The 56,951-nt window shown below is 59.9% G+C and carries 52 protein-coding genes, 1 tRNA gene, 1 riboswitch and 1 other annotated feature (1 of these 55 only partly in view); of the genes, 33 read left to right on the forward strand and 20 right to left on the reverse strand.

Features of this window, described 5'->3' with window-relative positions; translation table 11 throughout:
* Positions 1 to 232 precede the first annotated feature (232 nt).
* From J3352_RS10300 to J3352_RS10315, 4 genes are all read left to right on the forward strand, one after another.
* A complete protein-coding gene (locus tag J3352_RS10300; protein ID WP_197036324.1) occupies positions 233 to 619 on the forward strand; it encodes an endonuclease domain-containing protein in 387 nt (128 codons plus the stop codon).
* Positions 620 to 781: 162 nt separating this feature from the next.
* On the forward strand, positions 782 to 1,531 hold the full coding sequence (gene srtB / locus J3352_RS10305) for a class B sortase (RefSeq protein WP_242699943.1): 750 nt from the start codon (positions 782 to 784) through the stop codon (positions 1,529 to 1,531).
* 13 nt (positions 1,532 to 1,544) lie between these two features.
* Positions 1,545 to 2,324, forward strand: coding sequence for a Spy0128 family protein (locus J3352_RS10310; protein ID WP_156068764.1), 780 nt, complete (start codon positions 1,545 to 1,547; stop codon positions 2,322 to 2,324).
* Positions 2,317 to 2,904, forward strand: coding sequence for a sortase (locus J3352_RS10315; RefSeq protein ID WP_156067249.1), 588 nt, complete (start codon positions 2,317 to 2,319; stop codon positions 2,902 to 2,904). Before J3352_RS10310 ends, J3352_RS10315 begins: the two co-directional genes overlap by 8 nt.
* A 175-nt stretch (positions 2,905 to 3,079) precedes the next feature.
* On the opposite strand, the gene J3352_RS10320 is transcribed toward J3352_RS10315, so the two are convergent.
* From J3352_RS10320 to J3352_RS10330, 3 genes are all read right to left on the reverse strand, one after another.
* Positions 3,080 to 3,979, reverse strand: coding sequence for a DegV family protein (locus J3352_RS10320; RefSeq protein WP_156067251.1), 900 nt, complete (start codon positions 3,977 to 3,979; stop codon positions 3,080 to 3,082).
* A gap of 42 nt (positions 3,980 to 4,021) precedes the next feature.
* On the reverse strand, positions 4,022 to 5,317 hold the full coding sequence (locus J3352_RS10325; protein WP_156067254.1) for an adenylosuccinate synthase: 1,296 nt from the start codon (positions 5,315 to 5,317) through the stop codon (positions 4,022 to 4,024).
* A gap of 205 nt (positions 5,318 to 5,522) precedes the next feature.
* The gene (locus J3352_RS10330; RefSeq protein ID WP_156067258.1) at positions 5,523 to 5,726 is read right to left on the reverse strand and encodes a DUF896 domain-containing protein; all 204 of its coding nucleotides are present in this window, start codon (positions 5,724 to 5,726) and stop codon (positions 5,523 to 5,525) included.
* 122 nt (positions 5,727 to 5,848) lie between these two features.
* Here J3352_RS10330 and J3352_RS10335 point away from each other — a divergent pair, with 122 nt between their 5' ends.
* Complete coding sequence (locus tag J3352_RS10335; protein ID WP_156067261.1) at positions 5,849 to 6,469, forward strand: epoxyqueuosine reductase QueH; 621 nt, start codon at positions 5,849 to 5,851, stop codon at positions 6,467 to 6,469.
* Between the two features lie 70 nt (positions 6,470 to 6,539).
* Here the strand turns inward: J3352_RS10335 and J3352_RS10340 are convergent, their stop codons facing one another.
* The gene (locus tag J3352_RS10340; protein ID WP_117505931.1) at positions 6,540 to 7,670 is read right to left on the reverse strand and encodes a sugar MFS transporter; all 1,131 of its coding nucleotides are present in this window, start codon (positions 7,668 to 7,670) and stop codon (positions 6,540 to 6,542) included.
* Positions 7,671 to 7,934: 264 nt separating this feature from the next.
* Between J3352_RS10340 and J3352_RS10345 the strand changes: the two genes are divergently transcribed.
* The 3 genes from J3352_RS10345 to J3352_RS10355 are packed head-to-tail and all read left to right on the forward strand — an operon-like array spanning position 7,935 to position 12,119.
* Positions 7,935 to 8,411, forward strand: coding sequence for a MarR family winged helix-turn-helix transcriptional regulator (locus J3352_RS10345; RefSeq protein WP_097773307.1), 477 nt, complete (start codon positions 7,935 to 7,937; stop codon positions 8,409 to 8,411).
* Positions 8,412 to 8,445: 34 nt separating this feature from the next.
* Complete coding sequence (locus J3352_RS10350; protein WP_156067264.1) at positions 8,446 to 10,197, forward strand: ABC transporter ATP-binding protein; 1,752 nt, start codon at positions 8,446 to 8,448, stop codon at positions 10,195 to 10,197.
* Positions 10,197 to 12,119, forward strand: a complete 1,923-nt coding sequence (locus tag J3352_RS10355) for an ABC transporter ATP-binding protein (RefSeq protein WP_156067268.1) — start codon at positions 10,197 to 10,199, stop codon at positions 12,117 to 12,119. Before J3352_RS10350 ends, J3352_RS10355 begins: the two co-directional genes overlap by 1 nt.
* A 393-nt stretch (positions 12,120 to 12,512) precedes the next feature.
* Here the strand turns inward: J3352_RS10355 and J3352_RS10360 are convergent, their stop codons facing one another.
* Positions 12,513 to 13,331, reverse strand: coding sequence for a PfkB family carbohydrate kinase (locus tag J3352_RS10360; RefSeq protein ID WP_005935194.1), 819 nt, complete (start codon positions 13,329 to 13,331; stop codon positions 12,513 to 12,515).
* 294 nt (positions 13,332 to 13,625) lie between these two features.
* Between J3352_RS10360 and J3352_RS10365 the strand changes: the two genes are divergently transcribed.
* The 3 genes from J3352_RS10365 to J3352_RS10375 all read left to right on the forward strand — a co-directional run bounded on the left by J3352_RS10365 (position 13,626) and on the right by J3352_RS10375 (position 17,362).
* A complete protein-coding gene (locus J3352_RS10365) occupies positions 13,626 to 15,173 on the forward strand; it encodes an alkaline phosphatase (protein WP_156067271.1) in 1,548 nt (515 codons plus the stop codon).
* 167 nt (positions 15,174 to 15,340) lie between these two features.
* Positions 15,341 to 15,437: riboswitch (THF riboswitch) on the forward strand.
* Positions 15,438 to 15,584: 147 nt separating this feature from the next.
* Positions 15,585 to 16,094 carry a folate family ECF transporter S component gene (locus J3352_RS10370; protein WP_005935200.1) on the forward strand — a complete coding sequence of 170 codons (510 nt, stop codon included), beginning with the start codon at positions 15,585 to 15,587 and terminating at the stop codon, positions 16,092 to 16,094.
* On the forward strand, positions 16,091 to 17,362 hold the full coding sequence (locus J3352_RS10375; protein ID WP_005935201.1) for a folylpolyglutamate synthase/dihydrofolate synthase family protein: 1,272 nt from the start codon (positions 16,091 to 16,093) through the stop codon (positions 17,360 to 17,362). Before J3352_RS10370 ends, J3352_RS10375 begins: the two co-directional genes overlap by 4 nt.
* A gap of 154 nt (positions 17,363 to 17,516) precedes the next feature.
* On the opposite strand, the gene fba is transcribed toward J3352_RS10375, so the two are convergent.
* Positions 17,517 to 18,380 (reverse strand): class II fructose-1,6-bisphosphate aldolase, encoded by an 864-nt coding sequence (fba, locus tag J3352_RS10380; protein WP_097771599.1) that lies wholly within the window; start codon positions 18,378 to 18,380, stop codon positions 17,517 to 17,519.
* Positions 18,381 to 18,945: 565 nt separating this feature from the next.
* Between fba and rlmB the strand changes: the two genes are divergently transcribed.
* The 16 genes from rlmB (at position 18,946) to J3352_RS10460 (ending at position 40,168) form a co-directional block, all read left to right on the forward strand.
* Entirely contained in the window at positions 18,946 to 19,749 is an 804-nt protein-coding gene (rlmB, locus tag J3352_RS10385) for a 23S rRNA (guanosine(2251)-2'-O)-methyltransferase RlmB (RefSeq protein WP_005935208.1), read from the forward strand.
* 45 nt (positions 19,750 to 19,794) lie between these two features.
* Positions 19,795 to 22,410, forward strand: a complete 2,616-nt coding sequence (locus J3352_RS10390; RefSeq protein ID WP_097773313.1) for a cell envelope biogenesis protein OmpA — start codon at positions 19,795 to 19,797, stop codon at positions 22,408 to 22,410.
* 129 nt (positions 22,411 to 22,539) lie between these two features.
* Positions 22,540 to 23,238 (forward strand): LytTR family DNA-binding domain-containing protein, encoded by a 699-nt coding sequence (locus J3352_RS10395; RefSeq protein ID WP_097773314.1) that lies wholly within the window; start codon positions 22,540 to 22,542, stop codon positions 23,236 to 23,238.
* Entirely contained in the window at positions 23,238 to 23,909 is a 672-nt protein-coding gene (locus J3352_RS10400) for a sensor histidine kinase (RefSeq protein WP_097773315.1), read from the forward strand. The genes J3352_RS10395 and J3352_RS10400 overlap by 1 nt, the downstream gene beginning before the upstream one ends.
* A gap of 215 nt (positions 23,910 to 24,124) precedes the next feature.
* Positions 24,125 to 25,951, forward strand: a complete 1,827-nt coding sequence (locus J3352_RS10405) for an ABC transporter ATP-binding protein (RefSeq protein WP_242699944.1) — start codon at positions 24,125 to 24,127, stop codon at positions 25,949 to 25,951.
* Positions 25,948 to 27,804 carry an ABC transporter ATP-binding protein gene (locus tag J3352_RS10410; RefSeq protein ID WP_156067276.1) on the forward strand — a complete coding sequence of 619 codons (1,857 nt, stop codon included), beginning with the start codon at positions 25,948 to 25,950 and terminating at the stop codon, positions 27,802 to 27,804. Before J3352_RS10405 ends, J3352_RS10410 begins: the two co-directional genes overlap by 4 nt.
* 266 nt (positions 27,805 to 28,070) lie before the next feature.
* Positions 28,071 to 29,057, forward strand: coding sequence for an Ig-like domain-containing protein (locus J3352_RS10415; protein WP_242699945.1), 987 nt, complete (start codon positions 28,071 to 28,073; stop codon positions 29,055 to 29,057).
* 417 nt (positions 29,058 to 29,474) lie between these two features.
* Positions 29,475 to 30,107 carry a helix-turn-helix domain-containing protein gene (locus J3352_RS10420; RefSeq protein ID WP_156067283.1) on the forward strand — a complete coding sequence of 211 codons (633 nt, stop codon included), beginning with the start codon at positions 29,475 to 29,477 and terminating at the stop codon, positions 30,105 to 30,107.
* Positions 30,108 to 30,234: 127 nt separating this feature from the next.
* Positions 30,235 to 31,296, forward strand: coding sequence for an SseB family protein (locus J3352_RS10425; protein WP_097773319.1), 1,062 nt, complete (start codon positions 30,235 to 30,237; stop codon positions 31,294 to 31,296).
* 97 nt (positions 31,297 to 31,393) lie between these two features.
* On the forward strand, positions 31,394 to 33,196 hold the full coding sequence (gene dnaK / locus J3352_RS10430) for a molecular chaperone DnaK (RefSeq protein WP_097773320.1): 1,803 nt from the start codon (positions 31,394 to 31,396) through the stop codon (positions 33,194 to 33,196).
* Positions 33,197 to 33,277: 81 nt separating this feature from the next.
* Positions 33,278 to 33,537 (forward strand) — a binding site (T-box leader).
* Positions 33,538 to 33,650: 113 nt separating this feature from the next.
* Positions 33,651 to 34,577: a MetQ/NlpA family ABC transporter substrate-binding protein gene (locus J3352_RS10435; RefSeq protein WP_035394877.1), complete on the forward strand. Its 927-nt coding sequence runs from the start codon at positions 33,651 to 33,653 to the stop codon at positions 34,575 to 34,577.
* Between the two features lie 150 nt (positions 34,578 to 34,727).
* Positions 34,728 to 35,741, forward strand: coding sequence for a methionine ABC transporter ATP-binding protein (locus tag J3352_RS10440; RefSeq protein WP_156067288.1), 1,014 nt, complete (start codon positions 34,728 to 34,730; stop codon positions 35,739 to 35,741).
* Positions 35,738 to 36,394 (forward strand): methionine ABC transporter permease, encoded by a 657-nt coding sequence (locus J3352_RS10445; protein ID WP_154276926.1) that lies wholly within the window; start codon positions 35,738 to 35,740, stop codon positions 36,392 to 36,394. Before J3352_RS10440 ends, J3352_RS10445 begins: the two co-directional genes overlap by 4 nt.
* A gap of 223 nt (positions 36,395 to 36,617) precedes the next feature.
* Positions 36,618 to 37,892 carry an O-acetylhomoserine aminocarboxypropyltransferase/cysteine synthase family protein gene (locus tag J3352_RS10450; protein ID WP_156067292.1) on the forward strand — a complete coding sequence of 425 codons (1,275 nt, stop codon included), beginning with the start codon at positions 36,618 to 36,620 and terminating at the stop codon, positions 37,890 to 37,892.
* Positions 37,893 to 38,078: 186 nt separating this feature from the next.
* Positions 38,079 to 39,017: a homoserine O-succinyltransferase gene (gene metA / locus J3352_RS10455; protein WP_005935244.1), complete on the forward strand. Its 939-nt coding sequence runs from the start codon at positions 38,079 to 38,081 to the stop codon at positions 39,015 to 39,017.
* Positions 39,018 to 39,136: 119 nt separating this feature from the next.
* Entirely contained in the window at positions 39,137 to 40,168 is a 1,032-nt protein-coding gene (locus tag J3352_RS10460) for a P1 family peptidase (protein ID WP_156067295.1), read from the forward strand.
* A gap of 78 nt (positions 40,169 to 40,246) precedes the next feature.
* Here the strand turns inward: J3352_RS10460 and J3352_RS10465 are convergent, their stop codons facing one another.
* Genes J3352_RS10465 through J3352_RS10475 form a run of 3 tightly spaced genes read right to left on the reverse strand, consistent with a single transcriptional unit; the run spans position 40,247 to position 42,448 of the window.
* On the reverse strand, positions 40,247 to 41,122 hold the full coding sequence (locus tag J3352_RS10465; RefSeq protein WP_005935248.1) for a LysR family transcriptional regulator: 876 nt from the start codon (positions 41,120 to 41,122) through the stop codon (positions 40,247 to 40,249).
* Between the two features lie 11 nt (positions 41,123 to 41,133).
* Positions 41,134 to 41,826 carry a tRNA (N6-threonylcarbamoyladenosine(37)-N6)-methyltransferase TrmO gene (tsaA, locus tag J3352_RS10470; RefSeq protein ID WP_005935250.1) on the reverse strand — a complete coding sequence of 231 codons (693 nt, stop codon included), beginning with the start codon at positions 41,824 to 41,826 and terminating at the stop codon, positions 41,134 to 41,136.
* Between the two features lies 1 nt (position 41,827).
* Entirely contained in the window at positions 41,828 to 42,448 is a 621-nt protein-coding gene (locus tag J3352_RS10475) for a LexA family transcriptional regulator (RefSeq protein WP_005935252.1), read from the reverse strand.
* A gap of 183 nt (positions 42,449 to 42,631) precedes the next feature.
* Here J3352_RS10475 and J3352_RS10480 point away from each other — a divergent pair, with 183 nt between their 5' ends.
* Together J3352_RS10480 and J3352_RS10485 are read left to right on the forward strand one after the other, a co-directional pair.
* The gene (locus tag J3352_RS10480) at positions 42,632 to 42,871 is read left to right on the forward strand and encodes a helix-turn-helix transcriptional regulator (RefSeq protein ID WP_099357280.1); all 240 of its coding nucleotides are present in this window, start codon (positions 42,632 to 42,634) and stop codon (positions 42,869 to 42,871) included.
* The gene (locus J3352_RS10485) at positions 42,871 to 43,164 is read left to right on the forward strand and encodes a hypothetical protein (protein WP_005935258.1); all 294 of its coding nucleotides are present in this window, start codon (positions 42,871 to 42,873) and stop codon (positions 43,162 to 43,164) included. Before J3352_RS10480 ends, J3352_RS10485 begins: the two co-directional genes overlap by 1 nt.
* Positions 43,165 to 43,203: 39 nt before the next feature.
* Here J3352_RS10485 and J3352_RS10490 read toward each other — a convergent pair whose 3' ends face one another.
* Positions 43,204 to 43,368, reverse strand: coding sequence for a FeoB-associated Cys-rich membrane protein (locus tag J3352_RS10490; RefSeq protein WP_035394833.1), 165 nt, complete (start codon positions 43,366 to 43,368; stop codon positions 43,204 to 43,206).
* Positions 43,369 to 43,526: 158 nt separating this feature from the next.
* On the opposite strand from J3352_RS10490, the gene J3352_RS10495 reads away from it, so the two are divergent.
* The 3 genes from J3352_RS10495 (at position 43,527) to J3352_RS10505 (ending at position 46,591) form a co-directional block, all read left to right on the forward strand.
* Positions 43,527 to 43,603: transfer RNA gene (locus J3352_RS10495), tRNA-Val, on the forward strand.
* Positions 43,604 to 44,045: 442 nt separating this feature from the next.
* Positions 44,046 to 44,663 carry a Type 1 glutamine amidotransferase-like domain-containing protein gene (locus J3352_RS10500; RefSeq protein WP_005930833.1) on the forward strand — a complete coding sequence of 206 codons (618 nt, stop codon included), beginning with the start codon at positions 44,046 to 44,048 and terminating at the stop codon, positions 44,661 to 44,663.
* A gap of 263 nt (positions 44,664 to 44,926) precedes the next feature.
* Positions 44,927 to 46,591, forward strand: a complete 1,665-nt coding sequence (locus tag J3352_RS10505; RefSeq protein ID WP_242699946.1) for a recombinase family protein — start codon at positions 44,927 to 44,929, stop codon at positions 46,589 to 46,591.
* On the opposite strand, the gene fabZ is transcribed toward J3352_RS10505, so the two are convergent.
* The 10 genes from fabZ to acpP form a co-directional block, all read right to left on the reverse strand.
* Entirely contained in the window at positions 46,588 to 47,064 is a 477-nt protein-coding gene (fabZ, locus tag J3352_RS10510) for a 3-hydroxyacyl-ACP dehydratase FabZ (protein ID WP_005935313.1), read from the reverse strand. The genes J3352_RS10505 and fabZ overlap by 4 nt on opposite strands.
* A 3-nt stretch (positions 47,065 to 47,067) precedes the next feature.
* Positions 47,068 to 48,306, reverse strand: a complete 1,239-nt coding sequence (gene fabF, locus J3352_RS10515; RefSeq protein ID WP_197036540.1) for a beta-ketoacyl-ACP synthase II — start codon at positions 48,304 to 48,306, stop codon at positions 47,068 to 47,070.
* Positions 48,307 to 48,321: 15 nt separating this feature from the next.
* Complete coding sequence (fabG, locus tag J3352_RS10520; protein ID WP_197036541.1) at positions 48,322 to 49,071, reverse strand: 3-oxoacyl-[acyl-carrier-protein] reductase; 750 nt, start codon at positions 49,069 to 49,071, stop codon at positions 48,322 to 48,324.
* Positions 49,068 to 50,000 carry an ACP S-malonyltransferase gene (locus tag J3352_RS10525; protein WP_097771629.1) on the reverse strand — a complete coding sequence of 311 codons (933 nt, stop codon included), beginning with the start codon at positions 49,998 to 50,000 and terminating at the stop codon, positions 49,068 to 49,070. Before J3352_RS10525 ends, fabG begins: the two co-directional genes overlap by 4 nt.
* A complete protein-coding gene (locus tag J3352_RS10530; RefSeq protein WP_156067298.1) occupies positions 49,997 to 51,064 on the reverse strand; it encodes a nitronate monooxygenase family protein in 1,068 nt (355 codons plus the stop codon). Before J3352_RS10530 ends, J3352_RS10525 begins: the two co-directional genes overlap by 4 nt.
* A complete protein-coding gene (locus J3352_RS10535; protein ID WP_097773325.1) occupies positions 51,058 to 51,993 on the reverse strand; it encodes a DUF561 domain-containing protein in 936 nt (311 codons plus the stop codon). The genes J3352_RS10530 and J3352_RS10535 overlap by 7 nt, the downstream gene beginning before the upstream one ends.
* A 90-nt stretch (positions 51,994 to 52,083) precedes the next feature.
* Positions 52,084 to 53,028, reverse strand: a complete 945-nt coding sequence (locus J3352_RS10540) for a beta-ketoacyl-ACP synthase 3 (protein ID WP_097773326.1) — start codon at positions 53,026 to 53,028, stop codon at positions 52,084 to 52,086.
* Positions 53,025 to 53,978, reverse strand: a complete 954-nt coding sequence (locus tag J3352_RS10545) for an acetyl-CoA carboxylase carboxyltransferase subunit alpha (protein ID WP_005935299.1) — start codon at positions 53,976 to 53,978, stop codon at positions 53,025 to 53,027. The genes J3352_RS10540 and J3352_RS10545 overlap by 4 nt, the downstream gene beginning before the upstream one ends.
* Positions 53,975 to 54,847 (reverse strand): acetyl-CoA carboxylase, carboxyltransferase subunit beta, encoded by an 873-nt coding sequence (gene accD, locus J3352_RS10550; RefSeq protein ID WP_156067301.1) that lies wholly within the window; start codon positions 54,845 to 54,847, stop codon positions 53,975 to 53,977. Before accD ends, J3352_RS10545 begins: the two co-directional genes overlap by 4 nt.
* A gap of 11 nt (positions 54,848 to 54,858) precedes the next feature.
* Positions 54,859 to 55,086 carry an acyl carrier protein gene (gene acpP / locus J3352_RS10555; RefSeq protein WP_005935295.1) on the reverse strand — a complete coding sequence of 76 codons (228 nt, stop codon included), beginning with the start codon at positions 55,084 to 55,086 and terminating at the stop codon, positions 54,859 to 54,861.
* 244 nt (positions 55,087 to 55,330) lie between these two features.
* Here acpP and J3352_RS10560 point away from each other — a divergent pair, with 244 nt between their 5' ends.
* On the forward strand, positions 55,331 to 56,951 hold the 5' portion of the coding sequence (locus J3352_RS10560) for a M3 family oligoendopeptidase (RefSeq protein WP_097773434.1). It continues 71 nt past the right edge of the window; the window shows 1,621 of its 1,692 coding nt (coding positions 1-1,621); its start codon is at positions 55,331 to 55,333; its stop codon lies beyond the right edge, outside the window.

Raw genomic sequence — 56,951 nt, forward strand, 5'->3', positions numbered from 1 at the left:
ACTTGCCTCTCCTACTAGGAGAGGTGGCAAAGCCGCAAGGCTTTGACGGAGAGGTTGGCTCACGGAAGAAGAACCTCTCAGGCGCTAGCGCGCCAGCTCCCCTAGTAGGGGAGCCAAGTACACGCCTCAGCGTTGACCGTTCACGAAAGCTGACCGTGAAGCAGCACCCTTCTTGCCTCTCCTACTAGGAGAGGTGGCAAAGCCGCAAGGCTTTGACGGAGAGGTTTGGCCTATGTCTATCACCAATCTGCCCTACAATGGAGAAATGAATTTCCGGGCAAAAGAGCTCAGGCGTGAAATGACACAGCATGAGCGGAAATTGTGGTATTTATTTCTCCGAAAATATCCGGTAAAAATTTACAAACAGCGTGTAATTAACTCGTTTATTGCAGATTTTTACTGTCCGGCAGCTCGGTTGGTGATTGAACTGGACGGTTCACAGCACTATACAGATCAAGGTGAGGCTTACGACAAAGAACGTGATACGATCATTGAAAAGTATGGTGTTGTGATTTTAAGGTTTTCTAATCTTGAGATCGACCGTTGCTTCGATTCTGTTTGCGAACGTATCCATGATACAATACACAAACGTGTTGTTGAATTGGAACGTAATGCCTGACTTGCCTCCCCTACTAGGGGAGGTGGCAAAGCCGCAAGGCTTTGACGGAGAGGTTTAGCTTCCGGCAGAAACCTCTCAGGCGCTAACGCGCCAGCTCCCCCTAACAGGGGAGCCAAGAAAGCCAGCTGGGAGGTGGGCTGTATCAACTGGCAGAGAAAAGCGTTGAGGGCAGCCGACTTTCTGGTGAGCGCGGTGGTCGTGCTGTTTCTGGTGGTCGCCGGGGCGTATTCAGCCTATGCCCTGTGGGACAACTCGCAGGTGTACGCCGCCGCAGACAATGTTCAGGCAGAGCTTTTGCAGTTCAAGCCCAAGGCGGGCGCGGATAACGGCGCAAGCTTTGAGGAGCTGCTGGGCATCAACCCGGATGTCTGCGCGTGGGTCACACTGGACAACACCGCCATCGACTACCCTGTGGTACAGGGCGAGGACAACTTTACCTATGTGAACACCGATGTCTACGGTGATTTCTCGCTGGCAGGCAGCATCTTTCTGGATGTGAACTGCGACAAGAACTTCACCGACCCCTACTCTCTGCTGTATGGTCACCACATGGAAGAGAGCAAGATGTTCGGTGATCTGGATCTCTACAAGGACGCAGAGTTCTTTGCAGAGAACACCACCGGTGAGCTGATCCTGCCCGACCGCACCTATGATCTTAAAACCTTTGCATGTCTGCTGGTCCCTTCGTCTGAGAGCGCGATCTTCCAGCCCCAGCGCTGGGACAGCGACCTGCAGGGGTTGTACACCTTTGCGCAGGAGAACGCCCTGAACCTGAACACCGAAACGCTGGCCGCCATGAAAGCGGCAGGCGATGACGCTCAGGTGCTGGCGCTGTCCACCTGTTCAACGGAGTTTACCGATGCACGCACCATTCTTCTGGCGTGGATGATCCCGTCCGCGTCGGATTCATAAAGGAGAGGATGAAATGAGGTTCCGTAAAATCGCGGCAGCACTCCTGACGCTTGCGTTGGGGTTCTGCCTGTGTCAGCCGGCGGCATTTGCGGCCACCGCGGCTGACCAGCATACACAGCTGCAGGAGCTTCCGGTTTCCATTCAGTCCACGGGGGAAACACCTCTCCCAAAGGAAACACTGACTGTGGAACTTGAGGCTGTGGACAATGCGCCCCTGCCCGAGGTGACCACTCTGGAGATCACCGACGGCGAGACCGGCAGCTTTGGCCCCATCAGTTACACCAAGCCCGGCTATTACGTTTACACCGTGCGCCAGCGCGCCGGTGTCAACACCCGCGGCACCTACGATGAAACCGTGTACTATCTGCGCGTTTCCGTGGTGTGGGACAACGACAAGCTGGTGGCCCGGATGGCCGTGCACACACAGGCCGACCTGATGGACGAAAAGGTGAGCAGCATCACCTTCAACAACAGCTACAAGGCCATCGAGACCCCGTACTACCCGGACCCGTATGACCCTGATCCCGTCACCCCGCCCACCCCTTCCACGCCGGAGAACCCGGCCCCGGCAGATGCCCGCCCGACCGTGACTGAAACCACCACCCCTAGTGCACCGGAGCCCACCGCCCCGGCCAGCGTGGTGGCGGATGCCCGCCCGGCCGAAGGCCCCAAACTGATCCAGACCGGCCAGCTGAACTGGCCCATACCTGTTCTGACGGCAAGCGGTCTGGTGCTGGTGGCCGTGGGTGCCTACCTGATGGAGCGCAGCAAGAAACGTGAAAAGAATGCGTAAAGTATCCCCCGGGCTTGTCTGCATCGTGCTGGGTGTGGTGCTCCTGCTGGCGGCGGGCGGCCTGTACGCCTACAACCGCTACGAGGATGCCCACGCCGGTGCCGAGGCCCAGACCGTGGTGGCCGACCTTCAGCAGAAGGTGGAGACCCCGGAACCGGAGACAGAGAGCGGCCCCCTGGACCCCGAGCTCCCGGTGGTGGAGGTCGACGGCAACGAATATGTGGGTGAGATCTCCATCCCCGCCATCGGCATTGACCTGCCGGTGATGAGCGAGTGGAGCTACCCCCGCCTGAAGATCGCCCCCTGCCGCCAGTTCGGCTCTTCCCGCACCGATGATCTGGTCATTGCGGCGCACAACTACGAGAGCCATTTCGGCAAGCTGACCTCCCTCACAGCGGGGGACAGCGTTACCTTCACCGATATGGACGGCATCGTGAATGAGTACGTCGTGAACAAGGTCGAAGTGCTTGACCCCCACAGTGTGGAGGAAGTGGAACACAGCGGCTACGCCCTGGTGCTGTACACCTGCACCTACGGCGGCAAGACCCGTGTCACCGTCTTCTGTGATCGTGCATCGTAAAAATCAAGGCTGAAAAACAAAAAGAAGCCCCGACATTCGTCGGGGCTTCTTTTTTACTATGTGGGAACTCCCTCCGTCATTGCTGACGCAATGCCACCTCCCTCTCAGAGAGAGGCTTTTCGCTGCCGTAAGGCTCCCTCCTAGAGGGAGCTGTCGCCGGAGGCGACTGAGGGAGTTACTGTTTTTTCCACCGCCGCATCACGCCCATGCCCAACGCATAGGGGCCGGTGTGCACGGCAATGGTGCAGCCGATCTGCAGCAGGACCACATTGCACTCGCAGGTGGGGTACTTGGCGCGCAGGGCGGCGCGGGTCTGCATCCAGAGCCGCTTGCCCTCGTCGGCATCGTAGCCGTAACCCACCGTGATGCAGTAGTCGTCGGGTGTGCCGTTGTGTTCGGCCAGATAGGCCATCAGCAGGTCGAGGGCCTTCTCAAAGCTCTTCTGGCGGCCACGGGCCACACCAGCGGAGAAGATCTCGCCCTCCTTGAACAGGATCATGGGTTTGATGCCCAGAATGTTGGCGGCACGGCCCGTGACTTTGCCGATGCGCCCGCCCTTGATGAGGTAGTCCAGGTTACCCACCGTAAAGAAGATCTGGTTGGTGATCTTTTCCGCTTCCAGCCAGGTCACGGCTTCGTCCAGCGTACAGCCTGCATCCCGCATGGCCACCGCGTTTTCCACCACGATGGATTCGGTCACGGTGGCGGCGGTGCTGTCAATGACCTCGATCTTAGCATCGGGAAAATCCTCCAGCACCAGCTCCCGGGCGTTGCGGGCACTGCCCACGCAGCCGCTCATCTTGCTGGTAAAGCAGATGCAGAGCACCGGGCGGCCCGCCTCGGCATGGGCCCGGAAGGCGGTCTCAAAATCCTCCAGAGAAGGCAGGCTGGTCTTGGGGTAGGCCGCGGGGTTATCTACCATGAACTGGTAGAAATCGCGCACGGCGATCTCCTTGCCTTCCTTGCGGTAGTGCTCACCGTCCAGCGAGACATAGAAGGGGATGATCTCAATATTCAGTGTTGCGGCCGTCTCAGGGGTCAGGTCGCAGGCGCTGTCCGTGATGATATCAAACATAGTCACGTTTCCTTTTCAATGCGGCGGGTTCTGTGGCGCGGATCAGACGTTGTGGTGGATGTAGGCCTCACGCTCGGCACCCACGGAGATGTAGGTGATCTTGCAGCCAATAGCCTTTTCCAGATACTCAACGTAATCGCGGGCTTCCTGGGGCAGATCCTCCCACTTGCGGGCGGCAGTGATATCGCAGTGCCAGCCGGGCAGATACTCCACCACGGGCTGTGCGGTGTCCAGAGCCATGCCCATGGGGAAGCGCTTGGTGATGGTGCCGTCGGTCAGCTTATAGCCGGTGACCATGGGGATCTTCTCCATGTAGTCCAGCACGTCCAGCAGGGTCAGGGCAACCTCATCGCAGCCCTGGCAGAACACGCCGTAGTGGCTTGCCACCAGGTCGATGGGGCCAACGCGGCGGGGACGGCCGGTGGCTGCACCGTACTCGTGGCCAGCCTCACGCAGGGCGTGCTTCTCTTCCTCGGTCATGGCCAGCTCAGTGACAAAGGGGCCGTCGCCCACGCAGGAGGAGTAAGCCTTCATCACGCCGATGCTGTTGGTCAGCTTGTGGCCCGGGATGCCTGCGCCGATGGGGGCGTAAGCGCCGATGACGTTGGAGGAGGTGGTGTAGGGGTAGATGCCGAAGTCGATGTCGCGCAGAGCGCCCAGCTGGGCCTCGAACAGCACCTTCTTGCCGGCGGCATCTGCGTCAGCCAGATACTGGCCCACGTCGCAGATGTAATCCTTGAAGATGGCGGCATACTTCTCCAGCCATGCCCACATCTCGTCCACGCTGATGGGAGCGGAGTGGTAGCTGCCCTCCATCACCAGGTTCTTGGAATCCACCATGGTCACCAGGCGCTTCTTCACGCTGTCGTCCAGGTGGAGCAGGTCGCCCATGCGCAGGGTCTTCTTCATGTACTTGTCACCGTAAGTGTAGGCGATGCCGCGCTTGGTGGAGCCGAACTGTGCGCCGGTCTTGGCCAGGCGGGCCTCTTCCAGGCCGTCCTGATCGACATGGTAGGGCATGGTGATGGTGGCCCGGTCGGAGATCTTCAGGTTATCGGGGGTGATGGAAATGCCCTGCTCTCGCAGATTGTTGATCTCGCCGTCCAGATGGTGCGGGTCGATGACCATACCGTTGCCCATCACGCAGACAACGTTGGGGCGCAGGATGCCGGAGGGCAGCAGGTTCAGCACGAACTTGCCGCGCTCGTTCTTCACGGTGTGGCCTGCGTTGTTGCCGCCCTGATACCGTGCAACGATGTCATAATCCTGGCTGATCAGATCGACCATGCGGCCCTTGCCCTCATCGCCCCAGTTGATACCCGTAATTGCAGTAAGCATAATAAATGACCTCTTTATCATTTTTTCAAAAGACAGCCTTTTCCGTGCACCTTGCCCGGGATACGCCACCTTGGGAATCTGTACCGCCCGCGGAAATGTCCGCAACAATACAACTATAGTATAGCACGAAACGCGGAACAAAAAAAGAGGGAAGAAATACTTTTCTCTCAATTATCCGCCAGGCGCTCCTCTTCGTGATGCTGCTTTAGTTCTTCTTCCCCAGCTTATGGATCGTGCCATCCGGCTCTTTGATCGAGGTGTTGTTCAGCTGGGCGCGCAGGCTGGCCTTTACGTCCGCAACATACTCCTGCCGCAGGGCCTGCTGCTCTGCCTTTTCGGCATCGGTCAGGCCGGTGGTCTTGCTCTTTTTTGCCAGCTCGTTGATACGGGCGATCTTCTCGTTTGTCATCGCAGTTCTCCTATTAGATAAAATGTGATATAATATGACCGGGATGCCCCTTCCGGCAGCTGCGGCTCTTTTGGCGAGGCAGCAGGAGGGAGCTATTTGAATCAAAGCAAGTATAACAAAGGATGAAACCGATGTCAAAACAGTTGAATTTTGCACAGCAGATGGACGAAGTGTTGAAAACGCTGGGGCCGCAGCGGCCAAAGCTGCTGCTCCATGCCTGCTGCGGGCCCTGTTCCAGCGCCGTGCTGGAAAAGCTGTGCCGGTATTTTGAGATCACGGTGCTTTACTATAACCCCAACACCTGGCCTGCCGAAGAATACTACCGCCGGGGCGAGGAGCTGAAAAAGTTCGTGGCGCAGGCGCACCCGCTGGGGGTCACGGTCATCGAGGATTACTACGACCCGCAGGAGTTCTATACGGCTGTGCAGGGGCTGGAAAACGAGCAGGAGCGGGGCGGGCGGTGCACCGTCTGCTACCGTTTGCGGATGCGCCGGGCGGCACAGTACGCAAAGGAGCACGGCTTTGATTGGTTCACCACCACGCTCTCCATCAGCCCCCACAAGGATGCTGCCCGCATCAATCAAATCGGGCAGGAGCTTGAAGCCGAATTCGGCATCAGGCACCTGCCCTCGGATTTCAAAAAGCAGAACGGCTACCTGCGCTCCCTCCAGCTTTCGGAGGAGTACGGGCTTTACCGTCAGGATTACTGTGGGTGTGAGTTCAGCGCAAAGGCGAGGGGGTGAACCGCTCAGTCGCCTGCTGCTTGCCTCTCCTGCCAGGAGAGGTGGCATTGCGAAGCAATGACGGAGAGGTTTACTCCTCCCGCATTCTGGACACCAGAATTGCAAAGACGATCAGTCCCACGCAGGGCACGATGTTGGTTGCCATACCAACAGCAAGACCGGCGCTTTCAGCTACCTTGCCGATGACCCAGGGCATCAGGATCGCGCCGCTGGATGCCACCGGCAGCATGATGCCCATGCTGGTCACGGTGGTCATTTTACCGGCGCTGGCCACGGCGGTGGGGTTCATACCGGCCATGGAGAAGGCAAAGGCGAACAGCAGCAGGATGGCAGGCAGCTGGCTGTGGGTCTGCATCATGGCAAAGTAGAAGGCAGTGCAGAAAACCGCCATAAATACCATGGCCTTGCGGGGCTGTTTGAGTGGGAACACAAAGGCGATGAGCAGGCGGCCGATCAGGGTGGCACCCCACATCACGGTGACGGTATAGGCCGCCAGCGTGCCTGCAATGATGCCGCTGTCCTTGAAGTAGGTGACCATCCAGCCCACAACGCTCTGCTCGGCGGCGTTCTGGCAGAACAGCAGGCCGGTGAGCAGCCAGAAGCGGGAGGAGCGCAAAAAGCTCCAATCGGTGACAGCTTCTTTGGCCTTGGCGCGGCCTGCCATGGGGGTGAACAGGTATACCAGCCAGAGCACCAGACCCAGCGCCGCCAGCGCCAGCACGGCCAGCGTGGTGCTGACCCTGGCCGCGGCAGAGATCAGAAAGGGGCAGAGCAGGGCACCGCAGGCGTAGCAGGCGTGCATGGTGTTCATGCCCCGGGTGCGGTCTGCAGAGTTGCCGCTGACAAGAATGGTACAGGTGTTCAGGACACTGCCCTTGGCAATGCCCACAATGAAGAAGGCCAGCGCCAGCAGAATGGGCAGGCCGGTCAGGCCCATCAGGCCGTAGCCCACCGCATAGCCGATGGTCAGAAGCAGGACGCTTGGCTTCATGCCCATTTTTCCCACCAGCGCACCGGCCAGCAGGCCCGCCAGCAGGTTGCCGATGCTCAGCAGGCTGAGCAGGGTGCCGGTCATGCCGTAGGCAAAGCCGTATTCCTCCTGCAGCAGGCTGACCACCACACCGCTGGAAATGGTGCAGATGCCGCTGAAAAAGAAGGTGACGAAGCCCGCGTTCCGCAGGCGGGTATTCCGTTGTTCCATGGGATTCTCCTTGCAGTATTCGGGGGCGCAGTGCCCGTAGTTGCTTTTATTAAAGCATATTCTGGTCAGAAAGCAAGGACTGTTGAGCCAGCAGAAGCAAAATCAGCGCCCAGTGGAAGCGCCCCGCCGTTTGGTGGGGCGCTTCTGGATTTTATTTTGCGTCTCCTATTGACAATGATCAAATCGTGCGTTATGATATTGTACGGCATCAAACAGTTCTAAAGGAAACAATCCTGTCACAAACAATTCAAAAGGGAAACCATTATGCACGATGAAAGCAACAAACAGCCCTGCTGCAACCCCCCATGGGAGCCGCCGCAGGTCATCCCGGCACAGGTGCGCCGGGTGAACAACCTGATCTTCCGCAAGATCAACCAGTTCCACCGGGAGAACAACGTGGACAACGTGACCCCCATGCACGACTGGATCATGAGCTACCTCTACTGGCACAAGAACGACCCCGTGTACCAGCGCGATATCGAACGGGAGTTCTCCATCACACGCTCGACCGTGACGAACATCCTGCAGCTGATGGAGCGCAAGGGCTACATCGAGCGCCAGAGCGTGCCGCAGGATGCCCGGCTGAAGCGGCTGATCCTGACGGAAGAGGGAGGCCGCGTCCACGAAAAGACGATGCTCTCCCTGCACCAGACCGATGAGTTTGTGGCCGGATTGCTGACGGAAGAGGAAAACGCAGAGCTTCTGCGGTTACTGAACAAGCTGCGCAAGGGGCTGGAATGACCCCTGCAAATAAACTTCAGGAGGATTACAACAGATGATCAAAAAACTTGTGTCACATCTGGGCGAGTACAAGCGCGCCGCGATCCTGACACCGATCTTCTCTGCTCTGGAAGCCATCATGGATGTGCTGCTGCCCACCATCATGGCCTTTATCATTGACCAGGGCATTGAAAAGGGCGATATGAACGCCGTTGTCAAGTACGGCCTGCTCACCTTCCTGGTGGCGGCCATTGCCCTGCTGCTGGGCGTGCTGGCCGGCAGGTTTGCTGCCACGGCATCCACCGGCTTTGCAGGCAACCTGCGCGATGCGATGTATGAGAACATCCAGCATTTCTCGTTCTCCAACATCGACAAGTACTCCACGGCTGGTCTGGTCACCCGTATGACCACCGACGTGACCAACCTGCAGAACGCGTTCCAGATGATCGAGCGCATGTGCGTGCGTGCCCCCGTCCATCTGGTTTTCGCGCTGATCATGGCCTCCATGATCAGCCGCTCGCTGACCATGGTGTTCCTGGTGGCGATCGTGTTCCTGGTGGCAGTGCTGGCAGGCATTATGGTTCCCACCTTCGGCATCTTTGATAAGGTGTTCAAGAACTACGATAACCTGAACGCCTCCGTGCAGGAGAATGTCTCGGCCATCCGCGTGGTCAAGAGCTTTGTCCGGGAGCACTTTGAGAACGAGAAGTACACCAAGGCCTGCGAGAGCCTGTACAAGCAGTTCGTCCACGCCGAGAGCCGCCTGAGCTTCAACAATCCCGCCATGCTGGTCTCTGTGTACGGCTGCAACATCGCCCTGAGCTGGTTCGGCGCACATTACGTCCTGAACGGTGCGATCACCACCGGCCAGCTGAACGCCCTGTTCGGTTACATTATGAACATCCTGATGGCCCTGATGATGCTGAGCATGGCCTTTGTGATGATCGCTATGTCCGCCGCTTCTGCCCGCCGTATCGTGGAAGTGCTGGACGAGACCACTGACCTGCCCCCGGCAAAGCAGCCGGTGCAGCAGGTGGCAGACGGCAGCATTGAGTTTGACCACGTTACCTTTAAGTATAAGCACGGCTCCGGCCAGCCTGTTCTGAACGATGTCACCTTCAGCATCCGGCCGGGCGAGACGCTGGGCATCATCGGCGGCACCGGCAGTGCAAAATCCAGCCTGGTGCAGCTGATCCCCCGCCTGTATGATGCCGAGACCGGTTCTGTCAAGGTGGGCGGCGTGGACGTTAAGGATTACAGCCTGGATGTCCTCCGCCGGGAGGTCTCCATGGTGCTGCAGAAGAACGTTCTGTTCAGCGGCACCATCCTCGACAACCTGCGCTGGGGCGATGAGAACGCCAGCGAGGAAGAGTGCATCCGGGTGGCCAAGCTGGCCTGCGCCGATGAGTTCATCGAGCGCTTCCCCGACAAGTACAATACTTGGATCGAGCAGGGCGGCTCCAACGTGTCCGGCGGCCAGAAGCAGCGCCTGACCATTGCCCGCGCGCTGCTGCGCAAGCCCAAGGTGCTGATCCTGGACGACAGCACCAGCGCCGTGGATACCGCCACCGATGCCAAGATCCGCAAGGCCTTCCGGGAGGAGATCCCCGGTACCACCAAGATCATCATTGCACAGCGCATCTCCTCCGTGCAGGATGCAGACCGCATCCTGGTGCTGGACAACGGCCAGATCAACGGCCTGGGCACCCACGAGGAGCTGCTCAAGACAAACAAGATCTATCAGGAAGTTTACAACAGCCAGACCCAGGGCGGCGGCGATTTTGATAAGCAGGGAGGTGAGCAGTAATGGCACAGGTGAAAGAAGTAAAGGGCCCCGGCCCCCGTAGGATGGGCGGCCCCAAGCCGAAGGTCGAGAACCCGGGCAAGCTGCTCAAGCGAATCATGGATGAGGTGTTCAAGCACTATCTGCCCCACTGCATCCTTGTGCTGGTCTGCATCATCGTCAGCGCGCTGGCAAACGTGCAGGCAAGCCTCTTCCTCAAGACCCTGATCGATGATTACATCGTCCCCATGACCAAGCAGGCCACACCGGACTTCGGCCCGCTGGCAGGCGCACTGGTGCGCATTGGCTGCATCTACGCCATCGGCGTGCTGGCCGCATGGCTCAACGCCCGTATCATGGTCAACGTGACCCAGGGCACCCTGCGCAACCTGCGCGTCCAGCTTTTCACCCACATGGAAAGCCTGCCCATCCGGTATTTTGACTCCCACCCCCACGGCGACATCATGTCGGTGTACACCAACGATGTGGACACCCTGCGCCAGATGATCAGCCAGAGCATTCCCCAGCTGGTGTCCAGCGCCATCACCATCGTGTCCGTGTTCACCAGCATGTGCCTGATGAGCTGGCAGCTCACCGTTGTCACCATGCTGATGGTGACCCTGATGCTGTTCTGCTCCAAGAAGATCACTTCCATGAGCGGTAAGTACTTTGTGGCCCAGCAGAAGGATCTGGGCAAGGTGAACGGCTACATCGAAGAGATGATGGAGGGCCAGAAGGTCGTCAAGGTGTTCACCCACGAGCAGAAGGCTCTGGATGGCTTCCGGCAGCTGAACGATAAGCTGAAGGAAAGCGCCAAGCAGGCCAACAACTACGCCAACATCATCATGCCCGTTACCGCACAGCTGGGCAATATCAGCTATGCAGTCTGTGCTCTGGCGGGCGCGGCCATGGCCGTTGGCAATGTCGGCGGCATGACCCTGGGCACCGTGATGGCCTTCCTGAGCCTGAACAAGGGCTTCAATATGCCCATCAGCCAGGTATCCATGCAGGCCAACAGCGTGATCATGGCACTGGCCGGTGCGGAGCGTATCTTCAAGATGATGGACGAGACCAGCGAGGCCGACGAGGGCTATGTCACCCTGGTCAACGTCAAGTATGGCAAGGATGACGAGCTGGTGGAGACCACCGAGCGCACCGGCATCTGGGCCTGGAAGCATCCCCACCACGACGGCACCACCACCTACCACAAGCTGGCGGGTGACATCACCTTTACCGATGTCGATTTTGGCTATGTGCCGGAAAAGACCGTTCTGCATGGGATCAACCTCTATGGCCGCCCGGGCCAGAAGATCGCCTTTGTCGGCTCCACCGGTGCCGGTAAAACGACCATCACCAACCTGATCAACCGCTTCTACGATATCGCAGACGGTAAGATCCGGTATGATGGCATCAACATCCGCAAGATCAAAAAGGACGATCTGCGCCGCTCTCTGGGCATCGTTCTGCAGGATACCCACCTGTTCACCGGCACGGTCATGGAGAACATCCGCTATGGCCGTCTGGATGCCACCGATGAGGAGTGCATTGCCGCCGCAAAGCTGGCCAATGCCGATGGCTTTGTCAAGCGTCTGCCCGATGGCTACAACACCATGCTGACCAACGACGGCGCAAACCTGTCGCAGGGCCAGCGCCAGCTGTTGGCCATTGCCCGCGCCGCAGTTGCCGATCCCCCGGTGCTGATCCTGGACGAGGCGACCTCCTCCATTGATACCCGCACCGAGGCGCTGGTCCAGCGGGGCATGGACGGCCTGATGTATGGCCGCACCAGCTTTGTCATTGCCCACCGCCTGTCTACCGTCCGCAATGCAGACTGCATCGTGGTTCTGGAGCAGGGCCGCATCATCGAGCGCGGTAGCCACGACGAGCTGATCGCCAAGAAGGGCAAGTACTACCAGCTCTACACCGGTAATCTGGCCGAAAATTAAAGAAAAGTCGTAAAAAACGGAGCCGCTGTACAAAATGATGTGCAGCGGCTCCGTTTATTTTCAATTTGTTCAAATTCCTCACAAAGAAACTCCATTTTTATCCTGTACAATAAGGGTGCAGTCAGGGAGGAACAGAAAAACATCCTCCCAAGATGCCATGCAGGCAATGAAAACCGCGCATCTCCGGCAGAAACCGGGCGGCGCGGCCCCTTTAAAAAACACTGTCCCCTGCTGATGCGAGGCAATAGCCAAGGCAGCGGACAGACTACCAACCATCTCCTGACAGCCGCAAATGTTTGGGAGTTCTCATACACAGCCAGCGCCGCTTTCTCCTCCTTTCCACGGCGCTGGCTGTTTTTGTTTGGCTTCCGCCGCCATCTCAGCGGCAGGTGGCTATCCGATCAGCGCGTTCAGCTCAGATTCCTTTAATCTGGGCAGAGAGGAGACAGGGAGCATCATTTTCTCCATCCGATACAAGACCAGAGCGGGGCTCTGGTCTTTTTTTGCGGCAGAAGCCATAACACTGCGTGTAAAGGCGAGAATCCTGTCCTTTTTGTAGAAAAAGATCAGCTGCACATGGCCGGTGAACAGGGCAAACAGGGCTGTGCGCAGTTCCCGGGAGCCGAAGAGGAGGAGCAGGTCGCTCTCCTCTAAAAAGAGAACGTCTGCCCGGTCAAGAAACTGCAGGGCGGTCTGGCACAGGGCCTCCCGCTGCGGCCAGTAGGGCGCGGCCTGCGCCAGCCGGGGAAGATAGCAGCAGAGCGCCCCGGCATCCCGGGCGGCGGCAAGGGCTTCGAGGTGGGCCAGCCGCAGGGGGCTGTCCACCAGCCCGGCGGAGGAAAAGCAGAAGGCAGAGGCTCCCCGGAACGGGGCGGCCTCCAGCTGTTCCGGCCCAAGGGCCAGCCCGGCGGTGTGGGCACGGTAGGGCAGAGCGGTGTCCTCTCCGGTGAACACCACCGGTGTGGGGAAGGCATCCGTGAAGCAGAGCAGGGAGCAATCCACACCATCCCGGGCAAGCTGGGCCGCCAGCTTGCGGCCAAAGGGGTCGGCTCCCAGCTGGGCCAGCAGAGCCGCCTGCCCGCCCAATGCGGCGTACTGGCGGCAGAAGCCTGCACCCCAGCCGCCGGTCTGCGCCCGGAATGTCTCCGTCAGTTCCGGAGCCGTGGCGGCGTTCAGCTCCAGCCAGACTTCGCCCAGACACAAAACGGACATGTGCACCCCTCCCTCCGCAAATAAAAATCGGGTTACAGTATACACGATTTGCCCACCGGATGCAACCGATCCGGGGCGAATCCTGACGGAATAAAAGTGCCTGCGGGCAGGAACAATCCGATTTTACAAAGACCACCTGTTTTTTACCAATTCCTGTTTTTCATTGCCCAAGGTTTACCTAAGATTTGCCTTACCATGGTTTCCCCTCTTTCTCCGAACGGGTACAATAGAACCGTTCCCAAGATACATTGCAACAGGGCCCGGGAGGGCTCAGGATAAGAGAGGAATTATCGTATGAAAGAACATAAAATGTCCCGCCGCAACTTCCTGAAAGTGGGTGCTGTGGCATCTGCCGCCGGTCTGATGACTGCTGCCCCTGTGGCTGCAAACGCTGCCGCTCCGGCCGCTTCCACCGCAGCTGACGAGGAGAACTGCTTTGGCCTGTTCCAGAAGAAGCCCAAGTACATCTTCCTGTTCATCGGCGATGGCATGGGCACTGCCCAGATCCAGTCTGCCCGGTTCTATCAGGGCACTGTCACCAACAACGGTGCCATCACCGAGGCAGAGCTGAGCTTTACCCAGTTCCCGGAGGTGGGCAGCGTGACCACCTACGACAGCACCTCCTTCTGCCCGGACTCCGCTTCCACCGCCACCTCCATCGCTTCCGGCAAAAAGACCGAGAGCGGTGTCATCAATATGTGCCCCTGGACCCGTGATGTGCCCTATGAGACCATTGCGGAGAAGCTCCATAAGCAGAAGGGCTACAAGGTTGGCATTGTTTCCACGGTGAATATTGACCACGCTACCCCTGCTGCCTTCTATGCACACCAGAAGACCCGCAAGAACTACTATCAGATCGGCGTGGAGCTGGCAAACTCCGGCTTTGAGTATTTCGCAGGCGGCGAGTTCCAGAAGGTGAACGGCGATGGCACCGACCCCAACAACCACGAGGTGGCTGCACAGGCTGGTTACAATGTTGTCACCACCCAGGCCGGTGCTGCTGCCCTGAAGGCCGGGGCCGGCAAGACCCTGATCATTGCCGAGAACCTGGCCGACGGCAAGTCCATGAACTACGCCATGGATGCTGCTCCGGGAGAGTGGCAGCTGACCGACTATGTCCGCAAGGGCATTGAGCTGCTGGACAACAGCAACGGCTTCTTTATGATGGTGGAGTCCGGCAAGATCGACTGGGCCTGCCACGCCAACGATGCCGCTGCCTCCATCCATGATGTGATCGAGATGCACAACGCAGTGCAGGCCGCTGTGGAGTTTTATGCCCAGCACCCCGACGACACCCTGATCCTGGTGACCGCTGACCACGAGACCGGTGGTCTGGGCATTGGCTACAAGACCACCAACTACGATACCTTCCTGACCAACCTGGCCCACCAGAAGATGTCCTACGCAAAGTTCGATTCCACCTATGTGAACAACTACGTGAAGAATCAGACTCCTTTTGAGACCGCTATGCAGGACGTGAAGGCAAACTTCGGCCTGACCCTGCCCACCGACCCCGATGCCGCCAGCGCAGGCAAGCTGCTGCTGACCGACTACGAGGTGGAGAACCTGCGCACCGCTTACGAGCGCACCCTCAAGGTCGGCTCTTCCAGCCAGAGCAAGATGAGCCAGCAGGATTACGAGCTGTATGGCACCTACATCCCCTTCAGCATGGCCATCTGCCACACCATCAACCACAAGTCCGGTGTGGACCACACCACCTACGCCCACACCGGTGCCATGGTGAACCTCTACGCCCGTGGTCAGGGGGCAGACAAGTTCCGCGGCGTGTATGACAACACCGAGATCTTCCACAAGCTGGCTGAGCTGACCGATGTGCAGTAATTGACCAGACCTTTTGTACCCCAAAGCCCTCCGGGACGAGACGCACCGGAGGGCTTTTTGTGTAGGCCGGAATTGTGCACCCCGCCAAAAATCTGCCCCGCGAATTGGGAAAGATGATGGGAGTTGTGGTTGCAATGGGCCGGAAAAAGGCATATAATAAGACCATCAACAGAGTAAGGCCATGCGCGTTAAGTGCCGCATCAACGGGGAGTTGTGCTGCGGACGAAGGTAAGACCCGCGGTGCATGGCCTGCATCCCGCTGCTGCATGGACTTGGGTGCAGATGGGGCCGTCTGCGGCCCCGTCTGGATGTGAACCGTTGAATCACGCCCTCCTTTGTGCGGTTTGTCACAGGGGAGGGCGTTTTGCATTGCCTGCCCCGCGGTTCCCGAAACAGGGGAGGACAATTGATATGAACCATTCCAGAAATTCCGTCCGCAAGCTCACCATGCTGGCCCTGCTCACTGCCATGAGCATCGTGTTTGCCCGGGTGCTGAGCATTTCCACCGGCTTTGTCCGGTTCAACCTGGGCAGCCTGCCCACCCTGCTGGCCGCTGTGCTGTTCGGGCCGGTGGAGGGCTTTGCCGTGGGTGCAGTGGCCGATATGATCGGCGGCACCCTTTCCGGCTACGCCATCAACCCGCTGATCACGCTGGGGGCTGGCTCCATCGGCCTGACGGCGGGCCTTCTCTGGCGCGCCCTGCCCAACCTGCGGCTGGGCCTGCGCACCCAGATCAGCGTGTTTGCCGGCCATGCGGTGGGCTCCATTGTCATCAACTCGCTGGCACTCCACCTCTTCTATAACTATCCGTGGAGCGTGCTGGTGACCCGCATTCCAAACGCGCTGGTCCTGGCGGCGGTGAACACCGTGCTGGTGCGCCTGCTGCTGGAAAACAAAACGATCCGAGGCATTGCACAATGAACTATGAAGAAGCGCTGAACTATATCCATGCCGTCCAGTGGGCGGGGCACAAGCCGGGCCTGACCCGCACCCGGACCCTGCTGACCGCACTGGGAGATCCGCACAAGCAGCTGAGATTCATCCATGTGGCGGGCACCAATGGCAAGGGCAGCACGGCGGCCATGCTGGCTTCCTGCCTGCAGGCGGCGGGTTACCGGGTGGGCCTGTATACTTCGCCCTTTATCAACCGGTTCAACGAGCGCATTCAGGTAAACGGCCAACAGATCCCGGACGAGGCGCTGGTGCGGCTGGTGGAGCGTGTGAAGCCCGCTGCCGATGCCATGACCGATATCCCCACCGAGTTCGAGATCATCACGGCATTGGGGATGCTCTGGTTCGCTGAGACGAAATGCGACATCGTGGTGCTGGAGGTGGGCCTGGGCGGCACGCTGGATTCCACCAACGTCATCGACCCGCCGGAGTGTGCGGTCATCACGGCGCTGGGCATGGATCATGTGAAGGAGCTGGGCCCCACCCTGGCCGATATCGCATCGGCCAAGGCGGGCATCATCAAGCCGGGCAGTCCGGTGGTGAGCTATGGCGGTGTGCCCGAGGCCGATGCCGTCATCGCCCGTACGGCGGCAGAGCGGCACGCGCCGCTGACCGTGGTGGATCTCAGCAGGCTGACCATCGAGGACGGGGATCTGGATGCTGTCACCTTTGATTTTGACGGCCTGAACGGCATCCGCCTGCCCCTGATCGGCAGCTATCAGCCCCGGAACGCCGCCACGGCCATTACGGCCCTGCGGGTGCTGCGCAGCCGGGGCTGGAACATCCCGGACAGTGCCATCCGTGCCGGTCTGGAACAGGTGCGCTGGCCGGGCCGGTTCGAGCTGCTGCGGCATTCGCCCGCCTTTTTGCTGGATGGCAGCCACAACGCCCACGGAATGCGGGCCACCGTGCAGAGCCTGCGGGACCGCTTTCCGGGGCAGAAGTTCGTGTTCCTGCTCAGCATCATGGCGGACAAGGATGTGGACGAGATGCTGGCACTACTCCTGCCGCTGGCCGGGCAGTTCGTCACCGTAGCGGCCCATACCCCCCGCGCCATGCCCGCTGAGACGCTGGCCGAACAGATCCGCGCCCGGGGCGGCAGGGCTGAGCCTGCTCCCACCATTGAAGCCGGTGTGGCCCGGGCGGTCGCCCTTGGGGGCACCGGCCCCGTGTGCGCGCTGGGCACGCTCTACTTCTCCGGCGATGTGCGGGAAGCGTTTGCAAAATTGAACCAGTAAAGAAGAGGGGCTGCGGCACACGGGAAAAACCGGTGCAGCAGCCCCCTTTTTGCGGACTGGCTTACAAAAAAATGCCCCGCTGTTTTGTGATGCACAGAACAGCGGGGCAATATCATTTATGGGGCAGGAATGTGCTCAGGAGATGCGCTTCGGCTCAGGCTTTGCCTGCGCAGCCGAACAGCTCGATCTTCTCCTTGCACTTGTCAACGATGGCCTGAGCGCCGGGAGCCAGCAGCTTGCGGGGGTCGAAGCCCTTGCCCTGCTGATCCTTGCCAGCCTCGATGTACTTGCGGGTGGCCTCAGCAAAGACCAGCTGGCACTCGGTGTTGATGTTGATCTTGGAAACGCCCAGGCTGATGGCCTTCTGGATCATCTCGTCGGGGATGCCGGTGCCGCCGTGCAGGACCAGAGGAATGTTGTTGGTAGCCTTGTGGATGCGGTCCAGAGCCTCAAAGTCCAGGCCCTTCCAGTTGGCGGGGTAAACGCCGTGGATGTTGCCGATGCCGGCAGCCAGGAAGTCGATGCCCAGATCGGTGATCTTTGCGCACTCAGCGGGGTCTGCGATCTCGCCAGCGCCCACAACGCCGTCCTCAACGCCGCCGATGGAGCCGACCTCGGCCTCAATGCTCAGGCCCTTGGAGTGTGCCAGAGCGACCAGCTCCTTGGTCTTTTCCACATTCTCCTCGATGGAGTAGTGGCTGCCGTCGAACATGATGGAGGAGAAGCCGGCCTCAACGCAGGCCTTGCAGCCCTCGTAGGTGCCGTGGTCCAGGTGCAGGGCAACGGGAACGGTGATGCCCATGGTCTCCACCATGGAGCTGACCATGGCGGCAACGGTCTTGAAGCCGGTCATGTATTTGCCTGCGCCCTCAGAGACACCCAGGATAACGGGGCTCTTCATTTCCTCGCAGGCGGTCAGGACTGCCTTGGTCCACTCCAGATTGTTGATGTTGAACTGGGGCACACCGTAGTGGCCATCGCGTGCCTTGATCAGCATTTCGGTTGCATTTACCAACATTATTCATTACCTCCGCAAAATCATTTTGGGGTGAAAAAGCCGTTTTGGATACAAGATTGCGCATCCTTTAACGAACCTAAGGGTAGTATACCCCAATTACAGGATAAAATCAAGGCGGTTCCCGCGGCGTTTTCAACACAAATTCACATTGGGCATTTTGATGTTGGAGATTCTGGCAAAAACCACTGGATCTCCCTTCAAAAAATTGTCATAATTCCGACTTGAATTTTACAAAAAGTACGGCGAAAAGTTTGCGTGTCGAACCCGGGAGGTTGAAAACTCGGTGGAAACTGTGGAATTCCACCCGGAAAGTGGGCGTACAAACTTGATTTTTGAACATTTTCCACCGGGTTTTTAACATGTGGAAAAAATTGAGCCGAATTACCGATTGTATAGCCTGCTGAATGTGGAAAACTTTTGCCTTCGGCAAACATTGCGAAGAATGCCGGGGTATGCTATACTTTAGAATGTATCAGTGTCAAAATATAGTAAAACTGAAACAGAACGAAACCATGGCGCGGCTCAAACGGCCCGCCTTGCCATAGAATGGAAGGAGAACACATCAATGGACGAACAGAAAATGCCGCGCCGCCCCCGCCGCAGCAGCACGGAGGAGCAGCCCAAGAATGAGAGCCTGGTCTACGGCAAAAACCCCGTGACCGAGCTGCTCAAGAGCGGTTCCGGCGTGGATACCGTGCTGATCGCGGAGGGAATGGCCCCCGCCGTGGCAGCTTACTATACCGCCATGGCCAAGGAGGCCGGGGCCACGGTCAAGCGGGTGCATCCCAACAAGCTGCGCCTGATGACCGGCACCGAGAGCCATCAGGGCGTGGCTGCCTTTGCCAGCGAGATCGAATATGTGACCGTGGAGGATCTGCTGAACGTTGCCAGAGAGAAGGGGGAGCCTCCTTTCCTGGTGCTGAGTGACGGCATCGAGGACCCCCATAATCTGGGCGCGGTGATGCGCTCTGCTCTGCTGTGCGGAGCTCACGGCATCGTCATCCCCAAGCGGGGCGGCGCGTCCGTGACCCCCACCGTTATCAAGTCCAGCGCCGGTGCGGCCGAGCGCCTGCCTGTGGCCCGCGTGGCCAACATCGGCGAGACCATCCGCCGCCTGAAGGATCAGGGGGTGTTCGTCTACTGCGCCGATATGGACGGCGTGCCCCTGCGCAAGAACAACCTGACCGGCCCCATCGCACTGGTGCTGGGCAGCGAGGGCAGCGGTGTATCCCAGCTGGTGAAAAAGCTCTGCGATGGTGTGGTGCGGCTGGATATGGCCGCTCAGGGCACCGGTGTGGACAGCTTCAATGTCTCGGTGGCGGCTGGCATCATCCTGTACGAGATCCAGAGCCAGCGCGCCGCAGAGTAAGAAACAGCGGCCAGACCGCCGTGACCAGAACAGGGAGGGACTAGGATGCCAAAGGATGATAAGCGCAAAGAGCTGACACAGGAAGAAATCGATGCGCAGAACGAGAAGTTCCGCACGTTTTTCAGCACCAGCGTGGCACAGGTGCCCGAAGAGATGAAGCGCCGCGATGAGGAAAAGGAGAGCACCGGCAGCCTGCTGGGCAAGCTCTTCCACCGCGAAAAGGACAAAGAGGAGCCTGCCGCCGCCCCGGCCGTGCAGAATGAGCTGCCGCCCACGGGTGAGATCGTGCTGGGCCATGAGGAAGAAGCCGAGGCCGGCCTGGAGCTGGCATTGGAGCCCGGAGAGCTGGAGGAAGCAGAGCCTGTGGCTCTGCCCACCGCGCCGGAAGCCCCCGCAGCGCCGAAGCCGGAACCCCGGCCCGCACCCCAGCCCGAGAAAAAGCCGGAGCCGCCCCGCCGCCAGGAACCCCTGACCCCGCAGGAGCAGCAGGAGGATGCAGAGATGGCCGAACTCAAGGCCATGCTCTATGGCACCCCCAAGCCCGCCCCGGTGGAGGAGGTACAGGATGCCCCCGAAGAGGTGCTGGCCGTGGAGCCGGAAGCTCCTGCAGCGCCTGAGGGCCCGGCCATCCCCATGGTGTTTGCCGAGGATCAGTCGGTAAAGCAGGCGAAGTCTGCCCCGGAAGCCGCGCCAGAGGTTGAGCCGGAACCGGAAACGGCGTTCCAGTTCTTTGGCAAGGGCGCGGACGAGAACGAGCCGCAGGCCCCTACCCGCACCGAGGCCCCCAGCAAGGACGACAGCATGAGCCTGCCGCTGATGGGGCTAGAAGAGGACGAGGCACCCACCCGGCCTGCCGCCCCGGCAGAGGGAGCCCCGGCCCAGCCTGCTGAGGAAGCGGCCCCTGCCGCGCCGGAGGCTGAGGAGAAGCCTGAAGAGGAAGCCGAGCCGGAAACGCCCGAGCAGGTGGGGGAGAAGCTCCGCCGGATGGGCGCGGAGCTGACGCTGCGGTGTGTGCTGGAGGGCATCCTTGCCGTGGTACTGCTCCACTTTGGCCTTGTTGCCGAGGGGCTGCTGGCCCCTGTGGCCTCCCTTGACCCCGTGATCGCCCCGGCGGCGTTCTATGCCGCCAACCTGCTCTTTCTGGCCGGTGCGCTGGCTGTGGGCTGGCCTGTCCTGCGGGATGGCCTGCAGGGCCTCAAGGGCCGCCCCAGTGCAGACACCATGCCGGCGCTGGCCGCCTGCGGTGCGCTGGTGCAGGCTGCGGTCGCCCTGCTCAACGCCCAGAGCTATCAGAACTCCAGCTGGACGCTGCTTTCCGGTGTGGCTGCACTGGGCCTGTTCCTGGCCCTGCTGGGCAGCCGTGTCCTGCTGACTGCCGTCAGAAACGGCTACGACCTTGCCGCCCGATCCCCCGAAGGGCTGCAGGGCGCATTCCGTGTCCGGGATAAGGACCTGATCCGGGTGCTGGCCCGGAGCCTGGATCAGAAAGACCCCTGGGTGCTGCTCAGCCGCCCTGTCCAGTGGGACGAGGCGCTGGTGGAGCAGAGCTTCGGGGAGCGCGCCAGTGAGCGCCGCGCCCGCAAGACAGCCCTGATCCTGCTGGGTGCCGCCGTGCTCAGCGGGCTGGTGTTCCTGCTGTTTGGCGGCGGGCCCAACGGCATGGCCGCAGCCCTGACCTCCATGCTCTGCATGGGTGCACCGCTGTCCTCCACCCTGGTTGCGGGCATCGCTTCTCTGCGCCTGCAAAAGACCGCCGCCGCCGCCGGTGCCGTGGTGCCCGGCTGGGCTGCCATTGAGGAGCTGGGCGGTGTGGACACCGTGCAGGTGGATGCCGACGAGCTCTTTACCGCCGACAGCGTGAATCTGGAGGACATCCGCATCTTCAAGGGCGGCCGCATCGACCGTGCCATCCTCTATGCGGCCAGCATCCTCAACCACAGCTGTGAGACCCTGCGGGGCCTGTTCCGTCAGATCATCGAGGACCGCACCGAGATCCTGTACCCTGTGAAGGATCTGGAGGTCCACCACGGTCTTGGCTTTGCCGCCTGGTGCGATAACAACCGGGTGCTCATCGGCAACCGGCTGTACATGGAGCGGGAGGGGGTGCCCCTGCCTGAGCAGGAGTACGAGGATGAGCACTCCCAAAACGGCGCGCTGCAGATCCTGTATCTGGCTGTTTCCGGAAGCCTGCACGCTATGTTCGTGCTCCATTATGTGGGCGGCCGCAACGCCGCCCGCGGTCTGGAGGTGCTGCAGCGGGAGAACATCCGCCTGCTGGTCACCTGTGAGGACCCCAGCCTGACGGCCCGCCACATCACCGAGGCTTACCATCTGCCCGAGGGGATGATCACCCTGCTGGATCAGGAGCAGTGCAGCGCGCTGACCCCTGCCCAGCCGGATGAGACTGCCCGCTGCTGTATGTTGCATGATAAGGGCTTTGCCAGCCTGATCGGCGGCCTGCGCGCGGCGGAAAAGGCCCAGAACGCCGAGACGAGCGCCACCACGGTGCAGATGGTCTCGGTCTGGTTCTCGGTGGTCATCGGTGTTCTGCTGACCTACGCGGGCAGCATCGGCACCCTGTCGGTGGCAGCTGTCCTGATGTATCAGGCGGCATGGAGTGCTTTGAGCATTGCGGTCTGCGCCCTGAAACAGCACAACTGAAAATAATTCATAAAATGAAATCGTACAAAAAGAAGCGGCTGTCGTGTCAGCCGCTTCTTTTTGTTGCAATTGCGGACAAAGTGTGTCATACTTCTACCCAGAGTTTACGGAAAGAGAGGGGAGCCCGCTATGTCATACCGTGCCGCGATCTGTGATGACAGCACGACCGATGCTGAATTTGTGGGGAGCATTCTGCACCAGTGGGCCGCAGAGCGTGGCATTGAGGTGGAGAGTGAGCGCTTTGCCTCGGCGGATGCCTTTCTTTTTCGCTACGCAGAGGACAAAAGCTTTGACCTATTACTTCTGGACGTGGAAATGCCGGGCACGGACGGTGTGACGCTGGCCAAAACGGTGCGGCAGGAGAATGAAGCCGTGCAGATCGTGTTCATCACCGGCTACTCCGATTACATTGCCGAGGGCTATGACGTGGCTGCCCTCCACTACCTGGTGAAGCCGGTCAGCCGCGAAAAGCTCTTTGCTGTTCTCGACCGTGCCTGGGAAAAGCACCGCCGCAACGCCCGGTGCCTGAACCTGGAGCTTTCCGACGAGCTGGTGCGCCTGCCGCTGTATGAGGTGCGGTATCTGGACGTGCACCAGAATTACGTCACGGTTCATGCCAGGCAGGATTACACCGTCAAGCGGACGCTTGGTGAGTTCGAGGCCCAGCTGGACGAAGGCTTCCTCCGGGTGGGGCGGGGGATGATCTTGAACCTGAAACAGATCCGCCGTGTGACCAAAAAGGAAGTCGTGCTGGCCGATGGTACCGCCCTCCCATTGCCCCGGGGTGCCTATGAGCCCCTGAACCGGGCAATCATTGAGAGGACTTAATGATGAAACTTAAATTCTTTTCAAAGCTCCTCGATAAACGCATCGCCGCTTACCAGCGGGAGCTCATCGAGACCCACTACAAAGAGGTGGACAACATGTACCGCCAGATGCGGGGATGGCGGCACGATTACCGGGGACACATCCAGACCATGAAGGTGCTGGCGGCACAGGGGGATCTGGACGGCATCAAAGCCTACCTGGATGCATTGGATACCGACCTGAACACTGTTGATCTGGCTGTAAAAACCGGCAACGCCATGGCTGATGCCATCATCAACAGCAAGATCTCCCTTGCCAAGAGCCGAAATATCCCGGTGCAGATCGATGCCCATATCCCGGTCAAACTGAAAATGAGTGAGCTTGACCTCTGCTGCATCCTGGGCAACCTTTTTGATAACGCCATGGATGCCAGTGCGGAGCTGCCCGAGGAGGAGCGGCTCATCCGGGTATATATGGATATGAAGGGCACACAGCTCTATATCTCCTTCACCAATTTCACGGCAACTAAAAAGCAGAAAAAGCTTGCGGGCCGTTTTGTCACCACCAAGGGCGAGGGCCACGGCTTCGGGCTGGTGCGCATTGATGCCATCGTGGAAAAGCTGGATGGCTACCTCAGCCGCAACAGCGAGGATGGGGCATTCACGACGGAGATATTGATTCCACAGGTGTAAACCTCTCAGGCGCTCCGCGCCAGCTCCCCTGATTGGGGAGCCAAGTTCACGCTGCTACTGGCTTGCCTCTCCTACTAGGAGAGGTGGCAATGCGAAGCATTGACGGAGAGGTCCCTGCAATTCATCCCCCAAATCAGGCGTTTCGTCCCCGGAATGTGTCGGGGGCGATTTTTTGTGTTAGGATCATTGCCAGACAAGTGAAAGGGGATTCCAAAATGGGAAAGAACGAGAAAACCAAAAAGCCAAAGCCCAAATACAATGTCTGGCAGAACACTGCCTACATGCTCTCGGTGGCCTGGGACACCCGACGGAGCGTGCCGCTGCTGGTGGTGCTGCTGGCCGTCTGCACGGCAGGCAAGACCACTGCCGAAATGCTCATCAGCCCGGCGGTGCTGGGCAAACTGGAAAGCGGCGCGCCGCTGAGTCAGCTGCTGGGTGCCATCGGCGGGTTCACCATCCTGCTGTTTGCCCTGACCGCGCTGTGCTACTACATCGACCACCTCACCATGTTTGGCCGGTGCGGCGTGCGGCTGGAGCTGCTGAAGCGCATCAACACCAAGCGCACCCGCACGGCCTATGCCAACCTGCTGGATGAAGCCTTCCGTCTGATGTATCAGAAGGGCCACGATGCCTGTATGAACAACCGTGCTTCCGGCGAGGCTTTTTGGAAAAGTTGGACGGATATCATGACAAATCTCATCGGCTTCGGGGTGTATCTGGCTCTGCTGTCCGGGCTGAACCCCTGGCTCTGTGTCCTGACGGCCCTGACCGCTGTGGTGAGCTATTTTTCCACCAGGAATATCAACGAGTGGGGCTACCGCCACCGGGAGGAGGGGGCAAAGATCACCCGGAGCCTGCATTACCTGCGCAACACCGCCGAGGGACGCGAGTTCGGCAAGGATATCCGCATCTTCGGTCTGCGGCAGTGGCTCACTGACCTGTACGATTCTGCTTTGCGGCTCAACTATGCCTTTCTCGAAAAGCGGGAGCGCGCCTACCTGACCGCCAACCTCATCGACCTGGCCCTGCTGCTGGTGCGCAACGGTGCGGCCTATGCTTATCTGCTCTGGCTCACCGTGACCAGGGGCCTGCCGGTGTCGGAATTCCTGCTCTACTTCGGTGCGGCCTCCGGCTTTGCCCAGTGGGTCACAGGCCTGATGGAGCAGTTTGCCCTCCTGCGCAAGCAGAGCCTGGACATCTCCACCATCCGGGAGTTCCTCGAGCTGCCGGAACCCTTCCGGTTTGAGGAGGGCATCCCGCTGGAAAAGCGGCTGGATATGCCCTATGAGCTGCAGCTGGAGGATGTGAGCTACCGCTACCCCGGTGCGGAGAAAAACACCATCGCCCACATGAGCCTGACACTGCACCCCGGCGAGAACCTGGCCATCGTGGGCTTGAATGGCGCTGGCAAGACGACACTGGTCAAGCTGATCTGCGGCTTCCTTGACCCCACCGGGGGGCGTGTTCTGCTGAACGGGCAGGATATCCGGCAGTATAACCGCCGGGATTACTACAAGCTGTTTGAAGCGGTCTTTCAGGATTTCAGCGTGCTCTCCTGCACGGTGGCCGAGAATGTGGCCCAGGCCATGGACGGCATCGACGAGGAAAAGGTGCGGTACTGTCTTGACCAGGCAGGGCTGACGGAAAAAATCACATCCCTCCCGGCGGGGATCAAGACCCATGTGGGCCGGGATGTCTATCTGGACGGGGAGTTCTCCGGCGGCCAGACCCAGCGCCTGATGCTGGCCCGGGCCTTGTATAAAGACGCGCCTATTCTTGTGCTGGATGAGCCCACTGCCGCCCTTGACCCCATCGCCGAGGATGATATCTACCAGAAGTACAACGAGATGACCCGGGGCCGCACCAGCCTGTTCATCAGCCACCGGCTGGCCTCCACCCGTTTCTGTGACCGCATTCTCTTCCTTGAAAACGGCCGTGTGGCCGAGGAGGGGACCCACGACCAGCTGATGGCCCAAAACGGCGGCTATGCCAAGCTGTTTGCGGTGCAGAGCAAATATTACAAGGAGGGCAAGGCCGTATGAAAGAAGAAAAAATGACCCTGAAGGAAAGCGTCCGGCTGACCCTGCGGGCCTGGCGCTTTTACTGGAAAAATACGCCCCGCTTTGTGCTGTCCACCGTGCTGTGGGCACTGGCGGATGCCGTCAGCCCCTATGCCGTGGTCTGGTTCTCGGCCCGGCTGGTGGCTGAGCTGTCGGACGCGCGGGACCCGCAGGCCCTTGCCGTGGATGTGGCGTGGGTGCTGGGCGTGACCGCTCTGCTCACGCTGGTGCGGTCGGTCCTGCTCCACTGGAAGAGCGTGGAGCGGGAACAGCTGAACTGGCAGCTGGGCCATGACTGCTTTATGGAAAAGCAGATGTCCATGGATTATGCCGACGAGGACAGCCAGCAGGTCTACGACCTCTACAATTTCATCCAGCAGAGCGAAAGCTTCTGCGGCGGCGGCAATCCCAACGCTGTGGCGCTGCTGGACAGTGTATCCGCGGCGGTATTCCGTATTCTGGGCGGTGCGGTGCTGTCGGTGGGGCTGTTCACGGCCAGAGTGCCCGCCGGCCCGCTGACAGTCCTCAACAGCCCGCTCTGTGTTCCGGCAGTGCTGGTGCTGATCCTGGCCGTGGCGTGGCTCTCGCCGGTGTGCGCTTCCAGCGCGGGCATCAGCAGCCCGGATATCGAGGAGGAGGGCCGCTGGGGCAACCGGCTCTGGGCCTTCCTCATGGGGGTATGTCGGGACGACAAAAAGGCGCTGGACGTGCGGATGTACGACCAGTTCGAGTTTTTGAAAGATCACGCCGCCGTCTCCATGCCTGCCTTTGAGCGGGCCCGCAAGGGGAAATTCGGCATCCTGAATGCCACGGGCAACGCCGTTTCGGCTCTGCTCATGGGTCTTGCCTACCTCTTTGTATGCCTGAAGGCCTACGGCGGGGCCTTTGGTCTGGGCGCTGTGACCCAGTATGTGGGCGCAGCCACCAACTTTTTTGTGGGCATCGGCGGGCTGTTCACCGCCGTGGGCGACTGCAGATTCAACGCCCCCTACCTGAAAACGCTCTATGACTATCTTGACCTGCCCAACAAGATGTACAAGGGCAGCCTGACCACCGAAAAGCGGAGCGACCGCCAGTATACCGTGGAGTTCCGGGATGTCTCGTTCCGGTACCCCGGCAGCGAGCAATATGCCCTGCGCCACCTGAGCATGACCTTCAAGGTGGGGGAGCGGCTGGCCGTGGTGGGCATGAACGGCAGCGGCAAGACCACCTTCATCAAGCTGCTCTGCCGCCTATACGACCCCACCGAGGGTGTCATCCTGCTCAACGGCATCGACATCCGTAAGTACCGCTACGATGAGTACATGGATATCTTCTCGGTGGTGTTCCAGGATTTCAAGCTGTTCTCCCTGCCGCTGGGCCAGAATGTTGCCACGGCCCAGCATTATGATGCCGCCCGTGCCGCCGACTGCCTGCAAAAAGCGGGCTTTTCCGACCGGTTGGCCCGGATGCCCAAGGGGCTGGACACCTGCCTTTATAAAGATTTGGACGAGGATGGCGTGACCATCTCGGGCGGCGAGGCCCAGAAGATCGCCATTGCCCGGGCCCTGTACAAGGATGCACCTTTCATCGTGCTGGATGAGCCTACCGCCGCCCTGGACCCGGTGGCTGAAGCGGAGATCTACGCAAAGTTCAACGAGATCGCGGGCGATAAGACTGCAATTTATATCAGCCACCGGCTGTCCTCCTGCAAGTTCTGTGATGAGATCGCCGTGTTCGACCACGGCGAGGTCGTCCAGCAGGGCACCCATGAGGAACTGCTGGGGGAGCCGGATGGAAAGTATTACGAACTGTGGAACGCCCAGGCACAGTATTACACCGAAGAAAGCGCGTGAACCTGGCCTCCCTATCAGGGGAGCTGTCACCGGAGGCGACTGAGCGCTTTTTGGCCCTGATGTTCTGCACAAAAAAATCGGAAAAAACTGGAATTCCCGACGAAATCGGGTGCGAAAGCACAGCACTTTGGGCGAAAAACTTGACCCACATTGGCCGGACGTGTAAAATAAATCAATAGTGAGAAAAATCATGGACGCGAAATTTTTCCATGTGTGCGGCATTCCTTTGATCCCATGGGATGAAACAAGGAGGGAAGTTCGACCCAATGAAATGGAAATTCCAAACCGCGGGGCGGCTTCTGGCCCTGCTGGCTCTGAGCGGGGCCCTGCTGGCTGCCCCTCTGCCCGCGCAGGCCGCGCCCGGTGTGCTGACAAGCCTGACCGGAACCGGCTCCAAGCTGGAACTGGAGCTGACCGAGATGGAGCTGGAGATCACCGATGATGACCCCCGCCCCAAGGGCTACCTGTACACCAGCGGACAGAGCGATTATTACTTCATCGTCTGGATGAGCAGCAACTCCAATGTTGCCACGGTGGATGGCGACGGCAAGGTGACGGGCCGCAATGCAGGCACTGCCATCATCACTGCCATCTCCGACCACGGCGAACGCGCCGCCTGCAAGGTGACCGTGACCCGCAAAAATGAGGAAGCAGCCAGAAAAAAGCCCACGCTGGATACCACCAGCCTGAGCCTTGTGCTGCAGTACAATGACCTACACCCCGCCCACCAGCTCCAGCTGACCAACAGCGACCACTCCTTCCTCTATGTCTACCAGTGGATGAGCAGCAACCCCGAGGTTGCCACAGTCAGCGACAAGGGCCTTGTCACGGCTCAGGCGGCGGGCACCACCACCATCACGGCAATGGTCTCCAACGGCCAGGCTTTGCGGTGCAGCGTCACGGTGACTTCGGATATCGGCAAGGTGACCCTGAACAAGAGTGACCTGCTGCTCCGCACCGTGGGCACCCAGGAACGTCTGACGGCCACCGTTGCGGTGGAAGGCGGCGGCAGTGTGCCCATTACATGGGTCAGCAGCAACCCCGGTGTCGTTACCGTGGATGCGGACGGCGTGGTGACCGCCATTGCCGATGGAGAAGCCAAGGTCACGGCCCTTTCACCTGCCGGACGCTTTGACGTGTGCAGCGTTGTGGTGGGCATGGCAGCGGAAAAGTACGAATCTGAAGCCGACCTTGCTGACGAGCTCAAGCTCCCTGACCCCTACGTTGCCGTAAGGCTGAACAAACTGGCATAAAGTAAAAGCACCCGCCCATGGCTGTTTTTGACGGCTATGGGCGGTTTTTGCGTGTATGGAAACGGATGCGCTGGGAAAAACTTGCCGAAGAGGAATTTTTTGCAAAAAATATTTTGCGTTGCATGTTGTGGTGTACCTGACACATCCGGCTGCCTCCGGCAGGTGAAAAAGGACAAAATGGCCCGAACGTTGTTTAAGACAGGGGGCGGATGCCCCACGGAGCGGCAAAATCTCTGCAAAAAAGGCGGCTGTCCGGCTTGAATGACACATTTAACAAAAATTTGACGTGAAGTGATTGAATTTGCAACTCTTGACAGAAGGCGGGACAAACCATTATCCTTTTATCAGAGGAAAGTATTTTATGTCGCCAGACGTTGGAATGCCTGGTGTACAAGTGTGTGTCAGGAGGGAAAGAATATGACCAACTACCGGAACCGAATCGGGGAAGCCATTGCCTTTGCCCGGAACGTGGCGGGCAGATCTCAGCAGGAGCTTGCGGATATGCTGGGACGGGACAAGCGCACCATTCAGAAATGGGAGCGGGGCGAGATCCGCATTGCGCTGGAGGATTTTCTGGATGTATTCGATACTCTGCACCTGCCGGTGGGGCCCTATGAAATGTGGATCCTGCATCCGGAACTCTTTCCTCGCGGCATGGAGGATATCAAGGGCTTCAGCACCGAAAAGAAGCGGAGGACACTGGCGGATTATTATCTGCATCAGGCTGCACCGCTGGAGATCGAGCAGGAGTATTACATCCTGTTCGGCGACCACGGCAGCAACAGCTGCGGCATCCGGCAGGAGCTGCTGGCCAACCTGCAGACTCCGCTCCGTGACCGCAAACGGATCGTGAACCAGATCATCGACAACTACTATGAGGCCCGGGCCATCGGACATCTGACCGACCCGGAGGGCCAGCAGCCAGTGATGCCCATTCTGGAAGCCTGCTACGATGCCAGTGCACGGAGCGTGAAAGCCAACGAGAACCGGTACAGCATCGGCAGCATCGAGGACTATCTGGACGATGCGGAGAAACCGGCAGAGGAGTGAACCGAACAGCAGACGGCCATGTGCAGCCGCCTGCTGTTTTTGCGTTCGGCTGCCTGCGGGAAAATATTGTGAAATTTGCGGATTCCTGCTATACTTATCCTATTGATGAAAAAGAAGGGTGAGATAAATGGCATACAACATGGGCGGTCGGCGCTTCCGGCCGGTGGGCAGCGGAAAAAAGCGGACTGCGCCGCAGTACGGGCCGGTGGGCACAGGCTGCCCGTTTGTGGAGGAGGCCGTGGCGCGGCTGTACCGGGAGCAGAACGAGGAACATTTCTGGAGCCTGATGAACGCCCTGAACTATGCGCTGGAATTGCAGACCAAGGTGCTGGTTCCGCTGGATGCGGCGGTGGACCCCCAGAGCGGGGCCGCCCCCTGGGCACACCTGCCCATCCCGGAGGAGCGGGCCGAGGGCCTGCAGCCCTGGCTGCTCCACACCCGGAAGGAGCGGAACTATCTGCCGCTGTTTACCTCGGTAAAGAACGCCGAGGCGGAAAAGGCCAGCGCCACCCGCCCCATGGTGGAGCGCAGCCTGCGCAGCGCCATGGAGTATGCGCTGGAAACGGACGGCATCGATGGTGTAGTGCTGGACCCGTGGACAAGCTCTGCCACGCTGGATGTCTCCCTGCTCAGCGGGCTGCTGAGATCGGAGCGGGGGAGCGACAACCCCGGCGCTCAGGAGCTGGAAGCCGGGCACGCCGCCGCCCGGGCCGGGGATTGGCAGGAAGCGGCGGCCCGCTACACTGCCGCCGCCGAGGCGGGCAGCGCAGAGGCGCTTTCTGCCCTGGGGGACTGCCTGTATTATGGCCGGGGTACCCGGAAGAATAAGACCCAGGCCCGGCGGATGTGGAAAAAGGCCGCACAGGCCGGGGAGGTGCAGGCCATGATCGCCCTGGGGGATGACTGTGCTGCATCGGGCGGAGAGATGGCGGAGACCCTGCAATACTACCGCCGCGCCCAGAGCGCTGCCCGGGAGGTGCCGGACATCGCCTACACCCCGCAGGTCTGCCTGCGTCTTGCCCAGTACGAGACCCAGTACCTCTCCCGCAAAAAGGCGCTGCTGCAGGTGGCGGAGGCCGTGCAGGGCTTTCGGATCCTGCAGGCCGAGGGCGAAACGGATGCTGCCGACTGGCTGCGGGAGGCTGAACTGCTGACGGATCAGCTGCTGGCCGACGATAAAAACGCCTGAAACACAGTTTCTTTACATTTGTTCTAAGAAATCGTCATAGGAAACCGGTAAGATATTCAAGGAAATATTCTGCGCCGAAGAAAAGAGGACAAGCACTATGAGCAAAGTGATCGGAATCGACCTTGGTACCACCAACTCCTGTGTGGCGGTGGTGGAGGGCGGCAAGCCTGTGGTCATTACCAACGCCGAAGGCGAGCGCACCACCCCCAGCGTGGTGGCCTTTACCAAGGATGGCGAGCGTCTGGTGGGCGGTGCGGCAAAGCGCCAGATCGCCACAAACTCCGGCCGCACGGTGTCCAGCATCAAGCGGTACATGGGTTCTGATCACCGGGTGCATATCGATGGCAGAGACCTGACCCCGCAGGAGATCAGCGCCATGATCCTGACCAAGATCCGCCGCGATGCCGAGAGCTACCTGGGCGAGCCGGTGACCGAGGCCGTCATCACGGTGCCTGCCTATTTTGACGACAGCCAGCGCAAGGCCACTCAGGACGCGGGCCGCATTGCGGGCCTGAATGTTCTGCGCATCATCAACGAGCCCACCGCCGCCGCGGTGGCCTACGGCCTGGACAACGAAGCCCCCCAGAAGATCCTGGTCTACGATCTGGGCGGCGGCACCTTTGATGTTTCGATCATCGAGATCGAGGACGGCACCTTTACGGTGCTGGCCACCGGCGGCGATACCCATCTGGGCGGCGATGACTTTGACGAGCGCATCGTTGAGTGGGCTGTGGCGGAGTTCCGCAGATCTGACCGCATCGATCTGACCAAGGACCCCGCCGCCATGGGCCGCCTGAAGGAGGAAGCGGAAAAGGCCAAGAAGGAGCTTTCCAGTGCGCTTTCCGCCCAGCTGAACCTGCCGTTTATCGCGGTGGGCAAGGATGGCCCCCACCATCTGGATCTGAGCCTGGGCCGCCCCCAGTTTGAGATGATGACCGGTGACCTGCTGGCCCGCACCGTTCAGCCGGTGCAGAACGCCCTGCGGGATGCCGGGATTTCCGCCAGCCAGCTGGGCAAAGTCCTGCTGGTGGGCGGCAGCACCCGGATGCCTGCTGTGGAGCGGCAGGTCCGGGAGCTGCTGGGCTGTGAGCCCAGCCATACCCTGAACCCCGATGAATGCGTGGCCATGGGTGCCGCCGTGCAGGGCGGCCTGCTGCAGGGCGGCGGAAAGCTGGCCGGTGCCACCGGCGCGGCCGCGCAGGGCCTTGTGCTGATGGATGTCACCCCGCTGACGCTGTCCATTGAGACGCTGGGCGGCGTGGCCACCCCCCTCATCACCCGCAACAGTATGATCCCCACCCGCAAGAGCCAGATCTTTACCACGGCCCGCCCCATGCAGACCAGCGTGGAGATCAACGTGCTGCAGGGCGAGCGCCACTTTGCCCGCGACAACAAGAGCCTGGGCAAATTCAAGCTCACCGGCATCCGCTCCGGCTTCTCCTCCAAGCCCCAGATCGAGGTCACCTTTGACATTGATGTGAACGGCGTGGTCAAGGTGTCTGCAAAGGATCTGGGCACCGGCCGGGAGCAGAACATCACCATCACTGGCAGCACCAATCTTTCTGAGAACGAGATCCAGCGCGCCATGGCCGATGCCGCCGCCTACGAGGAGGAGGATACCCGCCGCAGGGAGCGGCTGGAACTCCACAATCAGGCCGAGATGCTGGCTTACAAGGTGGATGAGGCCCTCTCCAAGTGCAAAAAGGAGCTGGACAAGGACGAGAAGAACCGAGTCAAGAACGACCTTGCCAGCCTGCGCCGCTGCCTGCGCAAAGATAAGCCCGAAAAGATGAACGAGACCGAGGAAGCGAACCTCCGTCAGGCAAAATCCCAGCTGGAGGCCAGTGCCAACCACCTGATGGTGCTGTACAGCACGGAGCAGGATGCCGGCCGGCAGTAAACGGGCAATTCCCTACTGAAAAACTTCGTTGAAAGGGTTGACAAACCCGGAAGAGTGGGGTATTATGTATGCAATATCACAAAAATGGCTGTGAAGAGAAGAGTAGGTTTTCGCATTGATCCTTCCAGAGAGCCCGGGCGGTGGAAAAGGGCAGGAAACAGGGAACTGAAAATGGTCTCGGAGCCGCGGGGGCGAAGTGCAAGAGTGCTAAGCCTGCGACGGGAGCGCCCGTTACAGCGTCCGGTTGTCGCGTTGCAAAACGCCGCAGCAGTGAGGCTGTCTCTGTGAGGGGACAGTAAACCAAGGTGGTACCACGGAAGTTTTACGCTTTCGTCCTTGTGGGTGTATGCCCGCTGAGGACGGAAGCGTTTTTTATTTTGCTTCCGGTGCAAAGGGTGCGGATTGTGCCGCACCGCACAAAAACATTTTTGTAAAAGTAGAGAGGGAAAACAAAATGTCTAAGATCACTCGTCGTAATTTTCTGAAAGTTTCCGGCGTGGCCGCTGCTGCCGCTGCCCTGACCGCCTGCGGCGGCTCTTCCTCCACTGCAAGCTCCGCCGCTTCCGGCGCTGCATCCTCTGAGGCTGCCTCCACCGCTGCCAAGCTGGACAAGATCAAGGTCGCTGTTCCCAACGACACCACCAACGAGGCCCGCGCTCTGACCCTGCTGGAGAAGAACGGCTTCTTCAAGCTGAAGGCAGATGCAGGCCTGACCGCCACCAAGAACGATATCGAGGAGAACCCCCTGAACGTCAATGTGGACGAGGTCGAGGCTGCTCAGGTGCCCAACGTCCTGCAGGATGAGGACTACGCTGTCATCAACTCCAACTACGCCATCTCCGCCGGTCTGGACCCCATGACCGACGCTCTGGCCATGGAGGACGGCACCTCTGCCTACGTCAACGTTCTGGTCTGCAAGGAAGGCAATGAGGAGGAGCCCAAGATCAAGGCTCTGGTCGCTGCCCTGCAGAGCCAGCAGGTCAAGGACTTTATGACCGAGAGCTACGGCGGCGCTGTGGTCTCCGTTGTGGAAGACCCCACCGACGGCTATGATCCTTCCATCGATTATGACGCACTGAACGGCGAGACCGTCAGCTGCGCTGCCACCCCCGCTCCCCATTGCGAGATCCTGGAGGTCTGCAAGCAGATCCTGGCCGACAAGGGCATTACGCTGGACATCCAGGAGTACGATGACTATGTGATCCCCAACACCATCGTTGAGGATGGCCAGTGCGACACCAACTACTTCCAGCATCAGCCCTACCTGGACAACTTCAATGAGGAGAAGGGCACCCACCTGGTCTCCGTTGCTGGCATCCACGTTGAGCCCATGGGCATCTACGGCGGCAAGCAGAGCGACCTGAGCCCGATCGAGGGTTAAGCGAACTCCCCCAGTCACCTTGCGGTGACAGCCCCCTCGGGGATGGGGCCTTTGCCTGACCGTTCTGTTTCAGGCTCCCTCCATGAGGGAGCTGGCAAACCCGCAAGGGTTTGACTGAAGGAGTTTATTCAACAGCAAGGAGCAATTTCTGTGATCGAGATCAAACACCTTTCCAAGACCTTCCAGATGAAGGACAGCGCAGTGAATGCGCTGAAGGACATCAGCCTGACCATCCCGGATGGCTCGATTTACGGCATCATCGGCATGTCCGGCGCGGGCAAATCCACGCTGGTGCGCTGCATCAACCTACTGGAGCGCCCCACCGAGGGCAGCGTGGTCATTGACGGCGTGGAGATGGAAAAGCTCACGCCCGCCCAGCTGCGCCAGCGCCGCCGGGAGATCACGATGATCTTCCAGCAGTTCAACCTGCTGATGCAGCGCAGCTGCCTGAAGAACATCTGCTTCCCCATGGAGCTGGCAGGTGTGAAGAAAGAGGAAGCCGAAAAGCGCGCCAAGGAACTGCTGGAAATGGTGGGCCTGCCCGATAAGGCCAACGCCTACCCGGCCCAGCTCTCCGGCGGCCAGAAGCAGCGCATTGCCATTGCCCGCGCACTGGCAACTGACCCCAAGGTCCTGCTCTGCGATGAGGCCACCAGCGCGCTGGACCCCAACACCACCCACTCCATCCTGACCCTGATCAAGGACATCAACCGGAAGCTGGGCATCACGGTGGTGGTCATCACCCATCAGATGAGCGTTGTGGAGGAGATCTGCGATCACGTTGCCATTCTGGACGGCGGCGTTGTGGTGGAACAGGGCGAGGTGAAGGAGATCTTCGCCAACCCCAAGACCGCCGCGGCAAAGCGTCTGGTGGCTCCCAACGGCGGCAGCGCAGCCCGTGACCTATCCAGCTTTGCGCCGGACGATCATGTGGTGCGTGTGACCTTCAACGGTTCTTCCGCCGCAAAACCGCTGGTGGCAAGCCTTGCCGCCGAAAAGGGTATTCTGGTGTCGGTGCTCAGCGCCGATACCCGCGACCTGAGCGGCCAGTGCTACGGCTCCATGCTGCTCAAGCTGCCCGCTGACCTGGATGAAGCAAAACAGGCTGCTGCCTACATGCGGGCGCAGCCCGGCATTACGGTGGAGGAGGTGACCGGAGAATGACCATTGCAGATTATGGCTTTGCCATCTGGGAGACCTTCTATGTGACGTTGCTCTCCACCGCGTTCTCTCTGGTCATCGGCCTGCCGCTGGGTGTGCTGCTGGTGGCCGGTGATAAGGACGGCATTCTGCCCCTGCCCGGCTGGCTGATGCACCTGCTGAATATCATCATCAATATCCTGCGCAGCGTGCCTTTCCTGATCTTGATGATCTGCGTCTTTCCGCTGACCCGTATCATCGTGGGCACCACCGTAGGCACCAAGGCCACCATCGTCCCGCTGGTGGTGGCGGCCTTCCCGTTTGTGGCGCGTCTGGTGGAGACCAGCCTGCGCGAGTTGGATGAGGGTGTGGTGGAAGCCGCCCAGAGCATGGGTGCGACCCCGTTCCAGATCATCACCAAGGTAATGATCCCCGAGTGCCTGCCCGGCCTGATCTCCAGCATGACCACGGCCCTGACCACCATTCTGGGCTACTCGGCCATGTCCGGTGTCATCGGCGGCGGCGGCCTGGGCAAGATCGCCCTTTCCTACGGCTACTACCGCTACCAGACCAACATTATGATCGTCTGTGTCATCCTGCTGGTGCTGCTGGTGCAGATCTTCCAGACCGTTGGCACCTTCTGGGCCACCAGAAGCGATAAGCGGCTGAGGAAGTAACTCCTTCAGTCGCACTTCGTGCGCCAGCTCCCTCGGAGAGGGAGCCTTAAAGCCTCCCTCTTTGAGGGAGGTGGCAAAGCCGAAAGGCTTTGACGGAAGGAGTTCTCTCCTCATTTCGTCCCGGACGGGAAGTAAAATTCAACGTTTCAATTCCCCGCCGGAGGCATGTGCTCCTGCGGGGAATTGTGCTATTCGGACAAACCCAGTAAAGGAGTATGTTGCAATGAACCGTGATACCATCTGTGTGCAGGGCGGTTATACGCCCGGCAATGGCGAGCCCCGCCAGATCCCCATCATCCAGTCCACCACCTTCAAATATGCCACCAGCGAGGATATGGGCAAGCTGTTCGACCTGGAAGCCGACGGCTACTTCTACTCCCGCCTGCAGAACCCCACCTGTGACCTTGTGGCCAGGAAGATCTGCGAGCTGGAGGGCGGCACCGCCGCCATGCTGACCTCCAGCGGTCAGGCAGCCAACTTCTTTGCCCTGTTCAACCTCTGCGAGGTCGGTGACCATATCGTGGCATCCAGCACCATCTACGGCGGCACCTTCAACCTCATCTCCGTCACCATGAAGAAGATGGGCATTGAGGCCACCTTTGTGGACCCGCTGTGCACCGAGGAGGAACTGAACGCCGCCTTCCAGCCCAACACCAAGATGGTGTTCGGCGAGACCATTGCCAACCCCGCCCTGACCGTGCTGGATATCGAGAAATTTGCCAAGGCTGCTCACGCCCACGGCGTGCCCCTGATCGTGGACAACACCTTCCCCACGCCGGTCAACTGCCGCCCCTTTGAGTGGGGCGCGGATATCGTGACCCACTCCACCACCAAGTACATGGATGGCCACGGTGCGGTGCTGGGCGGTGCCATTGTGGACGGCGGCAAGTTCGACTGGATGGCCCACGCCGAGAAGTTCCCCGGCCTGTGCACCCCGGACGACAGCTACCACGGCATCACTTACGCCGAGCGCTTCGGCAAAGAGGGTGCCTTTATCACCAAGGCAACGGCTCAGCTGATGCGGGACTTCGGCTCCATGCAGTCCCCGATGAATGCCTATATGCTGAACCTCGGCCTGGAAAGCCTGCATGTCCGGATGCAGCGCCACTGCGCCAACGGCATGGCCGTGGCAAAGTTCCTCGAAAGCCATCCCAAGGTGGCCTATGTGAATTACTGCGGCCTGGAGTCCAGCCCCTACCACGCACTGGCTGAAAAGTATCTGCCCAATGGCAGCTGCGGCGTGGTCAGCTTTGGTCTGGCCGGCGGCCGTGAAGCTGCCAGCACCTTTATGAAGGAGCTCAAGCTGGCCGCCATTGAGACCCATGTGGCCGATGCCCGCACCTGCTGCCTGAACCCGGCTTCCAGCACCCACCGCCAGATGAACGATGAGCAGCTGAAAGCCGCCGGTGTGCCCGCAGAGCTGGTGCGCATGAGCTGCGGTCTGGAAAGCGCTGAGGATCTGATCGCAGATATCGCACAGGCTTTGGATAAGATTTAAAAGGCAAACGGGCTCGCCCTCTCAGCTTCACTTCGTTCAGCAGCTCCCCCAAAGGGGGAGCCTCTGGCGAAAAATAAACTTTGTGGTTTTGCCAAGGCCTCCCACTTTGGGGGAGGTGGCACGGCGTAAGCCGTGACGGAGAGGGCGAGGCCGCTATCAATATCCGCACCAAAGGAGTAAACATCTATGCCCCTCATCATCCCGAAAACGCTCCCCGCCTACGATGCCCTGTACGAGGAAAACGTCTTTGTCATGCACCGGGAGCGGGCAGCGTCCCAGCATATCCGCCCGCTGGAGATCCTGATCCTGAACCTGATGCCCACCAAGATCGCCACCGAGACCCAGATCGCCCGGCTGCTGGCCAACACGCCGCTGCAGGTGCACATGACCCTGCTGCAGACGGTGAGCCATGAGGCAACGCACGTCTCCGCGGCCCATCTGGAGGCCTTTTATAAGACCTTTGACGAGGTGAAGCATAACCGCTACGACGGCATGATCATCACCGGCGCTCCGGTGGAGACCATGGACTTTGAGCAGGTGGATTACTGGCCGGAGCTGTGCGAGATCATGGATTTCAGCGAGACGAATGTCTATTCCACCCTGCATGTCTGCTGGGGTGCGCAGGCGGGCCTGTACTACCACTACGGCATCCGCAAGGAGCTGCTGCCTGCCAAGATGTTCGGCGTGTTTGAGCACCGGGTCATCCGGCCCTCCAACCCGCTGGTGCGCGGCTTTGATGAGGTGTTCTATGCCCCCCACAGCCGCCACACCGCCATGAGCCGGGAGGATATCGACCACTGCAGTGCGCTGCGCATCCTTGCCGAGAGCGATGAGGCAGGGCCTTTCCTGATGAGCACCGAGAACGGCCGGCAGATCTTTGTCATCGGCCACCCGGAGTACGACAAATACACGCTGGATGCGGAGTATAAGCGGGATGTTGCCAAGGGTCTGCCCATTGCAGTGCCCAAAAACTACTACCCCAACGATGATCCCAGCCAGCCGCCGCTCTTCCGCTGGCGCGCGCACGCCCATCTGCTGTATGAAAACTGGCTGAACTATTATGTCTACCAGAACACCCCCTATGATCTGGGAGAGATGCAGCGCGTGAAGCACTCTGAGGGGTGAACCCGCTCAGCCGCCTGCGGCAGCTCCCCCATGGGGAAGCCAGGTTTACGCACGACTGTTTTTCTGCCTCTCCTATCAGGGGAGGGGCAGTATTGGAAAGCAATAACGGAGAGGTATTTATGGGAATCGATAAGAATGAATGGGGCTTCCGGGTGGGACATCTGCCCCACGGGGAGCGCGATAAGATCAGTGATGTGCCGGGCGTGACAGTGGGCCATTGTACACTGGCGGATGGCGACATCCAGACCGGTGTGACCGCGCTGCTGCCCCACCCCGGGGATGTGTTCCATGACAAAGTGCTGGCGGCCTGCCATGTCATCAACGGCTTCGGCAAGACCACCGGCCTTGTCCAGATCGATGAGCTGGGCACGCTGGAGACCCCCATCCTGTTTACCAACACCCTGAGTGTGGGCACTGTGGAGACGGCGCTGGTCAAATATATGCTGGAGCGCAACCCCGATATCTGCGAGACCACCGGCAGTGTGAACCCGGTCGTCTGCGAGTGCAACGACAGCGGCCTGAACGATATCCGGGGCCTGCATGTCACCGAGGCGCATGTGGCTGCCGCTCTGGCAGACTGCAAAGCCGATTTCGCTGAGGGTGCAGTGGGTGCCGGACGCGGAATGCGCTGCCACGGGCTGAAAGGCGGCATCGGTTCTGCCTCCCGGCTGGTGGAGCTGGACGGTAAGTCCTACACCATCGGGGCAATGGTGCTCTCCAATCACGCCACCTTCGATGACCTCATCGTGGCGGGCACACCCATCCACGAGCTGCTGGAGGCCCGCATCCCGCCCCATGAGGACAAGGGCTCCATCATCACGGTGCTGGCAACAGATATCCCCCTGAGCGAGCGCCAGCTGCGGCGGCTCTGCCACCGGGCGCTGGTGGGGCTTTCCCGCACCGGCAGTGCCTGCGGCAACGGTTCGGGTGAGATCGTTCTGGCCTTTACCACGGCCAACCGGATGCCGCATTACTCGGACAAAGCCCTCCTGCCCATGGAGATGCTCCACGATGATGCCATCAACCCGCTGTTCCGGGCGGTGGCTGAGTGTGTGGAGGAAAGCGTCCTGAGCAGCCTGCTCCACGCCGAGACCGTCACCGGCTACCATGGCCGGACGGTGCAGTGCCTTTCCGACCTGTTGAAAAAATAATGTAAATAACAAGCCTTTCCGTATGGTGCACCTCGCAGTGTGACACCAGCGGAAAGGCTTGTTTTTTTATCGTTATCTTTATTTCTGCACCAGCGTGATGAATGCTTTCATCTGGGGGGTGAGCCATTTATCCCTGTGGTAGAACAGCTGCCGCCGCATCTCCACGCGGCAGGCGGGGACATTCAGGCGGGCCAGCGTTCCGGCGGCGAGGGCATTCTGTACGATGTACTCGGGCAGGAAGGAAAGCCCCATGCCGTGCTCGACCATCTGGCAGAGCAGGGAAGCACTGCCCAGCTCGAGAAAGGGCTTGATGGCCAGCCCCTGCGCTGCCATGCACTGGTCGAGGGCATCGCGGTAGCTCATGCCCCGCTCAGTCAGCAGAAACTCCTGCCCGGCCAGTTCCTGAAGCGTGACTTCCGCCTGCCCGGCCAATGGGTGCCCGGCGGGGGCCACCACGCAGATTGGCTCCGGCTCATCCACGGCCAGCACGAAGCTGGGCTGCAGCAGCGGCTTGTCCAGCGTGTAAGCCAGATCGATCTGATTGGAGCCCAGCATCTGGAGCATCTCATCGTCGGTGGCGGTGCGGAGCACCAGCTCCACCTGTGGGCAGAGGGCGTGATACCGCTGCAGCAGGTCGGGCAGAAAAGTGCTGCAGACCGAATCTGCCAGTGCCACCCGCAGGGTGCCGCTGACCTGCCGGGCAGGCTGCAGGGCCGCTTTGGCCTGCTCGGCTGTGGCCAGCAGGGAGCGGGCATAGGTCAGAAAGGTCTGCCCGGCATCGGTCAGGCGGACCGTTTTGCCCACCCGGTCGAAGAGCGGCGTTTCCAATTCGGCTTCCAGCTGGGCCACCTGCGCGGAGACTGCCGACTGGGAATACCCCAGCTCCCGTGCCGCACGGGAAAAGCTGTGCAGCTCCGCAATATGCAAAAAGGTGTTGATGGTACGCAGTTCCACGGCGGCACCTCTCAGCGGCGGGTGATGCCGGTCACGGTCAGAACAGCACCATCTACGACAAAATGGACTTCCAATCCCGAAAATTCCATTCCGTATACCCGCTCCGGGTCGTGCTGGTAGGAGGGGCGGGGGTCGTTTTCCAGCACGCCCCGCAGGCCGTCCCGCTCGGCAGCGGGTACGGCTTCCCACAGCTCCGGCGGGCATTCGACCCGCAGCCTGTGCGTCTGGGTCTGTGCCGTGAAGCCTGCCGCTGCATCCGGGTGACAGTCGGCGTAGGGGATGTAGGGCTTGATGTCGTAGATGGGGGTGCCGTCCATCAGGTCTGCGCCCCGCACGATGAGCACCGGGCCCACCTCGGGGCGGTGCTCGATGGCCTCCAGCCTGACGCTGGAAAGGCCCAGCGGATTGGGCCGGAAGGGGGAGCGGGTGGCAAACACGCCCATCCGGGTGTTGCCGCCCAGGCGCGGGGGCCGGACGGTGGGAGACCAGTTCTCCCGCACCGCGCCGGAGAACTGCCACACCAGCCAGATGTGGCTGAAATCCTCCAGCCCGCGCAGGGCATCGGCGTTGCGGTATTCCGGGGTGAAGATGATCTCGCCCCGCAGGCCGTCCACCAGCCCGCTCTGTCGGGGGATGCCGAACTTGGTGGGGAAGGCGGTGTGGATGTGTGCGATGACCTTCAGGGTCATGGTTTCGTTGCTCATATTATAAACCTCTGCAGAAGCCCACGGCTCTGCCCTCAATCTGGATCTCGTTCAACTGTGGCCCGGCATAGATCATGGGCGGGCAGACGGCGGCGTTGTCGGCCAGAAGCATAACGGTGTCGCCCTGCCGGTGAAAATGCTTTAAGGTGGCCTCGTCGCCGATCCGCACGGCGGCGATCTCGCCCTGCTCCACCTCGGGCTGGCAGCGGATGCAGACGATGTCACCATCGCAGATGGTGGGGGCCATGCTGCTGCCGTGGCAGGTCAGGGCAAAGTCGGCGTGCCATGCGGCAGGAACGCCGATGTAGCATTCGATGTTCTGTTCGGCGGTGATGGGGGAGCCGCAGGCAATGCTGCCCACCAGCGGTACCCGCACCATTTCGGGCAGGGGCTCAAACCCCGGCGGGACAAACGCAGTGTTTTCCAGCCCCATCAGCCATGCGGGGGTGGTCTCCAATGCAGCGGCAAACTCCTCCACCTTGGACTGCGGGATGTCGTTGACCCCTTTTTCCAGCTTGGTGATGGAGGATTTGGAACGGTAGCCCATCCGCTGGGCAAGCTCTTCCTGAGAGAGCCCCAGCTCGAGCCGACGCTGTAAGATACGGCGGGAAAGTTCTGACATGGCAGAGACCTCGCTTTTCCTGAAAAAGAATGTTCTGCCGTGAGTATATCAGAAAAGTTCTTAAAAATCAACGATTTTCGCGCGATTTTGGTAAAATAGTTGACAAAAAATCAACATCGAACTATAATACAACCAAAGATTGTGAAACGACGCGCAGAGATCCAGATGAAAGGAGAACCTTTGATGACAAATACCACACAGATCCGCGCCTACATTGAAAGCCAGGGCCTCAAGCTGGGCCATGTGGCACGGGTGCTGGGCATCAGCAGCAGCGCCCTGCATCAGAAGCTGAACGACGAGAGCGATTTCAAAGTCAGCGAAGCCGACCGTCTTTCTGCCATGCTGGGGCTGACCATGGAGCAGCGGGATGCCTGCTTCTTTGGCCCGGGCACCCGAATGTGCCAAAGAAAGGGGGCGGCGTGATGACCGCTGAACAGCGCAGAAAGACCCGGGAGGCCCTGCAGAACTACGGTACCCGCCAGTGGGCCCGCAGCCCGGCCAATTGGGGCTGGGCCCGGGCCATCCAGCAGACGCAGGAGTATTACCGCACCGCTGACCCCATCCGTGCAGGCCTGCTCCAGCTGCGCTACCTGGAGCGCCGCAAGGAGGAAGACGTGCTGGAGCGGCTCTGCATCGGACGCACCACCTACCAGAAAGCTCAGCTCGATCTGCTGAGCACCGTAGCCGTTTTTGCCGCCCGCTACGGTGCCCTGTGACGCAAAATGCCCCCGGACAGCCATCCGGGGGCATTGCAGTCAGCGCGTTTTCTTTTCCGGAGTATCGCAGTGCTGGTGGCAGGAGGCACAGTTGCCGCCGCAGCCTTCGCCTTTCCAGCCGCCCTGCTTGGAGATCCAGACCACTGCCAGGGCAAACAGCCCTGCCAGCACCAGAATGGTAATGATCCCACGAAGTGTCAGCATTGAAAAAACCTCTCTTTTTGCGCTGGAATGCGCAATTTCAGTATACACCATTTTGCGCAAAAGAGCAACTGCCTCGCAGTGGGAAAAAATTGCGAAAAAATCAAAATTAGGGCTTGCCAATCCACTTCGGTTGTGGTATAATTCTCTTGTTCCGATTCGGAGGATTAGCTCAGCTGGTTAGAGCACCTGCATCACACGCAGGGGGTCTGGGGTTCGAGTCCCTAATTCTCCACCATACAGTTCGTACTCGAACCCGATTCTTTATGAAAAAGGGTTTGGGTACGTTTTTTGTTTATCGGAAGTTCTGCGGAAGGACTACTCGGAACGGTAAACGAGCAAAGGCAGGGTATCACTATGATAGTGGTATCCTGCCTTTTGCTTTGCGGAATCAAGTTCGCTTTGTGCGAACTTGGTCGTCCCCCTATATGGCGCGTTTGGGAGTAGTCGCTGCGTACGTGCGTACCGGGAGCCTGTACACCTCTGACAAGGTGTAACACACTAGACTTTGTGCCAAAGTCTGTGTGCCAAGGGGTCAAGCCCCTTAGAATCCCTGCGGAGCGTGTACGCACGTACGCAGAAAAATGGCAAAATTTCACTATATCGGGGTGTTCTTTCATGGTGGAGTGTGGTATACTCGGCTTAGCCCAGTAAATCGGAGTTTGACGAGGTAAAAGAATATGAATGGAAAACATCTATTTCTTACATCTGCAGGGTTGACCGATAAGATGAAAGAGAAATTCTTTGATATTATTGGAAAGTGTCCGAAGGATGTGAAAGTGCTTTATATTCCAACAGCTGGCATTGAAACAGATGGTGCAAGAGAGTCGCTTGCAATATGTTTTCATGAACTCTTTCTAATGGGAATTCAGTACGAAAATATATTAGTGTACAATCTGGAATTAATTCTTTCAAAAGACTATCAAAGAACCTATTCTTCGTATGTTACAACCCCGTTTATGCTTACAAGGCTATTAACTTTTGAAGAATTAAACCAATTTGATGCTGTTTTTGTCAGTGGTGGTGATGTATCTGTGCTTTGTCGTGAAATGTCTAGAACTGGTTTTGATAGAATACTTAATAATGCAATTAAAAACGGACTTATATATGTCGGAATCAGTGCAGGAAGTATGTATGCGGCGGGAAATTTAACAGATGGATTACATATTATTGACAATCCTATTATCCCCCATTGGAATGGTTCTGAAACAACAGTATTACCGAACGGCAAAGATGAGATTAAGCTTGCTGATGGAAAAGCTGTTTATGTAGAGGATAATTACATGAGTGTAATATGATGCACATGTAGGATTAGTCAAATTCCAGTTTGCCGTACTCGTTCCAGCAGGGTTTGGGGCAGGCACGCCCCAACAAGAAGCTGTCCCAAAGGGGCAAGAATTTTCAAGAATTGAAAATTTGTGGCCACGGGACGATTCTTGCTCTCACCTTTTTCGCTGCGTTTCGCAATTTTCGCATTTCAATCTGCTCGCAGATTGTTGACAAGCTGCGCTTGACCCGATACTATAAAGGCAAGTCGAATACACGCCAAGGAGGTGCAACCATGACCGCCGTAATCTACGCCCGCTATTCATCCGACAGCCAGCGTGAAGCGTCCATTGAGGGACAGCTGCGCGACTGCAAGGACTACGCCGAGAAGAACGGCATCACCGTGGTCGGCACCTACATTGACCGTGCCTACTCTGCCAAGACAGATGACCGCCCAGACTTTCAGCGGATGATTAAGGACAGCGCGAAGAAAATCTTCGATGTAGTTCTGGTCTGGAAGCTGGACCGCTTTGCCCGGAACCGATTCGATGCCGTGAACTACAAGTACCAGCTGGAAAAGAACGGTGTCCATCTGGTGTCTGCCATGGAACCCATTTCGCAGGGGCCTGAAGGCATTATGGTGGAGAGTATGCTGATTGGCATGGCGGAATACTATTCCGCCGAGCTTGCCCTGAAAGTGGCGCGCGGTGAGCGCGAAAACGCCCTCCAGTGCAAGTACAACGGCGGTGTGGTGCCGCTGGGTTTCACCATTGGCAAGGAGGACAGGCTGTACCATATCGACCCGGAGACGGCTCCCATCGTGCAGGAGATCTTCACCCGGTATGCCGACGGCGAACCGGCCGAGAAGATTGCAGCATCCCTGAACGAGCGCGGTCTGCGTACCCGCACCGGGAAGCCGTTCGTGAAGAACAGCTTCTTCCAGATCTTCCGCAACCGCCGCTATATCGGCGAATACCGCTACAAGGACATTGTGACGCCGGGCGGCATTCCGGCCATTGTTGACCAGGACCTGTTTGACCGGGTGCAGCAGCGTTTTGAGCAGAACAGGATCGCCCATGGTCGGCCTGCAAAAGAGGATGTGAGCTATCTGCTGACCACCAAGCTGTTCTGTGGCAAGTGCGGCACCCTGATGGGTGGCGAAAGCGGCACCAGCCACATGGGAAACACCTACTATTACTACAAGTGCGGCAACGCCAAACGCCACGGCAAGGCGCACTGCGACCTGAAAGCCATCCGCAAGGAGCCGCTAGAGCGGTTTGTGGTGGAGACTGCCATTAAGGTGATTTTCAGTGATGAAATCATCGAACGGCTGATAGATTTGGTCATGGAAGCCCAGCAGAAGGAGAACACCCGGCTGCCTGTCCTGAAAGACCAGCTCAGGGACACAGAGAAGCGGCTGGCAAACCTTCTGGAAGCCATTGAACAGGGCATCCTGACCCCGACCACCAAGCAGCGTTTGGACGAGCTGGAAGCCCGGAAAGAAGCTCTGAACACCAGCATTCTGGAAGAAGAGCTGAAAAAGCCCGTCTTGACCCGTGAGTGGATTCGGTTCTGGCTTGAAAAATTCCGCAAGGGTGACGTGGGCAGCACGGAACACCAGCGGCAGATCATTGATACCTTTGTCAACTCGGTCTACGTCTTTGATGACCGGGTCGTGCTCAACTTCAACTTCACGGACGATGCCAAAACGGTCACCCGTGAGGAAGTGTTGGGTTCGAGTGCTGTGGACAATGCTCCACCATACAGTTTGTACCCGAACCCGATTCTTTACGAAAAAGGGTTCGGGTACTTTTTTGTTTCACAAGATGTTCTCTATGCCGAGAGTATGCAGAACGGTAAACAGGAACGAACAAAGGCAGGATATCATCATGGCGATGGTATCCTGCCTTTTATATACGATATGGTATTGGGGGCGACCGCTGCGCACAAAGCGCCTTAAGCCCCTGTGTTTGCTTCGGTCAGCACAAAGGTCAGCTCCGCTGTGGCAGCGCACTTGCCATCCACATAAGCAGACGCTTTCCCGATGCCCACAGGGCCGCGCTGTTCCACCAGCTCACAATGGAGCGTAAGAACATCCCCTGGGGTGACCTGTTTGCGGAAGCGGGCATTCTTGATGCCGCCGAAGAGGGCCAGTTTGCCTTTGTTTTCGGGAACGCTCAACGCCGCCACGGCTCCGGTCTGGGCCAGTGCTTCCAGGATCAGCACCCCCGGCATGACCGGTTGGCCCGGGAAGTGACCGCAGAAGAATTCTTCATTGCGGGATACGCACTTGCGGCCAATGGCCCACTGCCCCGGCTCATAGTCCAGGATACGGTCCACGAGGGCAAAGGGGTAGCGGTGGGGCAGAAGGGCTGCGATCTGCTCACTGTTCAGGGTGTTTGCGTTCTCCCGCACGGTGCGCGGTTCTGCCATGGCTCAGCCCTCCCATCTGCGCAGGGCGATGCAGGCGTTGTGCCCGCCAAAGCCCAGGCTGTTGCTCAGTGCGTAGGTCATGGCCTGTGCACGGCCTGCATTGGGCACATAGTCCAGATCGCATTCCGGATCAGGCTGCTCGTAGTGGATGGTGGGCGGGGCAAACTGGTCTCGCAGGGCCAGTGCCGTGAACACGGCCTCGATGCCGCCCGCACCGCCTAGCAGGTGGCCGGTCATGCTCTTGGTGCTGACCACGGTCAGCTGCTTTGCGTGTTCACCGAACACGGCATGGATGGCAGCCGTCTCGCAGGCATCGTTCATGTGGGTGCCGGTGCCGTGGGCGTTGATGTGATCCACCTGCTCCGGGGTAATGCCTGCATCGGCCAGTGTCAGCTTCATGCAGTCGATGGCACCTGTGCCGCCGGGAGCCGGTGCGGTAAAGTGGTAAGCATCGCAATTGGCACCATAGCCCACCACCTCGGCGTAAATATGCGCACCGCGTGCCCGGGCGTGCTCCAGCTCTTCCAGAACCAGCACACCGCTGCCCTCGCCCATCACAAAGCCGCCGCGGCGGGCATCAAAGGGCAGGCTGGCAGCATCCGGGTCGGTGGCGGTGGAAAGCGCCTTCATGCTGGTAAAACCGCCGATGCCCAGCGGGCTGATGCAGCTTTCGGCACCGCCGCAGACCATGGCAGTCTCGTAACCGTCCCGGATGCGGTGGAAGGCATCGCCCACAGCATTGGTGCCGCCGGCGCAGGCCGTGACCGGGCAGGTGCACATGCCCTTCAGGCCAAAGCGGATGGCCACCTGTGCCGCCGCCATGTTGGCAATGGACATAGGCACAAAGTAGGGGCTGACCTTCTCCATGCCTTTTTCTTCCCCGCGGGTGTGCTGCTCCTCGATGGTGGGCAGGCCGCCAATGCCGCTGGAAAGGACCACACCGATGTTTTTGGCCTCTGCTTCCGTGTTCAGGCCGCTGTCGGCAATGGCTTCGGCTGCAGCAGCCAGTGCCAACAGGGTGAAACGGGCCATCTTGCGGGCTTCCTTTTTGTCCACAACGGTCTCGGGGTCAAAGTTTTTCACTTCACCGGCCAGCTTGCACTTGAAATCGGTGGTGTCAAACTGGGTGATGGGGCCAATGCCGCACCGGCCTGCCTTTGCGGCAGCCCAGCTGTCGGCAGCAGTGTTGCCCAGCGGATTCACGGTGCCCAGACCGGTGATCACGACTCTGCGTTTTTCCATAGAGAATTTCTCCTTTTACATTGCCATGCCGCCGTCCACACAGAGCACCTGCCCGGTGAGATAGCTGCTTTGTTCTGCGGCAAAAAACGCCACCGCGTTTGCCACGTCCTCCGGCTGGCCTGCGCGGCCTGCCGGGATGCCCTTTGCCATTTCGGTGCGGACAGCCTCCGGCAGGGCGGCGGTCATATCAGTTTCAATAAAGCCGGGCGCAACAGCGTTTACTGTCACATTGCGGCTGGCCAGCTCCCGGGCCAGGCTTTTGGTCAGGCCGATGAGCCCGGCCTTGCTGGCGGCGTAATTCGTCTGGCCTGCATTGCCCCGCAGGGCAACGACGCTGCTCAGATTGACAATCCGGCCCCAGCGCTGGCGCACCATCCGGCGGGCCGCTTCTTTGCAGCAGAGGAACGCACCCTTGAGGTTTGCGTCCAGCACAGCATCAAAGTCTGCTTCGGACATGCGCAGGATCAGGTTGTCCCGGGTGATGCCTGCATTGTTCACAAGGATATCCACCCGGCCAAAGGCGTTCACCGCCTCCTCAAAGAGCTTTTTGCAGCCCTCGGCGGTGGAAACATCGGCCTGCACGGCCACAGCCTGCGCGCCCTCGGCCCTGCAGAGAGACACGGTCTCAGCAGCGGCCGCTTCGCCGTGGCAGTAGTTGACCACCACATGGCAGCCCTGCCGGGCAAGCTGTACGCACACGGCCCGGCCGATTCCCCGGCTTCCGCCGGTCACAACGGCGGTACGGATGATGGTTTCTTCGTTCATTGTTCTTCCTTCCATGCGTTCAGAACGGTGTCCAGCTGCGCCGGGGTCTCCACCGACACACAAGTCACACCGGGCAGAGTCTTTTTCACAAAGCCAGAGAGCGCATTGCCGGGGCCGACCTCCAGAATGTGATCCACACCCAGCTCACCCAGACGGTGCAGGGTGTCCTCCATGTAGACACTGCTCTGCACCTGCCGGACCAGCAGGGCCGGGATGCTGTCGCTCTCGGCTTTTTCACGGCCCAGGCAGTTGAACAGCACCGGAACGCTCATTTCGCCAAAGGGTTCGGCGGCAAAGCGCTTTGCCAGTGCATCTCCGGCGGGAGCCATCAGACGGGTGTGGAACGGGCCGCTCACCTTGAGCGGGATGCACCGGCGGGCACCGGCCTGCTTTGCAAGCTCTGCAGCCTTGTCCACTGCGGCCTTTTCGCCGCCAATGACCAGCTGGCCCGGGCAATTGTAGTTGCAGATCTGCACACAGCCCAGTGCGGATGCCTGCTCACAGCATTCTGCAAGGGGGACCCGGTCGAGGTTCAGCACTGCGGTCATGCCGCAGTCGATGCCGCTGGCCGCGTCGGCCATGGCTTTGCCGCGGTAGGCTGCCAGCTCAATGGCCTGCTTGGCGGTGAATACACCGGCGGCTTCCAGCGCGGAATATTCGCCCAGAGAGAGACCGGCCACATAAGCGGGCTTGACCCCCTGCTCGGCCAGAACGGCGGATACGCCGCAGGCAAAGGCCACCATGCAGGGCTGGGTGTATTCGGTCTGATTCAGAACGCCGTCCGGGTCGTCGAAGCAGACGCGGTGCAGATCAAACGGAAGGTCTGCAGCGTCGAACGCGGCACGGAAAGCGGAAGATGCTTCGTAAAATTCTTTGCCCATGCCGGGGTGCTGGGCACCCTGACCGGCATACAAAACAGCAAGCTTCATCGGTTTTGCCTCCATTCGGTCACAAGTTCATCCATCAGCTCACGGACAGTGTACATCCGGTCCAGCCTGCCCACATTGGCCCCGCAGAAGAAAAGTCCTTCCTCCAGGTTGCCCTTGACCGCTTCGATCAGTGCATGGGTGATGCAGTAGGGCACCTTGGCAGGATCGCAGGTCTTCAGGCAGCGGGCACAGTGCCGGGGCGGGAAGCGTCTGCCCTCTGCCATGGCCTGCACCAGCGGCGTGTTCAGCGCCCGGCCCGGCATTCCGACCGGGCTGTGGATGATGCGCACATCCTCAGAACCTGCGTTCAGCAGAACGTCCTTGTACCCCTGGGATGCATCGCACTCGTAGGTGGTGATAAAGCGGGTGGCAAGCTGAACGCCTGCGGCACCCAGTCTGGTAAAGTGAGCCAGATCGGCCCCGGTGTACACGCCGCCCGCCACAAACACGGGGATGCTGTGGCCGAACTGCGCCTCATAGGGCTTTACCTCGGCCAGCACCTCCGGCAGGATCTCGTCCAGTGTCTGGCAGGTTCCGGAGAACAGGTCCTGCTCCGCAAAGCCGAGATGACCGCCTGCCTTGCAGCCTTCAATGACCACAAAATCAGCGGTGCGGCCGAACTCCTTGGCCCAGCGGCGCAGGATGAGCTTTGCCGCCCGCCCGCTGGAAACGATGGGTGCGATGGCGACCTCCATCGTGTTCACAAGGCCGGGCAGCTCCAGCGGCAGACCAGCACCGGACACCACAGCGTCCACGCCCGCTTCCACAGCGGTGCGGATGGCGGCGGCATAGTCCTGCGTGGCCACCATTGCATTGATGGCCACCATACCGGCACCGTTTGCGATCTGCTTTGCCTTCCGGATCTCAGCGGTCAGGGCGCGGTGGTTGGCGCTGGCCGGGTCACGGGCAAAGTCCGGCTCCCGGTAGCCTGCATCGGCGGTGGAGATACACCCCATGCCGCCGCAGGCCGCCACGGCACCGGCCAGCCCGCCCAGAGAAACGCCCACGCCCATGCCGCCCTGCAGGATGGGCACAGACAGGGTTTTCTTTCCGAGCGTCAGCATTCCTCGCTCAGCGCGTGGATACGCTGCCTCCCGCCGTTCCACAGGTCATCCAGAATGTCCGCCACAGGGCGCACCTCGTGGAGCATTCCGGCCACCTGACCGGCCATCAGACTGCCGGTGGAGGTGTCGCCTTCAAACACGGCCCGGCGCAGACTGCCCAGGGTGTACTTTTCCAGCTCCATCTTATCGGCACCGGCCTTTTCCTGCCGGACATATTCACGGCTCATCCGGTTTTTCAGAACCCGGACCGGGGAACCGCCGATGCGTCCGGTCACGATGGTGTCGCTGTCCTTGGCATTGAGCAGGGCAGCCTTGTAGTTTTCGTGGATGGGGCACTCCTCGCTCACCAGCAGGCAGGTGCCCACCTGCACGCCGCAGGCACCCAGCGCAAGGGCTGCTGCCAGCTGACGGCCATCGGCAATGCCGCCCGCCGCAATGACGGGCAGATCCACTGCGTCCACCACCTGCGGCACCAGCGCCATGGTGGCCATCTCGCCCACATGGCCGCCGCTCTCGGTCCCTTCGGCGATCACGGCATCGATGCCCAGCTTCTCCAGATGCTTTGCCAGCACAGCGGCAGCCACCACGGGGATCACCTTGATGCCCGCCGCTTTCCACATGGGAACATATTTGCCCGGGTTGCCTGCGCCGGTGGTGACCACCTGCACGCCTTCTTCCACAACGATCTGGGCAAACTCATCTGCCTGCGGGTGCATCAGCATGATGTTCACGCCAAAGGGCTTGTCAGTGAGCTGTTTGCACCGGCGGATATTTTCGCGCAGGGTGTCGGCATTCATGCCGCCTGCACCGATGATGCCCAGTGCACCTGCATTGGAGCAGGCGGCGGCAAACTCACCGGTGGCAATGTTTGCCATGCCGCCCTGGATGATGGGGTATTTCGTTCCTAAGATCTCGTTCAGTAATTTCATATGATGTTTCCAGTCAGCGGGCCGGAGTTTCTCTGTGGGCTGTCCGTTGGAATAGCCCGTTTTGAGAAAGCTGCCGGAACGCTGACGCATTCACTCTTTGTATTGCAGGATCGCGCCGCCCCAGGTCAGGCCGCCGCCAAAGCCGATGCAGGCCAGCGGTCTGCCCGGGGTCAGCTGCCCGCTCTCGGCCAGCTCGTTGAGGGCGACCGGAATGCTGGCGGCGCTGGTGTTGCCGTGGCGATCCATGTTCTTATAAAATTTTGCCGGGTCGGCCTGCAGGGCCTTGATGCAGTGGTCGATGATGCGGCTGTTGGCCTGATGGCAGACCACCCACGACAGATCCTCGAGGGTCAGCCGGGTCTCGTCCAGCACCGTGTGCAGGCACTTGGGCAGGGCATCCACGGCAAAGCGGAATACCGCCTTGCCGTCCATGGTGATGGGGGCAGAGCCTTCCCGGCTCGGCCCGCCCGCATGGAGGACATCACTGCCGCGTGCCCCCAGCGTCAACGCAAAGGGGGTATCTGCCAGCCGGAAAATGGCGGCTCCGGCCCCGTCGCCGAACAGCACGCAGGTGGAGCGGTCGGTGGGGTCCATCAGGCGGGAAAGCGCTTCGCACCCGATGACGAGGGCATACTGCCCGCCCAAAGTTGTCAGCATTCCCCGCGCCACGGCCATGCCATAGAGAAAACCGGAACAGGCAGCGTTGATGTCCAGCGCGGGACGGTTTTCGGGCAGGCCCAGCGCTGCCTGTACCTGACAGGCCACGCTGGGGGTGGCATCCGGGGCAGAAAGGGTCGCGCAGACACAGCAGGCAATGTCCGCCGGGGCAAGGCCGCTGCGGTCAAGGGCCTGCCGCGCAGCCGCAATGGCCAGTGTGGCGGCAGATTCGTCCTCGGTGCACCAGTGCCGGGTGCGGATGCCGGTGCGGCTGGTGATCCATGCGTCACTGGTATCCACCATGCGGCTCAGCGCGTCATTGGTGATCGTCCGTCCGGGAAGTGCCCCGCCGGTGGCGATCAGCTGTAAACCATTCATGCGTTCCTCGTTTCTCCGATCTGGCGGTACTTTTTATAGCGCTGATCGGCCAGCTGCCGGTCACTCATGCGGCACAATTCTTTCAGGTGGGCGCGCAGAGCGGCATCCATGCGCTCAAACAGGGCCGCGTGGCAGCGCTGGGCACCGCCCACCGGCTCCGGGATCACTTCTTCCACGATGCCGCCGCGGTACAGATCCTGCGCCGTCAGCTTCATCATCTCACAGGCCTCGCCGCTGCGGGAGGAGTCCTTCCACAGGATGCTTGCAAAGCCCTCGGGGCTCAGCACTGAGTAGACCGCGTTTTCCAGCATGAGGATGTGGTTGGCCACACCCAGTGCCAGCGCGCCGCCGGAAGAGCCCTCGCCGGTGACCACGGCGATGACCGGCACCGTCAGGCCGCTCATCTCCATCAGGTTCCGGGCAATGGCCTCGCCCTGCCCCCGCTCCTCGGCATCCTTGCCGGGGTAAGCGCCCGGCGTGTCGATAAAGGTGATGATGGGACGGCCGAATTTTTCAGCCTGCTTCATCAGGCGCAGAGCCTTGCGGTAACCCTCCGGCCCCGGCATTCCAAAGTTGCAGGCCAGATTTTCCTCCAGCGTGGAGCCCTTGCGGTGGCCGATGACCGTCACCGGCATTCCGTGGAAACGGGCCACGCCGCCCAGAATGGCCGCGTCCTCCTTGCACTGCCGGTCGCCGCGCTGCTCAAAGAAATCCGTGAACAGGGCAGAGATCGTCTCGTCGATGTGCGGACGCTCCGGGTGACGGGCCAGAAAGACCCGATCCTCGGCAGTCAGCGGGCCGCAGGAGCGCAGGATCTCGTCCTCTTCCACCGCCAGCTCTGCCAGTTCGGACGCATGGGCGGTGATGGCCTCCATGTCACTGCCACTGCCCTTCAGCGCGGCGATCTGTGCGTCCAGCGGGGCCAGCTGCTCCAAAATATCTTTTATCATTCGTGTTTCCCTCCGGCATGAAGCTGCAGGACCTGGATCAGCGTATCCCGCAGCTGACTGCGGGGCACCACCTGATCCACAAAGCCGTGTTCCATCTGGAATTCGCTGCGCTGGAACCCGGCGGGCAGTTTTTCACCGATGGTCTGCTCAATGACACGGGGGCCGGCAAAGCCGATGAGTGCCCCCGGTTCGGCCAGCATGATATCGCCCAGGCTTGCAAAGCTGGCGGTCACGCCGCCGGTGGTGGGGTGGGTCAGCACGCTGACGTACAACCCGCCCTTTGCCGAAAAGCGCTGGATGGCGGCGCTGGTCTTGGCCATCTGCATCAGGCTGAAAATGCCCTCCTGCATCCGCGCGCCGCCGCTGGCCGAAAAGATGACCAGAGGCAGGCGCTTGGCAGTGGCGTACTCCACGGCGCGGGTGATTTTCTCGCCCACAGCCGTGCTCATGCTGCCCATAAAGAACCGGCTGTCCAACACGGCTGTCACACAGGCTACGCCGCCAATGCGGCCGACGGCGGTGACAGCAGCCTCGTGCAGGCCGGTCTTGTTCTGGGCAGCGGCAAGTTTTTCCCCGTATCCGGGGAAGTTCAGCACATCCTGCGGATCAAGGTCAGCGTCCAGTTCCCGGAAGCTGCCGTGATCCAGCACCAGACTGAGCCGGTAATACCCGCCAATGGGCATGTGATAGCCGCAGTTGGGGCAGACATACAGGCTTTTGCCCCACAGGGTGCGGGCAGCGCGGCGGCCGCACTGCTTGCACTCCACAAACTGCGGCTCGTGCCAGACAGCTCCGGCATCCCGCTTGGCCTTCAGCTGGAAAGTGCGCTCCCGCATCCGGTTGGGGAGCAGATCTCGGATATCATTCATCGCATGTTTCCTCAGATATGTGCGGTGATGTAGTTGTAGATGTCACCCACGGTCTTGAGCTTTGCCAGCTCCTCGTCCGGGATGGACACACCGCAGGCATCCTCCAGCGCCATGTTCAGCTCCACGGCATCCAGGCTGTCGGCCTCCAGATCCTCGGTCAGGCTGGCCTCCATGGTCACCTTGTCCTCCTCGCAGTTCAGGGTGTCAACAACGATCTTCTTCATTTCTTCAAACGTCATGGTAATATTCTCCTTTGATTGGTTTGTATTTTTATTATCTAAAAAGTTTGAGGTTTCTTGCGAACACGACCATTATATCTGAATCGTCGGATAAGTCAAGAATAATAGCTAAAATATTTTATCTTTTACAATTCTGACACACTTTCCTCCACAGGGGCAGTTCCTCTTTTCCATTGCCCTTTTTCCCCAAACGTGCTAATATGGGTTCAGCACTCAGACAAGAAGGAACGAAAGGATGGATCCCATGAAATTCAGCGAAATGAGTTATACCCGCCCGGACATTGATGCCCTGCTGGGCCAGTGCAAGGCGCTGGCCGCCAAGGCCGCCGGGGCTGCCAGCGGCGAGGAGCTGGTGAATGTTTACTACGAGCAGAGCCGCGCCTTTGCCGATTACAGCACCGCCGCACAGCTGGCAAGCATCCACTACACCTGCGACACCCGTGACGCTTATTGGAAGGCCGAGCAGGACTTCTTTGATGCCAACGGTCCCGCCGTGGAGAACGCACGGGTGGAGATCAGCCGGGCATTTCTGGCCAACGCCCATGTGGACGCGCTGACCGAAGCCTTTGGCACCACCTGCGTGGCCGGTATGAAGAACGCCGTGCTGGGCATGGATGACCGCACCGTGGAGCTGCAGAAGGAGTACAACGCCCTTGTCAGCCAGTACCAGCAGGTGTACGGCGGCGCACTGGTCGAGTTTGACGGCAAGCAGCTGACCATTCCCCAGCTGGGCCCCTATAAGGAGAATCTGGACCCTGCCGTCCGCCGCGCCGCCTACGAGGCCGAGGCTGCGTATTTTGATGCCCACCGTGACGAGCTGGATGGCCTGTACACCAAGATCGTCAAGAACCTGAACGCACAGGCGCAGATCCTGGGCTACCACGATTACAGCGAGCTTTCCTATGTACGGATGAACCGCATCGGCTACGGCCCTGCCGAGATCCGGAAGTTCCGCGACCAGGTGGCCAGCGATGTGGTGCCCGAGCTGAAAAAGGTGATCGAGCTGCGCTGCAAGCGCACCGGCATCTCCCACCTGACCTTCTCCGACCTGCCTGTGGCGTTTCAGGACGGCAACCCCTCTCCCATCCCCGGCTACGATGCCCGGATGGCCGCCGCCCGCACCATGTACCACGAGCTGAGCCCCGAGACCGCAGAATTCATTGACTTCATGCAGGACAACGAGCTGTTCGACGTGGAGAGCCGCCCCGGCAAGATGTCCGGCGGCTATATGACCAGCCTGCCCACCTACAAGGCCCCCTTCATCTTTGCCAACTGGAACAACACCTCTGCTGACGTGGACGTGCTGACCCACGAGTGCGGCCACGCCTTTGAGGGCTATGTGGCCGAGCGTGACCCCAAGGTCCCCGCAGACCTCGAGTGCCCCGGCATGGAGAGCGCCGAGATCCATTCCATGGCCATGGAGTTCCTGACGGCTCCCTGGCACCATCTGCTCTTTGGCAAGGACACTGAGAAATACGCCCTGCTCCACGCCGAGGACAGCTTCCTCTTCCTGGCCTATGGCTGCATCGTGGACGAGTTCCAGCACAGGATGTACCAGAACCCCGACCTCACCCCGGACGAGCGCAACGCCGTCTGGCTGGAACTGGAGCACAAGTACCGCCCCTGGATCGATTTCGACAACCTGCCCTTCTATGGCCGCGGTGCCGGCTGGCAGCGCCAGCTCCACATCTATGAGTGCCCCTTCTACTATATTGATTACTGCCTGTCCACCATGGCAGCACTGCAGTTCTTCCTGCTGAGCCTCAAGGACCACAAGGATGCCTGGGAGCGCTACCTCAAGCTGGTGCGCCGCGCCGGTCTGGCCAGCTACACGGAGCTGATGCAGACCGCCGGGCTGAAGGTTC

This window comes from Faecalibacterium sp. Marseille-Q4164 (assembly GCF_017377545.1).
GTDB lineage: Bacteria > Bacillota > Clostridia > Oscillospirales > Ruminococcaceae > Faecalibacterium > Faecalibacterium duncaniae.

Coding starts and splice junctions, on each gene's coding strand:
- J3352_RS10355 (WP_156067268.1), top strand. CDS start 10,197: ATGGCACAGGTGAAAGAAGTAAAGGGCCCCGGCCCCCGTAGGATGGGC.
- J3352_RS10485 (WP_005935258.1), top strand. CDS start 42,871: ATGACCGCTGAACAGCGCAGAAAGACCCGGGAGGCCCTGCAGAACTAC.
- J3352_RS10370 (WP_005935200.1), top strand. CDS start 15,585: ATGAACCATTCCAGAAATTCCGTCCGCAAGCTCACCATGCTGGCCCTG.
- J3352_RS10400 (WP_097773315.1), top strand. CDS start 23,238: ATGATGAAACTTAAATTCTTTTCAAAGCTCCTCGATAAACGCATCGCC.
- J3352_RS10505 (WP_242699946.1), top strand. CDS start 44,927: ATGACCGCCGTAATCTACGCCCGCTATTCATCCGACAGCCAGCGTGAA.
- metA (WP_005935244.1), top strand. CDS start 38,079: ATGCCCCTCATCATCCCGAAAACGCTCCCCGCCTACGATGCCCTGTAC.
- J3352_RS10410 (WP_156067276.1), top strand. CDS start 25,948: ATGAAAGAAGAAAAAATGACCCTGAAGGAAAGCGTCCGGCTGACCCTG.
- J3352_RS10480 (WP_099357280.1), top strand. CDS start 42,632: ATGACAAATACCACACAGATCCGCGCCTACATTGAAAGCCAGGGCCTC.
- J3352_RS10340 (WP_117505931.1), bottom strand. CDS start 7,670: ATGGAACAACGGAATACCCGCCTGCGGAACGCGGGCTTCGTCACCTTC.
- acpP (WP_005935295.1), bottom strand. CDS start 55,086: ATGACGTTTGAAGAAATGAAGAAGATCGTTGTTGACACCCTGAACTGC.
- fba (WP_097771599.1), bottom strand. CDS start 18,380: ATGTTGGTAAATGCAACCGAAATGCTGATCAAGGCACGCGATGGCCAC.
- J3352_RS10300 (WP_197036324.1), top strand. CDS start 233: ATGTCTATCACCAATCTGCCCTACAATGGAGAAATGAATTTCCGGGCA.
- J3352_RS10405 (WP_242699944.1), top strand. CDS start 24,125: ATGGGAAAGAACGAGAAAACCAAAAAGCCAAAGCCCAAATACAATGTC.
- tsaA (WP_005935250.1), bottom strand. CDS start 41,826: ATGAGCAACGAAACCATGACCCTGAAGGTCATCGCACACATCCACACC.
- J3352_RS10535 (WP_097773325.1), bottom strand. CDS start 51,993: ATGAAATTACTGAACGAGATCTTAGGAACGAAATACCCCATCATCCAG.
- J3352_RS10350 (WP_156067264.1), top strand. CDS start 8,446: ATGATCAAAAAACTTGTGTCACATCTGGGCGAGTACAAGCGCGCCGCG.
- fabG (WP_197036541.1), bottom strand. CDS start 49,071: ATGAACGAAGAAACCATCATCCGTACCGCCGTTGTGACCGGCGGAAGC.
- J3352_RS10450 (WP_156067292.1), top strand. CDS start 36,618: ATGAACCGTGATACCATCTGTGTGCAGGGCGGTTATACGCCCGGCAAT.
- accD (WP_156067301.1), bottom strand. CDS start 54,847: ATGAATGATATCCGAGATCTGCTCCCCAACCGGATGCGGGAGCGCACT.
- J3352_RS10530 (WP_156067298.1), bottom strand. CDS start 51,064: ATGCTGACGCTCGGAAAGAAAACCCTGTCTGTGCCCATCCTGCAGGGC.
- fabZ (WP_005935313.1), bottom strand. CDS start 47,064: ATGGCAGAACCGCGCACCGTGCGGGAGAACGCAAACACCCTGAACAGT.
- J3352_RS10475 (WP_005935252.1), bottom strand. CDS start 42,448: ATGTCAGAACTTTCCCGCCGTATCTTACAGCGTCGGCTCGAGCTGGGG.
- J3352_RS10500 (WP_005930833.1), top strand. CDS start 44,046: ATGAATGGAAAACATCTATTTCTTACATCTGCAGGGTTGACCGATAAG.
- J3352_RS10545 (WP_005935299.1), bottom strand. CDS start 53,978: ATGATAAAAGATATTTTGGAGCAGCTGGCCCCGCTGGACGCACAGATC.
- J3352_RS10540 (WP_097773326.1), bottom strand. CDS start 53,028: ATGAATGGTTTACAGCTGATCGCCACCGGCGGGGCACTTCCCGGACGG.
- J3352_RS10365 (WP_156067271.1), top strand. CDS start 13,626: ATGAAAGAACATAAAATGTCCCGCCGCAACTTCCTGAAAGTGGGTGCT.
- J3352_RS10420 (WP_156067283.1), top strand. CDS start 29,475: ATGACCAACTACCGGAACCGAATCGGGGAAGCCATTGCCTTTGCCCGG.
- J3352_RS10345 (WP_097773307.1), top strand. CDS start 7,935: ATGCACGATGAAAGCAACAAACAGCCCTGCTGCAACCCCCCATGGGAG.
- fabF (WP_197036540.1), bottom strand. CDS start 48,306: ATGGAAAAACGCAGAGTCGTGATCACCGGTCTGGGCACCGTGAATCCG.
- J3352_RS10445 (WP_154276926.1), top strand. CDS start 35,738: ATGACCATTGCAGATTATGGCTTTGCCATCTGGGAGACCTTCTATGTG.
- dnaK (WP_097773320.1), top strand. CDS start 31,394: ATGAGCAAAGTGATCGGAATCGACCTTGGTACCACCAACTCCTGTGTG.
- J3352_RS10425 (WP_097773319.1), top strand. CDS start 30,235: ATGGCATACAACATGGGCGGTCGGCGCTTCCGGCCGGTGGGCAGCGGA.
- J3352_RS10415 (WP_242699945.1), top strand. CDS start 28,071: ATGAAATGGAAATTCCAAACCGCGGGGCGGCTTCTGGCCCTGCTGGCT.
- J3352_RS10320 (WP_156067251.1), bottom strand. CDS start 3,979: ATGTTTGATATCATCACGGACAGCGCCTGCGACCTGACCCCTGAGACG.
- J3352_RS10335 (WP_156067261.1), top strand. CDS start 5,849: ATGAAACCGATGTCAAAACAGTTGAATTTTGCACAGCAGATGGACGAA.
- J3352_RS10325 (WP_156067254.1), bottom strand. CDS start 5,317: ATGCTTACTGCAATTACGGGTATCAACTGGGGCGATGAGGGCAAGGGC.
- J3352_RS10330 (WP_156067258.1), bottom strand. CDS start 5,726: ATGACAAACGAGAAGATCGCCCGTATCAACGAGCTGGCAAAAAAGAGC.
- rlmB (WP_005935208.1), top strand. CDS start 18,946: ATGGACGAACAGAAAATGCCGCGCCGCCCCCGCCGCAGCAGCACGGAG.
- J3352_RS10460 (WP_156067295.1), top strand. CDS start 39,137: ATGGGAATCGATAAGAATGAATGGGGCTTCCGGGTGGGACATCTGCCC.
- J3352_RS10525 (WP_097771629.1), bottom strand. CDS start 50,000: ATGAAGCTTGCTGTTTTGTATGCCGGTCAGGGTGCCCAGCACCCCGGC.
- J3352_RS10435 (WP_035394877.1), top strand. CDS start 33,651: ATGTCTAAGATCACTCGTCGTAATTTTCTGAAAGTTTCCGGCGTGGCC.
- J3352_RS10310 (WP_156068764.1), top strand. CDS start 1,545: ATGAGGTTCCGTAAAATCGCGGCAGCACTCCTGACGCTTGCGTTGGGG.
- J3352_RS10390 (WP_097773313.1), top strand. CDS start 19,795: ATGCCAAAGGATGATAAGCGCAAAGAGCTGACACAGGAAGAAATCGAT.
- J3352_RS10360 (WP_005935194.1), bottom strand. CDS start 13,331: ATGTCCGTTTTGTGTCTGGGCGAAGTCTGGCTGGAGCTGAACGCCGCC.
- J3352_RS10490 (WP_035394833.1), bottom strand. CDS start 43,368: ATGCTGACACTTCGTGGGATCATTACCATTCTGGTGCTGGCAGGGCTG.
- J3352_RS10395 (WP_097773314.1), top strand. CDS start 22,540: ATGTCATACCGTGCCGCGATCTGTGATGACAGCACGACCGATGCTGAA.
- J3352_RS10375 (WP_005935201.1), top strand. CDS start 16,091: ATGAACTATGAAGAAGCGCTGAACTATATCCATGCCGTCCAGTGGGCG.
- J3352_RS10315 (WP_156067249.1), top strand. CDS start 2,317: ATGCGTAAAGTATCCCCCGGGCTTGTCTGCATCGTGCTGGGTGTGGTG.